Raw genomic sequence first — 49,920 nt, 5'->3', positions numbered from 1 at the left:
GTCTGCATCCGGTGAGAGGCATCTGGCGGGTGACGGTCTGAGTTGAGATGTTAGCCACGGTGCAAGCACTGTGGTTTGCACCGTGGCTAGAGACGTGGCGATGACCCAGATCACTATACTGTCCGGCGTTGAGCGGCGTCGCCACTGGAGCGACGAGCGGAAGCTTGCCCTGGTGGAGGCAGCCATTGTGCCTGGCGCGTCGGTTGCCGCTATCGCGCGCGCTGCCGATATCTCGCCCTCGTCGATCTACCGTTGGCGACGCAACCTGTGCAGCAAGCTTGCGCAGCCGACCGGCTTTGCGGCCGTGGCCGTTCATGCGGATCCGCCCGAGATCGACCACGGTGCGTCCGACATGCTGGTCATCGAGCTCCGCGGTGTGACCATCCGTGCGGCTGGCGGCGTGTCTGCGAGCTTGCTGGTGGCGGCGTTGCGCGAGCTCAAAGCATGATCCCTGTTCCAGGCGGGGCCCGGGTCTGGATAGCCACCGGCAAGACGGACATGCGTAAGGGGATGTCGTCGCTGGCGATGCAGATCCAGCAGGGGTTCGGACGCAACCCGCATGCCGGCGACCTCTATGTTTTCAGAGGTCGCCGCGGCGATCTGCTGAAGATTCTATGGCACGATGGCCTCGGAATGTCGCTCTACGCAAAACGGCTGGAGCGCGGTCGGTTCACTTGGCCGGCGACCTCTGACGGCGTCATTTCGATCTCGGCGGGGCAACTCGGTTTCCTGCTGGAAGGCATCGACTGGCGGAATCCACAATACACGTTCAGGCCCGAACTGGCGGGCTAAAAACGCCCAGTTTTCCGGGTGTTTTGGCACCAAACTCCTCGACAAATTGACGGTTTTCTGCTGTAAAGTGAGCTTCGATGAATACCGGCATCGAGGCCCTTCCCGATGATATCGAAGCGCTCAAAGCGCTGCTGATCGCCGAGCGTCACACCGTCCTCATCGCTCGTGCAGCTCAACTCGAAGCCGAGGCATTCGCCGCCATCGCGCAGGCTCAGGTCGCCGATGCACACGCCATCATCGAAGATCTCAAGCTACGCATCGCCAAGGCACGTCAGGACAAATGGGGGCAGTCGTCCGAGCGGCACAGGCAGTTGCTCGACCAGCTTGAGATGCAACTCGAGGACGTGGTTGCCACTGCGACCGAGGATGAGCTCGCCGCTGAGATAGCGGTCGCCAAAGCTAGTGCAGCCGGCGTTCCCGTGGTGCCGTTCACCCGCAAGAAGCCGACCCGCGCTCCGCTATCTGCCGACCTTCCCCGCCACCGTGTCGTCGTACCCGCCCCAGAGAGCTGCCCATGCTGCCACGGTGCGGATCTCAAGAAGATTGGCGAGACCATCACGGAAAGCCGTGAGGTCGTTCCCCGCCAGTGGATCGTCGTGCAGACGGTCCGCGAGAAGTTCATCTGCAAGGCCTGTGAAACCATCACGCAGCCGCCAGCGCCCTTCCACCCCATTCCGCGTGCATCGGCTGGCCCCAACCTGCTGGCGATGGTCCTGTTCAATAAGTTCGGTCTTCATCAGCCGCTCAACCGCCAGAGCGAGACTTATGCCGCTGAAGGCATGAGCATCAGCGTGTCGACGCTTGCCGACTATGTCGGGCACGGCGCCGTCCTGCTGCGCGGCCTGGTCGATCTCATCGAAGCGCACATCCTCGCCGGCGAGCGCATCCACCATGACGATACGACTGTGCCGGTCATGGCAGCCGGCAAGACCATCACCGGCAGGATATGGGCGTCGGTTCGCGACGACCGCCCCTTTGGCGGCACAGACCCGCCCGCCGTCTGCTATTACTACACCCGCGACCGCACAGGAGCCCATCCGCAGCGACAGCTCGCTCAGTATGCCGGCATCCTGCAGGCGGACGCCTATAGCGGCTATGACGCGCTCTACGCCGCGGGCCGCAAGCCAGGACCCATCCTGGAAGCAGCGTGCTGGGCACACGCCCGTCGCCCGTTCTTCAAGGAAGCTCGCCTCAGCCGGACGCCGCTTGCCGTCGACATCGTCACCCGCATGGATGCGATCTTCGCTGCCGAACGCGTGATCTGGGGTCGGAACGCCAGCGAACGGCTCGCCNAGCCGGACGCCGCTTGCCGTCGACATCGTCACCCGCATGGATGCGATCTTCGCTGCCGAACGCGTGATCTGGGGTCGGAACGCCAGCGAACGGCTCGCCTTGCGAYAAGTCCACGTCGCCCCGCTCGTCGCCGACCTCGAGCAGTTCCTGCGCCAGCAATATGGCCGCCTGTCGCGCAAGGGCGATCTGGCCAAGGCCATCAACTACATGCTGTCACGCTGGGACAGCTTTGCCCGCTTCGTGTCTGACGGCAGGATCTGCATGACCAACAATNGCGCAAGGGCGATCTGGCCAAGGCCATCAACTACATGCTGTCACGCTGGGACAGCTTTGCCCGCTTCGTGTCTGACGGCAGGATCTGCATGACCAACAATGCCGCGGAACGTCGGGTGCGAACCGTGGCCGTCGGGCGCCGGAACTGGACATTCTGCGGCTCTGACCGCGGTGGTGACAGGGCGGCCACCATGTACACGCTGATCCAGACCTGCCGCCTCAACGATGTCGACCCGCATGCCTGGCTCCGTGACGTCATCGCGCAGATCTCCGACCATCCGCAGACACGACTTCACGAGCTATTGCCGTGGGAATGGAAAGCTCGACAACAGCGCCCCGAAGCCATCGCGCAAGCCGCGTAGCATCAGTCGCGCCAAACTAGAGGGCGCTCACCGAATGCATACTGCCGTGGGAATGGAAAGCTCGACAACAGCGCCCCGAAGCCATCGCGCAAGCCGCGTAGCATCAGTCGCGCCAAACTAGAGGGCGCTCACCGAATGCATACGGCGGAAACGTCGGACGGTCGCGTCGACACGGTGCCGGTTCGCTTGGCGCTGCGATGCCTATGGGCGCACTGCCCTGAGCGCTGGCCGCTTGTAATGTTCTGGGAGGGTGCGCAGCAGGAGCACGAGATCGGCCGCAGCCAAAGCGTGACGGCGTCGTTTAACGGGATCGTCCGTCAGCTACGCCGATCCGGCGCCTATTCAGAATAAATGCCTCAACCTGTGATCCGCCTATCGACGCTCTATTGGAAGATATTGCATAACAAGCCACGGCAGGGAGAGCAAAAAGGCTGCGATCATTATGATCGCGACCCAGTCTGCGACCCGTACGATGTTTGGCTTCATGTCGCTCCTACTGACGCACTGCGTTTGTGATGGCATCGACCGCAGTAGCGACCCGGCGCCAGTCCTCAACGGCTACGTTATCGTCGATGACATCGCTCAGCTGGGAGATGATGTACTCGGTCGTAAGGCTCCCATGCTCGGCGACGATCGTGCCGGGTTTCAACCATACGTCGCGGTCGCTCATTCCCAGGTCACACATTCGCACGACTTTTCCGAGTAGGGAAAACGGGACCACGGACGCGCATCTGATCAGCCGGGTAAGGCCGCTGCAGAGCGACGACATCCTCGTAGCTGCCGGACAGCCACTGCGCGTGGTCGGCCGGCTTGAGTATCGTAATCATGGCCTTCGGGTGGATAGGTGCGACCATCTCATTCGGATCGCACGTCACCATCGCGAAGTATCGTTCATTTCCAATCTGGCCCCAGAATCCACCGATCGCGAACACATCTTGGTCGATAACGTCGAACCACATCTCACCCTTGAGCGGCTTCTTGCCGTCGCTCTGGTCGATCGGCTGCGGGGTCCATTCGCAGAACTCCGTCAACGGGATCAGGCAACGGTTCTCTGGCTTCGCGGCAAGTGCCTTCCACTGCGGCAGCGCTAGGTTGCGGACGTTCGTCATGGGCAAGGGAGCGGCACCCGCGGTAATGTCCCAGTTCATCACATCAAGACCGCGCTCGCCGTCCTTCTCCCGCACGACGTAGGCCCGACTTTTCGGGTAAAGCTCCCGGGGATTGAAGCGGTTGTCTATCGGCTTTGGGGTAAGCCATCGTGCCCCGAACCGCTCCGTTATCGTCTCAGGTTCGCCGCTGAAGCGCGCGCGATTACACATCGGAATGCCTCACTCGCCGAGATTTCGTCGCTTGAGCTCCGCGAGCAAGGCGTCCGCTTCTGGATTGCCGGGTTCGCCGTTTGTCCGTTCGTACGCGGCGAGCACTTCGGCATCAGGCATCGCCTTTACCTGCTCATTATGCGTGCAATCGATCATATGCACAGCCTATGCGCGGCCCGGCCGATTCGGGCAAACGCTCAGCTGGCCTTCATGTTCGACGCCGCGTTGTTGAACGTCTTGGTTAGGCTAGAGCCCAAGCCCTGCATGGCAGCGATGGCAGCAACGGCAATTAGTGCGGCAATCAAGCCGTACTCAATAGCAGTGGCTCCGCGAGAGTCTCGAAAAAGTGCAGTTAGATATTGACGCATAATCGTTCCTTCCTCCGCGTTGATGGACGATAACTGTTAAGATTAAATTTGCGCGGGGTGGCCTCGCTTTCTTGCCTGAAAGTTTGGCACGGGGTGACATGGACGAGTTCACCACCTCCACCGTCGTCATCGAATGGTTGGACAAAGGTGCGTCGCCTACTCGCAGCGTACTTTTCAGCTAGGTTTGCGATGCGGCCAAGCGACGATCTCGTCACCGAGGCTTCGATGCGCCGTTGCAGGGTAACTGTGAAAAGTACAGCGCCTAAGCGTCCATCCCAAAGCGGCTTACTGCGGACAAGCAAAAAGGATTTGATCGACAGCTCTCGCAATTCGCTGCCAATTGCTGCTAGCGCCGGGATTAGAAAAGATATCGCCAAGAGAATGAAGCACGGCTCTCGGCGCTGCATGCCCATGCGCCTGGACAATCTCAGCGGCCTTCAACCAGACCTCCCGTTCCGACATCTGCGGGCTGCTAGCCAACGATCACGTCCTTGAGTTCTTCACTGGTCCCGCCCTTAAAGTGGACCAGTACGCCGTCCGCTAGGACGTCGCCCCGGACCTTGGATGCGTCCGCGCTCACTGCGAACCTGGACGATCACGTCCGGACCGAGGTCGTGCTCGAACACAGCGACATCCTTCGTATGATCTGCCGCGATTGGGTGGACGATTTTACGGACCGTCATATGTCGAGGTTACGCCGCGCGATCTCAGCCAGTAGATCATCTACGACACGGGTCCCGGGCTCCCTATCTTTTCGCAGATACTCTTCCAGTAGGCTTCGATCGTCGAGGAACTCGATAACGTCGACATGGAGAGGCGGATTCGTCATTTACCTAGCCTATGCGCGGTAAACCGATTCGGGCAAACTATCTGCGCCTATAAGCGGAACGGCGCACGCCTGATGCTCGCGGGCCGTCCCTGTCCGTTGCACGGTTCCAGGAAACCGTTGGCGGCGTATATTCGCAATATCAGCTATGACCGCTTAATCTAGTCCGTACGAACCGACGACTGCTGCAAGAGAGCATAGACGAACTCACCACCTCGATTGTCGGCGTAGACTTCCCGACGTCCAAGCGAGCATCACAGGCAAACCCTTTGCGTAGCGGCATTGAATGCTTGGCCGCCAGAGCCATAAGATCGCCTGCTTATGTCATGGAGAGTTGCTTCTGCTTCCCTCTGAAGGTTGATTATTCGTGTTTGGACATCGTCTGAAATAATTTGACGGGCTTTTGTATCGAATGCGCACAGCGCTCCGAGTACAGTGCCGTACTCGTCACGTAGAGGTGCACCAATATAGAATTTAATACCTTGGGCTGTATCCACGAACGGGTTGCCCGCGAAACGCTCGTCCGCACCAGTGTCCGGAATTATCGTCAATTGGTCTGGGTACAGGATGGCATGGGCGCAGAACGATTTCGACCGACTATATACGCCAGCTTGGAAACCAACTGCCGACAAAACATATGATGAGTCTTGATAGACTATGGTAATGGCAGAAGATTTGACTTTCAGAGCGGCCCGAAGATCGTTCAATATTGGACGGAGCCTGTCCGCATGCGGATTGTTAATGAGCCTGCTTCTTGCAATGGCTTCTTCGCGTTCTCGTTCATTTTCTGGTTTATCCGCCATGGTGTAGAACGAGAACGACATTTCGTATCCTGCACTTATTTGCGTAAACGAGCAGAGAGGCAGCCAAAGCCTTCTTTTGCCCAGGTTAACACCATAAAGAACATTTACTAACAAAGGGTTAGGCGCGATACGCCAATAGCTACCGCATGCCACTGCCGAGCGCTGTCGAGCAGTGCCTGCGCCGACCGCTTTTCAAACCGGCGAGGGTGGAGGAAGACGAGGGTACGGCTGTGATGCGCGGGATGCATGCGAACGGAGCCTTTATCCGGATCCGGTTCGGAGGCGGGTTACCTACCCTGCCCGACCCGGTCCCTGATGTTCTAAAGCCCCAGCCTCCCCGCCAACTGGGGCCGGCGCAGCGACCGGTGTGCGATCCGTGCGCCTTCTACACCAATGACGACGGGCCGGAATTCGGGGCCTAGTCAGACCCATTCCGTGCCCGGTTCGAGCGACGGAGGTGATAGCTGCTTTACCGCGGCGCTGGCCCCCTCAATAAGGAGGCCGGCGAATGCGAGCGCGTTCTCTATGGTCATCGACATCGGAAGGGGTTCAGTCAAAAACACCAAACCATCCTGAGCCTCGACGCCCGTCTGCATCGGACCGGAGGCAATAGCTATACTTGCCAATTCTACTCGCCGTTGCGCATCGGGCATCAACATTCTCCAATACGACGACAACGCGCGCCGACCGTATTGGATCGTGGTCCTGCTTTGGCTCAATACGATTGGAATACCCTCTGCTACTCGGCTGCGGCGGGTCTACCTTTTGGTCCCTGTCCTATCGCACGGTGCTGCTGCAACCGTGCCGAGCTTGATGCAGCAAGCAGATCGTCCGAGAGGTTAGCGGCGCATTCGACGCCCAAGGTAGTTGCAACGCCCGGCCCCTCGACGAGCACCTTCCCCTCAGACGCACAAACGATAAGCGGATCAGTCAGCGGTTTCTCGGCCATCGGTGTCCTCCAATAGCCGAGAAACGACAGACGCGTCAGATCGTGCCCCGGCGGTTGAAACCGAACCAGTTCAAATGCGACGAGCAGATCCGGATTGACGCAGGTCAATTTACTGATCGAACTCGGCGTTTATTTGGCGAGATGATGAGAACCCCCGCTGAGATCCGCGCGCATGCCGAGACGTACCGAGAGTTACACGCATACCTCCAGGGACCGATCCTGACGCAAGCTATTGAGGATGTTGCTCTGGCACTGGACCAACTTGCGGTGTCGATCGAGCGGCAGGACGATGCAGTACGGGACGCATCCAGGCTTGCGTTGTTCGCGTCCGATCCTGATGAGGAAGGGCCGGAGTTCGGGGCTTAGCGGCGCACGGCATTGCGATACTCATCGGGGCGGGTCAAGCTGAGGTACCAATTGCCCAGAGAGCCTCAATGTCCGATTTCTCGTGGACCAAGACATGCACGATGCACACCCCCTCGCGGGACGTCGGCATCAAGACTACCTTAAACGCCGTTCCCGCTGATTATAAAGCGTTGTCGGCAACGGCTAAGACCCGAGCGTCTGTGACCACCGATGACCCAATTGACCTTGGCGACGGCCGAGGCCCCGTCACGGAGATGGAAGGCGAAGCCCTCGACAGACTCTGCGACCTCTTCGAGCAGTTCCGGGCGTCACTAGCCCGGCAGTAACGCCATCCGGCGCGGGCACCGGCCCTGTGCCTGTTCCGACTGTTCCTGCCCCGACTATCTGGTCGAGGTGGGTCCATCGGGATGATGGGGCGGAGTACGGGGCGTAGCCGTTGCGCCGAGCACCCAGCCGTGCTGATCTAAGGCATGCGTGAACCATCCTCCTCATTGACGCGATATGCTATGAATCCAAGCAGGCGGCTCACGATCGCCGGTTGGGTGGCGACGGGGGGGTACTTGACTGCGATCGCGCTGTACGTCTGGTGGATTTGGCCGAACTTTGAAGCGATGAAGCCAGACGAGTTCGCGACATTCCTCTCCGGCGTCTTCGCTCCCCTAGCGTTCCTTTGGCTTGTGCTCGGGTTTATTCAGCAAGGCACTGAGCTTCGCCACAGCTCTGAGGCCCTGCGTCTACAAGGCGAGGAATTGCGAAATTCGGTAGAGCAGCAACGACATCTCGTCGAGGTATCGCGCGAGCAGCTAGCGTGGGAGCAACGGGCGCGTGAACTTGCCGAAGCTGATACCGCGACATCTGCACAGCCCCGATTTATCATTTCTAATCTAGAGCACTCTACCTCGGCTGGCGCGCGCTCGTATAGGTTCGGCCTTACGAATGCGGGTCGGACCTGCTCGCAATTTAGATTATCGTTTGCCGGCCAGCACCCTCCACAGTCACTGCCGCTTTTTGCAAGTAACCAGCAGCAGGAGTTCGTACTCGACTATCTTCCAGGTGTCCCCGTTGAGGATGTGCAGGTCGATATGGCTTACGTAGACGAGAGGGGTATCCGTGGTCAGCGAACTGCTAAGCTGGTCGCATCTCACCCGCCAGGCGGAGACCTTTTGAGTTTTGATGGAGATTGATGAGCGTCAGGCTCGATTGAGGGTGTCGATGATCATGCGGTGCCTGAGCTGCGGACGGCGGCTCGCATAGCCGTTACGGATCGGCTAGTTCAGCCCGCATGACCCGATCGAAAGAATTCAAAGAGCAATTAGGGTTCCTCGTTATGGAGGGAACCATCGCGCGCCTCGAAGCGGCCCGCGGTACCAAGAAGAAGGCCGACGTGCTGCGGGAAGCTGTCGAGCGTGAGCTTCGTCGCTTAGAAGATCGGATCGTAGTCAGCGATATGAACGAACGAGAATAGCTTAGTCTGGCGTGCCATCTAGACGAAGGCGTCGATGGTCATGCGTCGCGCCTGAGATTGGCCTCAATCACCATCAAGGCTTCGCTGAAGCGTTGTGGGATCGCAATGGCTGACAGGATCTGCCGAGCAACAGGCACGGGCCTTTCGATTGCCTCGACGCTTGCGCTACGCTCGCAGCAGCTGACTTTCTAAGTGCTGCCCACCATTCCGACAAACGAAAGCCTCCCTCGGTAGGGTAGCGCGGTACAGATACGGAATATGTCGGAGACGACGTTGAAAACATTGGAAAAACTGCTGACTCTTAATCAGCGGGTCCTTGGTTCGAGCCCAAGTGCGTCCACCATTTTCTTATAGCGCTAGATACTGGCACCGATTGGTCGCATCGGCGAGTGGCCTGCGTCAGGCAACTTCCGCAGAGCGGCGCGCCGCGCTATCGGTTGGCATGGCGCGTGTCCAGAAGTTGAAGGTGTACCGGACCGTAGCGGGTTTCTACGATGCGTATGTCGCTGCGCCCAGCCAGAAGGCGGCACTGGCGGCGTGGGGTAGCGACCGCGACCTGTTCGCGCGGGGCATTGCCGAGCAAGTCACGGATCCGGCATTGATGGCGGAACCGCTGGCCTCCCCTGGCACGGTCGTGAAGCACTCGCGTGGGACGACCGCGGAACAGATTGCGGCACTGCCCGAACAGCGGGCGCCTGCCGCGCCGCGCGATGCCGATGCCGATGCCGATCCGAAACCTGCCGCGAAACCGCGAGCGAAACCTCAAGCTAAACCCAAACCTAAACCCAAGCCGAAACGCGACGAGCTTGATGCGGCTGAGGAGGCTTTGACGTCGTTACAAGCAGACTTCGACCGGAAGAAGAAAGATCTTGCCGAACGGGAGGCTGCGCTTGCGCGGGATCGTCGCGCTTTGGAGCAGGTTCGGTCCTCCAGCATCGAGGCTGCGGAGGACGCGCTGCGCGGGCAAAAGCAGGTGTATGAGGAAGCCGTGCGTCGGTGGCGCGCGTCCCAAGAGTGACACCTGCTCTCGGATATCGGGCGAAGGGCGTCGGTAGTTCCGTATGTTCCGTCCGGGGGACGCCCTAGGGGGCGAATGTCCTTGTCGGGTCTACGTCGCTACCGCGATGCCGGTTCACGCTTCAGAGGTCTTGTGTAGAGCGCGCGCATTGCCGCCTCCATCTTCTCGCGGTCGACACGAAGGACGACGGTCTGCGTGCGTTCGCCGAGATGCGGGCGGTATGCGTCGTGCCACGACAGGGTATCGCCGTATCCCGCGGTCTCGCTCGTGTCGAAATCGATGTAGAGCGCCTCGGCGCGCGTGACGATGGCCGGCTCCAGCCAAGCCATCGCCGCAATCTCGTCCCACATCGGAAACCCCGGTTCGAGCCCGGTCTGAAGTGTGTCGGTGAGCGCCGTGTGGGCTGGCTTGAGGCTGTCGAGGAAGCCGCGCGTCCACTGCGTGCCCGTCGACGGGTCGATCGGGACCATCGTCACCTTCGGCCACGCGCCGTGCGCCATGATCCGTGCGGCTTCGGGATCCCAGCGGATGTTGAACTCGCGCCGGGGCGTATTGACGAACTCGCGAGCGAACTCTGCGGCGGCGGGCGTGTCGAGACACCGCTGCGGATTGAGGCTGCCGCCCATGTAGACGAGTTCCTTCACGTTCGCGGCGAAGCTCGGGTCGAGACTTTGCGCGAGCGCGATGTTGGTCATCGGACCGGTGGCGAACAGCGTGATCTGGTGCGGGTGCGCGCGGACCATGCGGACGAGGAACGCGGCGGCGATCTCGCCGGACGGCTTGGTGACGGGATCGCCGATCGGCAGGCTGGGCACGACCGAAGGCGACGGTGTCCCGGGGGTGGACTGGCCCGCGCCGGCGGACGCAGGCTCCGTCCAAGGTCCCTTGAACTCGAGCCGACCGTAGAGCCCCTCCCACCGCTTGGTCGCAGCCTCGCTGTTCACCAGCGGATAGGTTGCGCCCGGCACCACCGGTACGTCGGTACGCCCGAGGATCTCGACGGTCCGCAACGCATACGCGGTGGCGGTATCGCGCCATACCGAACCACTGGTCGTGGTGATCCCCAGCACCTCGACGTCCGGTGCCTGAAGCAGCAGCGCGGGCGCGCCGTTCAGGCCGACAACGTCATCATCGATCAGGACGAGCCGCTTGCCGGGCGCTCCCTTCGCCGGGATGGCAATGGGCATCGCGAGAGCCAGCAGACCGAGGCCGACCGTAGAGAAGAAACGAAAGGCCATCGCGCAATTCCCTGCCTGACCGGCTAGCCCGTCGCCTCATGTAAAGGCCGCGCGGAACCGACCGGTCACGCTCTCCGATCAGATCAGCACCTTGTCCAGCGTGATCGGCAGGTCGCGCACGCGCTTGCCGGTGGCGTTGTAGATCGCGTTCGCCACCGCCGCGGCGACGCCGGTGATGCCGATTTCGCCCACGCCGTGCGCGCCCATCGGGGTGTGCGGGTCGGCGATGTCGGTCCAGATCACGTCGATCTCTGGCACGTCGAGGTGCACGGGGACGTGATATTCGGCAAGGCTCGGGTTCATGATGCGACCGTTGCGCTCGTCGAACTGCGTCTCCTCCATCAGCGCCATGCCGAGCCCCATGACGATCCCGCCGCGGAACTGGCTGCGCGCGGTCTTGGGATTGAGGATACGACCGCAATCGAATGCGCCGAGGAACCGACTGACGCGGGTCTCGCCGGTGACCGCGTTGACGCGCACCTCGCAGAACAGCGCGCTGTGAGAATGCATCGACCAGTGCATGAGCTCGAGCGGCTGCGACGCTTCCTCACTGACAACGACGCTCTCGCGCTGCGCCCGATCGAGGATCGAGACATAGCTTTCGCGGCGGGTCGGGTCGTCGAGCTTGGCGAGCCCGCCATCCTCGCTGCCGACCTCGTCGGGCGACAGGCCTGCGAGTGGCGAATCATTGCCCGCGAGCTTCAGCAGTTCGGCAACCAGGGCATGATGCGCGGCGATCACCGCGGCGCCGATCGCCGCGGTTTGCTGCGATCCACCGGCCAGGATCGCGCCGGGAATGATCGAATCGCCATAGCCGACCGACACCTGGTCGAGCGGTAGCCCGAGGCGATCGGCGGCGACCATCGCGGTCGTCGTAGAGGTTCCCATGCCCATCTCGTGCGCGGCGATCTCGACAAGGGCATGCCCGTCGCGACACAGCGTGATCCGTGCGGCGGCTCCCGGCATCCGGTAATAGGGATAGGTCCCGGTCGCGCAGCCCATGCCGATCAGCCACTCGCCTTCGCGACGCGTTCCCGGCTCGGCGCTCCGCTCGCTCCAGCCGAACCGCTCGGCACCACTGCGCCACGCCTCGACGATATGCCGTGACGAGAAGGGCAGCCCCGAGGTCGGATCCTTGTCCGGCTCGTTGCGGATGCGCAGCGCGATGGGGTCCATGTCGAGTTCGACCGCCAGTTCGTCGATCGCCGATTCCAGCGCGAACGTGCCGACCGCCTCGCCCGGTGCGCGCATGAAGGTGTTGGCGAGCATGTTCATCGTGACCGTCTCGACCGACAGCTTGAAGCTGTCCGCCGCGTAGCCGCCGCGCGTGCCGAGGATGAACGGTTCGGGCATGTTGTTGTGCGGGGTCATCGCGGCGATGCCGGTGTGGACCAGCGCATTGAAGCGGCCGTCCGCATCCGCGCCGATCGCAACCCGCTGTTCGGTCAGCGTGCGCCCACCGACGACGCGGTACACGCCCTCACGCGACAGCGCGATCCGGACCGGACGCCCGGCGAGCTTGGCCGCGGCGGCCCCGAGGATCTGGTGATCCCACAGGCATTTGCCACCGAAGCCACCGCCGACGAACGGCGAGGTCACGCGAACCTGCCCCGCCTTCAGGTCGAACACGACGGCGATCGTCTGCGCTTCAGCGGTGACGAGCTGGCTGGCGTCGTGGACGATCAATTCGTCGCCGACCCACGCGATCGTCGCGGCATGCGGCTCAATCGCGTTGTGGTTGTGGCGCGGCGTCCAATAGACATGATCGACCTTGTGCGGCGCCGCTGCCAGCATCGCATCCGCATCGCCGATCTCGTTGAGCAACGGCTGGCCCATGAACAGGCCCTGCTTGGGTCCTTCCGCCTTGGCCTCGGCAAGCGACGTGGTCGAAGGCTCGGCCGCATAGGTCGCGACGATCAGCGACTTCGCATGATCGGCCTGCTCCTGCGTCTCGGCGAGCACGACCGCGATCGGCTGGCCGTTCCAGTGGACGCGGTCGTCCTGCATGATCGGCAGGTCGGCAGGCCCCGCCGCGGTGGGCGAAGAGCCGAACACCGCAGGCGGGTTCATCCGGGGCGCGTTCAAGTGCGTCATCACTACCACGACGCCCGGCGCAGCCTCCGCAGCCGCGGTATCGATCGCCGCAATCCGCCCGCGCGGGATCGTCGCATAGGCGAGCGCGGCGTAGACCATGCCCTCCAGCGGGAACTCGGCCGCGAAGGTTGCCGCACCGCGCACCTTGAGCGGGCCGTCGAGCCGCGAGACCGACGTACCGATCAGCCCGTGCTGCTGGCGGATCAGCGGATCGGGCACACCGCCCGGAACCCAACTGTCGGGCGCCAGCGGTACCAGCTTGCTCATCGCGCCCTGCACCAAGCCCTGCGCGGTTTCCTTGACCGTATCGACGATGCTCATGCTGCTGCTCCGGCAAGGTCGCCAAGGACGGCGACGAGGGTGCGCTTGGTCAGTGCGATCTTGAAACCGTTGTCGCGCAGCGGCGCCGCATCCGCCATCTCGGCAGCGGCGGCGCTGAGGAACGCCTCCTCGGTCGCCGGACCGCCGCGCAAGGTCGCCTCCGCCTTCGACGCGCGCCACGGCTTGTGCGCGACCCCGCCGAGTGCGATCCGCACGTCCTTGATGACGCCGCCCTCGATCTCAAGCGCAGCTGCGATCGAGACCAGCGCGAAGGCGTAACTCGCCCGGTCGCGCACCTTCCGATAGGTCGAGTTGGCCGCGAAACTCAGCGGCGGCAGTTCGATCGCGGTGATGAGTTCGCCCGGCTCGAGCACGGTATCGAACTCGGGATGATCGCCCGGCAGTCGGTGAAGTTCGGTGCACGGCAGCATCCGGGCCCCACCCCGCCCGTCCAGATGCACGACCGCATCGAGTGCGGCGAGCGCCACGCACATGTCCGACGGGTGCGTCGCGACGCACGCCGACGACGCGCCGAGGATGGCGTGTCCCCGCGTGAAACCCTCGATCGCGTCGCAGCCCGACCCCGGCGCACGCTTGTTGCAGCGCGATCCGTCGGTGTCGTAGAAATAGGTACACCGGGTCCGCTGGAGCAGGTTGCCGCCGACCGTCGCCATGTTTCGGATCTGCGCCGACGCCCCCGCCAGGATCGCGCGCGACAGTACCGGATAGCGCGTCCGTACCGCCAGATGCTCGGCAAGCGCGGTGTTGCGCACCGCGGCGCCGATCATCAGCCCACCGCCCTCGGTCTCTTCGATCGCGTTCGATAGCCCGGTCACGTCGACCAGCGTGCTCGGTCGTGCGACCGTCTCGCGGATCAGGTCGACCAGGTTGGTGCCGCCGCCGAGATAGGCCGTCGCATTCGCCTGCCCGAGCCGGAGCGCGTCGGCCGCGTCTTCGGCCCGTGCATAGGTGAAGGGGGTCATGCTGCCATCTCCGCCGCTACGGTTTCGCGGATCGCGTCGATGATCCCGTTATGTGCGCCGCAGCGGCACAGATTGCCGCTCATCCGCTCCTGCAATTCCTCGCGCGTCAGCGTCACGTCGGCGGTGAGATCGGCGCTGACATGGCTCGGCACGCCGCGCTTCGCTTCGGCCGCCATGCCGATCGCCGAACAGATCTGGCCCGGCGTGCAATAGCCGCACTGGAAGCCGTCGTGATCGATGAACGCCTGCTGCAACGGATGCAGCGCGTCGCCGTCGGCCAGTCCCTCGATCGTCGTCACCTGGCGCCCGTCATACTGCACCGCGAGCGCGAGGCAGGACACGATCCGCTCGCCATCGACGAGTACCGTGCAGGCGCCGCACGCGCCCTGGTTGCAGCCCTTCTTGGTACCGGCCAGATGCAGCCCTTCGCGCAACAGATCGAGCAATGAGACACGGGGATCGTCGGGCAGCGCCACCGCTGACCCGTTGATAAGTATCGACATCGCCACTCTCCTGTTGAGCCGACGGTGTCGTTGCGACCGCCGAATCCGTATTTCAGTACCGAGCGGTATAGTCGCGATCAGCGGGGTCTGCCAAGCGTCTGGCGGCGCGATCGTGAAGATAGATCGATGCCCTCTTGCCGCCGCGTCGCGCATCGGCGAGCATCACGCATCAAAGGGGGACTATGTGATGATCAAGGCATGGATGATCGGGCTGACGGCAATCGTCGCGGCACCGGTACTGGCGCAGGGCAAGCCATCGACCACGACCTATATCCAGGCGGGCACGGTACTCGACCGGCCCGGCCAGGCGCCGCGCGGCAACACTACGATCATCGTCCGCGACGGGAAGATCGTCGAGCTGCGCGATGGCTTCGTCGCGCCGGAACAGGGGGCGAGGCTGATCGACCTGCGTACCGCGTTCGTACTACCCGGGATGGTCGACATGCACGTCCATCTCTGGGGCATCGGCGGTGATCCGATGCGCGCGCGGCTGGAAGCGCTCAATCGCGACCGGTTCGACGACGAGATGACCGCGGTTGCCAACGCCCGCACGACGCTGGCGGCCGGTTTCACCTCGGTTCGTGACCTGGGCGGCGATCCGCGCGGTATCCGGGCACTGCGCGATGCGATCGATGCCGGCACCGTCGAAGGGCCGAGCATCACCAATGCCGGCGAAATGATCTCGGTGACGGGCGGGCATGGTGACGGCGGCAACGGGCTGGCGGAGGAGTTCGCGGACATGGTGCACGCGAAGGAAATGAACCTGTGCGACGGCCCCGACGATTGCCGCCGCGCGGTGCGGGCGCAGGTCGCGCTGGGCGCGCGCGTCATCAAGTTCGCGGCGACCGGTGGCGTGCTGTCGAACGTCAGTGGCGGCCTCGGCCGAGCGATGACGCCGGAGGAAATGCGCGCGATCATCGAGACCGCGCACGCGCTCGGCCGCAAGGTCGCCGCGCACAGCCATGCCGCCGAGGGCACGAAGGCCGCGCTGGAGGCCGGCGTGGACTCGATCGAGCACGGCACGTTCCTTGACGACGAGACGATCCGGCTGTTCAAGACCAAGGGCGCCTATCTGGTGCCGACCGAGATCGCACCCGTCGCGGCGCTGGCCCAGGCGCGCGGCGGTGCATTGCCGCCGGCGACGATCGTCAAGGCCGAGGCGGCGGCCGCGGCGATGGCGGCCAGCCACCGCCGCGCCTATGCCGCGGGGGTCAAGGTCGCGTTCGGCACCGATACCGGCGTGTCGAAGCACGGCGACAACGCCACCGAGTTCGCGCTGATGATCAGGAACGGGCTCACCCCGACCCAGGCGATCGCCGCCGCCACGGTGGGGGCCGCAGACCTGCTCGGGCGCGACGACATCGGCACGCTCGCACCGGGCAAGACCGCGGACATCATCGCCGTGGCGGGGTCTCCGCTGCAGGACGTCACGCGGCTCGAACACGTCGAGTTCGTCATGCACCGTGGTACGGTCGCGAAGACGCCCGCTACCGGCATCTGATTAGCTGCCGTTCGGCGCGCGCTCAACCGATAAGCATGCGCGCCCCGAGCGCCGCGAGCAGCGCTGGCGGCATCACCACCGCGCCGACCTTGAGGAACCGCCAGAAGCCGACGTCTTCGCCCTCACGGCGGATCGCGGTCAGCCACAATATGGTGGCGAGCGAGCCGGTGATCGACAGGTTCGGGCCGAGGTCGACGCCGATCAGCAGACCGTCGGTGACGATCTGGGGGACGTGTGCCTGTTGCAACGTGGTGCTGGCGATCAGTCCAGCCGGAAGGTTGTTCATCAGGTTCGACCCGAATGCCAGGATCGTCCCTGCAACGCCTGCGGTCGTCGATGGCGAGTTCGCTGCCCCCGCCGCGAGCCAGCGCGCCAGCATCGTGATAACGCCGGTGCTTGCCAGTGCCTCGACCAAGACGAACAAGCCCGCGACCAGTGGCAGCACCGCCCAGGATACCGAGCCAAGCGTCGTGAAGGGCGACTTGCGCTCCCCGATGCAGATCGCCGCCATCGTCGCGATACCGGCAAGGCAGGTCGGCAGTCCTAACTCATACCCCTGCGCCGACGCGGCGATCAGCAGAACTGCGGTCGCGACGATCCCGCCGAGCGCGATCTTCCCACCACGCGACAGCGTGCCGGTCTCGACGACGGTCTCGCACTGCCCGGTGAGCCGCTCGCGCTCGACCCAGCGCAGGACGAGGAACGTCACGCCGATCGACAGCAGCGACGGCAGCGCGAACGACGCCATCCACGCCCCGAGCGACGGCATTTTGCCGCCGTACAACACGAGGTTAGCGGGGTTCGAGATCGGCAGCACGAAGCTCGCGGCGTTGGCGATCAGCGCGCAGGCGAACAGCATCGGCAGCGGGTCCGCCTTCGCTTTCTTCGCCGCGGCGTAGACGGCGGGGGTCAACACTACCGCGGTCGCGTCGTTCGAGAGGAAGGTCGTGACGACGATGCCGACGCCGAAGACGAGCGCGAACAGGCGGCTGGTCGATCCCTTTGCGAGGCGCACCGCGTGCTCGGCGACCCAGTCGAACAGTCCCTGTTCGCGGGCGACCTCGGACAGCAGCATCATACCGATCAGGAACAGGTAGACGTCGCCACCCTTCAGCACCGCGGCCCATGCTGCACCGGGCGACATCAGTCCGAACACGAGCAACACTGCAGCGCCAGCGACCGCCCAGACCGCTTCGGGTAGCTTGAACGGACGCGTGATCACGCCGAAGGTCGCGACGAAACAGATCGCCCAGATCGCGTAGGTTTGGAGCGTCATGCCGCGGGCATCCGCGAGCCGATACGCGGGACCATCGTCATCGTTGCGGTATTCACCAATCGAGTCCGTTCTTGTTGGGGCCGCGTTGCGCGCCGTCGATACCACGCTCGCGCCAGGCACCGATCGCGTTCACATCGCGGCCGAGCGCGACGGGAGGATTGCGCTTCGGTCGCGGGCCGGCATTGCGGACGAGGATCTCGATCCGGTCCTCGCTCCCGTCACAGCGGACGGCGAGACGGTGGAGGCCATCGCCTACGCCATCGACCGAGGCGCTCCAGAGCGAGGGCACGCCGTCGACGCGCGTCATCGGGATGACTTGGCCGTCATCGACGTTCAGCGATACTGTATCAGCGGCGTCGAATATCTTCGCGCGGACCGTGAAGGCGCTGCCGGGCACGTTGTCGGCGCGCGCTGGGTCGGTGATCAGGCGGCGGTCGGCGGGGCTGGTGATCTGGACGAGAGGCCAGGGATCGTCGATCGCCTGGAACCGCCAGCTCGGGACGCCGTCGTCGAGCGTGACGATCGAGAAACCGGGTGCGCCCTCCTCGATCTGGCCGGTCGAGCGGGTCTCGCCATAGACCACGCGGCCGTCGTTGAGCAGCTCGTTATAATGCGTGTGGCCGGTGTCGACGAACGCGACGCGGTGCGCGGCGAACAGCCCGGCGATACCGTCGGGATCATCGCGCAGGTCGCCGGGATAGGCATGCATGAACACCGCCACCAGCTCGGCTGCGACCGCGGCGGCGCTCAGTTCGCGTTCTGTCCAGGCGCGCTGGTCGGGGTCGATACGAAAGTCGGGACCGCCCTTCCCCGCCGAGACGATATCGAGGAACAGGCAGCGATAGCCCGCGATCGTCTCCGCATAGGGCGCCATCTTTACCGTGATCGCGCGCATCGCGGTAAGGTCGCCGGGTTCGAAATCATGATCGCCCGCCAGAACGTGCCACGGCAATGACAGCCCGGTCATCGCGTCCGCGATCCGCGCATATTGGCCGTCGGTACCGTGATTGGCATTGTCGCCGGGCAAGAGCGCGAAGTCGACCGCGTCATTCAGATGCGTCTCCGCGAGCGCGACGAGGTCCCGGAAACGTGACAGTCCTTCATACCCATCGACCTCGTCGACATGCAGATCGCCAAAGTGGATCCAGGTCAGGCATCCTGTCATTAAAGCACTTTCAAGTCGTGTGGCAGATGATCCGCAGATGCTGCCCATAGCGAGGCTGCGCGTTCATCGTTCCGTGACAATAACTTCATGATTTGAGACTTAACGGGGTCGTTCAGTTTCGGTTTAGCTTTTGACATCACTAGGGAATATCAGGCCGAACAATATTTTCGCGGCGTGGAAACTTTGCTTGGTGCCGCAGCTTTAGCGATCCGACGGCGCGCAGGGTTCGCCGTCCGGCATCGCGTTCGACGACACCGATATTTCAGGGAATTCTCATGGCTACGACGGACACGGCATCCGCCAATAGCGGCAAGGCCAAGGGCGGGTCGGACGGCAAATCCGCGCCGAAGAAGACGCTCGACGCGCTGAACTTCTTCCTTGCCGACGTTCGCGACGGGCTCGGGCCTTATCTGGCGATCTATCTCGTCGCGGTGCGTGGGCCTGCGCATGGCTGGAATGAGGCGACGGTGGGCATGATCCTGACGATCGCCGGGATCGTTGGCCTGATCTCGCAGACGCCGGCGGGCGGGTTGATCGATCGCAGCAGGAACAAGCCGCGGATCGTGATGATCGCCGCGTTGCTCGTGACGCTCAGCAGCGTATCGCTGCCGATCGTCAGCGGGTTCACAGCCGTCGCGGTAACCCAGTCAATCGCAGCGGTCGCTGGTGCGGTGTTTGCGCCGGCGATTTCGGCCATCACGCTCGGTCTCGTCGGCCCGAAGCTGTTCGCCAAGCGCGTCGGTCGCAACGAGGCGTTCAACCACGCGGGCAACGCCGTGTCGGCGGCGCTCGCGGGCGTGCTTGCGTGGAAGTTCGGACCGGTCGTCGTCTTCTACCTGATGGGCGCGCTGACGGTTGCGAGCATCGTGACCGCGTCGCGGATCAAGAACGACGACATCGACAATGCCGTGGCGCGCGGGCTCGATTGCGAGCCGGAGGACGATTGCGAGGAGCCGAGCGGGTGGAAGGCGCTGGTCGAGAACAAGCCGCTGATGATCTTCGCGGGGACGGCGTTCCTGTTCCACCTCGCCAATGCGGCGATGCTGACGTCGGTCAGCCAGTTGCTCGCGCGCACCGTCGGCAAGGATCAGGCGACGTCGCTGACGGCCGCGTGCATCGTCGCGGCGCAGCTGGTGATGGTACCGGTCGCGATCGTAGTCGGCCGCAACACCGAGAAATGGGGCACCAAGCCGTTGTTCCTCGTCGCGTTCGGGTTCCTCGCGGCGCGTGGCGCGCTGTACACCGTGTCGGACAATCCTTGGTGGCTGGTCGGTGTGCAGGCGCTGGACGGCATCGGCGCGGGTATCTTCGGCGCGCTGTTCCCGGTCGTGATCGCCGACCTGACCAAGGGGACGGGACGCTTCAACGTCAGCCAAGGCGCGGTGGCGAGCGCGCAGGGCCTGGGCGCAGCCTTGTCCGCGACACTGGCCGGTGCGATCATCGTGTGGGCTGGCTACGGCGTGAGCTTCCTGACCCTGGCCATTGTCGCTGGCGCCGGCTTCATGCTCTATTTCTTCGCGATGCCCGAGACGAAGCAGAAGGAGGGGTAAGCCCCCTTCGCCTCACCGATCGACGGCGATGGCCGGCAAATACCGCGGCGCCGACCGGGCCTTGGCATGCTGTTCATAGGCATAGCCGGCACGCAGTACGGTCTGGTCGGCGTCCTTCGTGGCGATGAACGACAGGCCGACGGGCAATCCGCGTACGAGACCCATCGGCACGGTCAGATGCGGATAACCGGCGACCGCAGGCAATGTCGCGGCGGAGGGGCCGGCATAGGTATCGCCGTAGACCGGGTCGCTCAGCCATGCCGCGTCATAGGTCGGCTCGACCAGGATCTGCGCACCCGCCGCGCGCAGCATGGCGTCGATCCCCTGCGCACCCGCCAGCCGCAGCGAAGTCGCGCGCGCGGCCTTGTACGCGGGATCGTCGAGCCCCTTGGTCTTGTCCGCATCGTCGAACAATTCCTGCGCGAAGAACGGCATCTCGGTCGCGGCGTTCGCGCGGTTGAAGGCGATCACCGCGCCCAGCGTCTTAGTCTGTACTGCCGCTGGCGTGGTCGCGAGATAGGTGTTCAGGTCGGCCTTGAGTTCGGTTTTCAGGACCATCAGTTCGGCCTCGCCCAGCCCGTCGAGTTTCGGCGTTTTGACCTCGACCAGCACGGCACCTGCTTCTCGCAGGACGTTCAGCGCCGCCGCGTAGCGGGTGGTAAGATCCGCGGACATACCGTCGGGCCGGACGACGCCGACCCGCATGCCGGACAACGCGCTGGCTGAGAGTCCCGCGGCATAATCCCTGGTCACCGCCGCCGCCGTCACGCGGTCCGCCGGGTCCGCACCGACCATGCCGGACAACAGGATCGCGACGTCGGTGACGCTGCGCGCCATTGGCCCCGGCGTATCCTGGCTATGGCTGATCGGCACGACGTGGGTACGGCTGACCAGACCGATCGACGGCTTGAACCCGACCAGACCGTTCAGCGACGACGGGCACACGACCGAACCGTCGGTCTCGGTTCCGACAGCCGCGGCGGCGAAACTCGCGGCGACCGCGGCGCCCGATCCCGACGAGGAGCCGCACGCGGTCCGGTCCAGCGCGTAAGGGTTGCGCACCAGCCCGCCGACCGCGCTCCAGCCGCTCATCGAATGGGTCGAGCGTATGTTCGCCCATTCCGACAAGTTGGTCTTGCCGAGGATTACCGCGCCCGCGCGCCGCAGATAGGCGACCATCGGCGCGTCCCGGCGCGTCATATTGTCGCGCAATGCGAGGCTGCCTGCGGTCGTCGGCAGCGGATCCGCGGTCTCGATATTGTCCTTTATGAGGATCGGGATGCCGTGCAGCGGACCGCGAACATGCCCCGCCCTGCGTTCGGCATCGAGCGCCCTCGCTTGTGCGAGCGCATCGGGATTGATCGCGATGACGCTGTGCAGCGCCGGCCCCTTGCGATCCATCGCTGCGATCCGCGCGAGATAGGCCTGGGTGATGTCGACGCTGCTCGCGGTGCCGTTGTTCATCAGCGTCCGCAACCGATCGAGCGACACATCTTCGACGACCACCGTCCTGGCCAGAACAGGCGTGGCGACGCAGGCGAGCAGTACCGCAGTGATGAGACGACGCATGAGACCCCCGTAGACAATGTCGCAGGATGGTCCCGAGCCGCGCACCGATGCAAGCGGCATCTGCTCGACGCGTATCCCGCTGACGGCAGGCGATAAACTGCCGCCAGCGGGATGCCCGGTCAGGCTGCGACTAGGCCCGGCGCATAGTCCATCGCTTCCAGATCGGCGATCAATCCCGGACCGGTCGGGTTCCAGTCGAGTTGCGCGCGCGTCCAGTCGCTGGAGGCGAGCATGTCGAGCGAGGCGAACATCCCGAACCAGCCGAAATGATCGTTCGCCTGCTCCTGGGTCAACGATAGCGTGGGCAGGCCCAACCCTGCCGCAACCACCTCGGCGATCGCCCGCGCGCTGACGCCTTCCTCCGCCACGGCATTGTACCGCGCGCCCTTCTCGCCCTTGTCGAGCACGAGCGCGTAGAGTTTCGCCACGTCCAGCACGTGCGCAGCGGGCCAGCGATTGGCGCCGTCACCGACATAGGCGACCACGCCCTTCTCGCGCGCGATATCGATGTAGGGCGTGATCAGCCCCTGCTTGACGGTATCGTGAACCTGCGGGAGCCGCATAACACGGACGTCGAGGCCTGCCTCTAATAGCGCCTGCCCCGCCTTTTCCGACGCGATCCGCGGGTTGGGGTAATCGGGGTTGAACGCGGATTCGAGCGCAGGCTTGCCCGGGCCGGTATCGCCGATTCCGGTACCCGACGCGATTATCAAGGGACGATCGCTCCCCTTGAGCATATCCCCCATCGCGCCGATCACGCGGCGGTCCTTTTCGCAATTCGCGACGAAGTTGGTGAACTCATGATCGAACGCGGTGTGGATCACCGCATCGGCCTGCTCCGCCCCGCTGCGCAGGCTGTCGAGATCGACGAGATCACCGCGATGTACCTCGGCGCCAGCCTCTACCAGCGACCGTGCGCCGGCATCCGACCGGGTAAGACCCAAGACCTGATGACCCGCACTCAGCAGTTCCGGCACGATACGCGACCCGATGAAGCCCGTCGCACCCGTCAAAAATACACGCATCCAAACTCTCCGATATTGTCCGGAGCAAGACTTGGGCGTACTTCGACACCTGTAAAAGTAGTAACCTTATCATGGTATAATCTTCAACAGGATGTCGATGTCTATCGAGACTGACAATGCGCTCGGCACGTTCCTGCGCGATCGCCGGGCACGCATGGACGCCGCGGCGTTCGGGTTCAGTGGCGGCCGGCGCCGGACGCCCGGCCTGCGCCGCGAGGAGGTCGCCCAGCGCGCGAACATCTCGGCGACCTGGTATACTTGGCTCGAACAGGGCCGCGGCGGCGCGCCGTCGGCCGACGTCCTCAACCGCATCGCCGGCGGCCTGATGCTGACCGAGCCGGAGCGCGAACACCTGTTCGTGCTTGGTCTCGGCCATCCGCCCGAAGCGACCTATCGCGCCTCCGACGAAGTCACGCCGCGGCTGCAGCGGGTGCTGGATGCGCTCGAATTCAGCCCGGCGATCGTCAAGACGCCGACTTGGGACGTGGTCGCCTGGAACGCGGCGGCGGCGACCCTGCTGACGGACTATTCAACGTTGCCCCGCGACCAGCGCAACATCCTTCGCCTCATGTTCACCAATGCGAGCATCAAGGCGGCGCAGGAGGACTGGCTCAACGTCGCGCGCTATGTCGTCGGTACGTTTCGCGCAGATGCCGCGCGTGCAGGTGCGGGCGCGGAGATCAGCCAACTGGTCGAGGAACTGTCGCGGCTCAGTCCCGAATTCGACGCGTTGTGGCGCGATAATAACGTCGCCCGGCATGCTGACGGCCTGAAGCGGCTGCACCACCCGGTACACGGCCTGCTCGAGCTCGAATTCTCGGCGTTTGCGGTCGACGGTCGGCCGGACCTCGGGATGATCGTTTACAATCCCGCCACCCCGGAAACGGCGCGGCGTATCCGTGCGCTGATGGCGCCGACCGCCTGAGCCTTTCGCGCGCGGATCGACAGCCGCTTCTTTATTGCGACGTGCCGTCCGAACTTCTGTCGGCGCTTCCCCAGCCCGCCGCCTTGCGCAGTACGCGCGACAATTGCTCGACCGAATACGGCTTGTGGAGCAGTTCGAACCCGTGCGTGCCATCCTGCGCGAGGATATTGCTGTACCCCGACGTCAGCACGACCGGTAGGCTCGGATGGTCGGCGCGGATCGCCTTGCCGAGTTCGATGCCGTTCATCCCCGGCATCACCACATCCGAGAAGACGATGTCGAAGCGCGAGGCATCCTTGCCGAGCTCCGCCAAGGCCTCCTGCGCATTGGCCGCCCACACCGTCACATAGCCGAGCTCGGCCAGCGACTGCGTGGTGAACGTCCCGACTTCCCTATTGTCCTCGACGACCAGCACGCAGGTTCCATGACCGTCGGCCAGCGTCTGGACGGTGTCGTCCTCGACCGGACGGTCGCTCTCGTCGACCTGCGGCAGGTACAGGGTGAAGGTCGCGCCTTCGCCCGGCGGGCTTTCGACGACGATGTCGCCCTCGGACTGCTTGGCGAACCCGAACACCTGGCTGAGACCCAAGCCGGTGCCCTGCCCGACCCCCTTGGTCGTGAAGAACGGCTCGAAGATCCGCTCCAGTTTCTCGGGTTCGATGCCAGTCCCGCTGTCGGTCATCGAGATTGCGACATAGCGCCCCGGCACGGCCGGGTGCGAGCGAACGGCGGGAATGAACGATGCGGGCCGCACCGCGATCAGGATATGCCCCGCGCCGTCCATCGCGTCACGCGCGTTGACCGCCATATTCACGAGCGCGGTATCGAGCTGGCTCGGATCGACGTTGGTGAACAGCGGCGTCTCGGGCACGTCGATGTCGATGACGATCCGCGAGCCCGTCAGCGTGCCCAGCATATCGGCAATGACGCGCAGGCTTTGTCCCACGTCGATCACCTCGGGCTGGAGCGCTTGCCGCCGCGCGAAGGCGAGCAGCTGCCCCGTCAGTTTCGCGGCACGATCGGCGGTGTCGGAGATCGCGTCGATATAGCGTTCGCGCCGTTCCGCGCTCAGATCCGGACGCTTCAGCAGGTCGGTCGCCGAGCGGATGACGGTGAGCAAATTGTTGAAATCATGCGCGACGCCGCCGGTGAGCTGCCCGACCGCTTCCATTTTCTGCGACTGGCGCAGCGCGTCCTCGGCATGCTGGAGCTCGCCGGTCCGCGCCGCGACCTGCTGTTCGAGCGACGCGGCCAGAGCTGCGAGCTCCTGCTCCGTGCGCCGCCGCTCGGTCGCGATCCGGGTGCGCTCGGCGACCTCGCGAACGAACGCCACCTCGTCCGCGCGCCACTGCCGTGCACGGCCGCTGCCAAGATAGAGCATCGCGACCAGCCGGCCATTCTCCATGATCGGCATGTTGACGATCGCGCGGACGGAAATCGCCTCGAGCGCGGCGACCGTCGACCGCGTCCGCGGATCGGTGTGCGCGTCTTCGATACACACTTCGTCGCCATTTTTCAGATCGTCGATGTACGTTCCGAAGCTGCGTAGATCGAAGCTGCCGAAAAGGGGCGCGACACGCGGCGCACTCCAGTCGCGCATGATCGTGAGCGTGTCGGCGTCGATCTCGCCATAGCCCGCTCGGTCCGCCCCAACCGTTTGGCCGATGATCCGCGCAGCCGCGAACGAGATATCATCCGGTTCGTCCGTGTCACGAAACACGTCGCCCAGTTCGACGAGCGCCGCGCGCATGATCTCGCTGCGACGCTGGTCGGTGATGTCGGTCGAGACGCCAGCGATCCGCAACGCCTCGCCCTCGGTGTTGAAGAAGGGTTGGCCGCGCGAGGCGAGCCAGCGCAGTTCTCCATCGCGGCGATAGATGCGGTAGATCACGTCATAGTCGGTGCCCTCCGCGACGCAGCGACGGACTTCGGCAACGCTTTTCGCTCTATCCCCGGGATGGATCGCCTCGAGCCGGTCCTCGTAGGTGAAGGGCTCGTGGCTGGGGCGGCCGAATATTTCCTTGCACGTATCGGAGGCAGTCAGCTGCTTGCTGGCGATCTCCAGGCTCCAGGTTCCGAAGCGCGCAGCCTTCAACGTGAAGGCCAGCTCGCGCTCCTGCTCCTGCTGCATCCGCAACCGGTCGGTCAGCTCGGCCAGAAGCGCGGCATTGCTCGATTCCAGGCCTTGCAGCCGTTCGCGCTCGAGCGTCACATCGACCTGGCTCGCGAAGAAATAGGCGAGCACGCCTTCGGTATCGTAGACCGGCGCCAGCAACAGGCGGTTCCAGAACAGCTCGCCGTCCTTGCGGTGGTTCTGGATGTCGATCTCGATCGGCCGGACCTGCCGCACCGCCTCGCGAATCTTGACGACGGTCGCAGGATCGGTCTCCGGCCCCTGCAGGAAGCGACAATTGCGGCCGAGGATTTCCGCCCGACTATAGCCGCTCAACCGGCAGAACGCGTCGTTGGTAAAGACGACGGGATTGTCGGGCAACCGGGGATTGGTGATGATCATCGGCATCCGCGTGGCCCGCACGGCCGCGACGAACGGATCGGTGCCGACGTCCTGCGCGATCAGCTCGGCCGCGATCCGCTCGGCATCCGCCGTCATTTTCGGGGCGCTTTTGGCGGCGCTGTCGATGATATCAGTCAAAACAGTCTACTCATCGATGATCACCAATACCGGTATCTAGGGTAGCGACCAAATCATCGCAACGCGGACCATTAGATACTGAGCCAAATCAGCCGCATAAGAGGCAATCGGAATTTCGGTTTTACCTTTTCGACACGGCTCGAAGCGAGGTTTGGCACGTTCGATCCGGTAGGGAATTCGAGAGGATGACATGCTTTTCAAATATTCGACCGCAATCCTGGCACTCTCGCTGGTCGCCGCGCCCGTCGCGGCACGAACCCCGCCGCCCGCCGGGATCTGGGCCAACCCGCACAACACCGTCCACGTGACCTTCAAGCGCTGTCGCGATGCGATCTGCGGGAGGGTCGTGTGGGCGAGCCGCACTGCGATCGAGGACGCGCAGCGCGGCGGCGTCGACCAACTCGTCGGCGAGGAACTGTTCCGCGATTTCGTCGAGGACGAGCCTGGGCGATGGAGCGGCGAGGTCTTCATTCCCGATGTCGGCCAGACCGTGTCCGGCACGATCACGCAGATCGACGCCCGCACGTTGGTCGGCGAAGGCTGCATGTTCGCGGGGTTCGGCTGCAAGACGCAGTCGTGGAAGCGCATCAAGTAGCGGATCGCCGCCGCTCGCGACCGGTACAAAAAATTTCGTTCGGAAATCTTGACGCCTTGGCACGCGAAATTATTTTCCCGGTCGCCGGACGCGTCGATCGGTCCGGCGACTGAGGGCACCGGCTTTACCGGTGCTCCTCGTGCTCAGATTGCTCATGAGGAGGATTTGGATATGAGGACGAACTTCGACTTTACGCCTTACCGTCGTTCCACGGTTGGTTTCGACCGGCTGTTCGACTTGCTGGAAGCGACCGCGCGGACCGATACGGTCGATGGCTACCCGCCGTTCGATATCGAACGCGAGAGCGAGGACAGCTATCAGATCACGCTCGCCGTCGCCGGGTTTCGCCCCGACGACATCGAGATCGTCGCGCAGAACAACCAGTTGACGGTCAGCGGGCGCAAGCCCGACGAACGCGACGATGGCCGCTTCGTCCACCGCGGGATCGCGACCCGTGCGTTCGAGCGCCGCTTCCAGCTTGCCGACTTCGTGCAGGTCCAGAATGCGAGCTTCGACAACGGCCTGCTGCGCATCGCGCTGAAACGCGAAATTCCCGAGGCGATGAAGCCGCGCCGGATCGAGATCACCGGCGCCGCAGCCAATGATCGCAGCGGCGATCGTCTCGAAGACAAGCAGGCGGAACGCTCCGCCGCGTAACGGGAATGACGACTGCCAGCCCAAATGCTGGCAGTCGTTATTTTGTTCGGGCGCTATGTATTCAAGGCGCCCGGTTTTAGCGCGGCGGCGGCATCTGGACGTGAATATCGGCCGCCGAGGGCACGACATGGTTCGGTCGAGCGGTCATCCGTAGCCATCCGCCGCGGACCATGACGAGTGCTACGCCTGCAGCGATCACCGCCAGTCCGAACTCGATCTTGCGGAGCGTATCGCGGTTGCGATCGTCGGTATTCCAGACCTTGTCCCAGTCGTCGTCGGATCGCTGATCGCGGTGTCTCACGACGAGGTTGGAGTCGTAATCGGTTTCGTAATCCGTGTGATCCGTCATGCGGGTCTCCTCTCCGAAGTCCGATCGACATAGTTCTTTAGCAGCGCGACCGTGGATCACGGTCCGCACTTGCAGCGAATTGGTGTTGCGTGGTTCGCGATGAGGTCGTCGGATGTTCGATCGACCAGGCGCGGCTTGTTTGTCGGTAGCGCAACGATCGAGTGCGCTTGGTGTCGTACGTCTTCGGTAATGCGAGTAACGGTATAGCGGCGGGGGCGATCATGCGCCCCCGCCGCGACGCGCCGCCGCTTACTTGCCGCGGAGCGTGTTGATCAGGGCGATACCCAGTACACCGGCAACCGCTGCGGCGGTGAACGGACGCTCCTTCGAGAACTGGCGGACATAGTCGACCAGCGGACGGATGTTCTCTTCGACAACGTCCTTGGCCTGGCCGACCGTCTTCTGGACGGTACCGGTCAGCTGATCCGCCGCGCCTTCGCTCTGTAGCGACTTGTCGCCGATCGCGCCGCCAAGGGTTTCCTTGACCTTGCCGCTGACGTCCGTTGCTGCGCCGCTGAGGGTGTCGGTGTTCATGAATGATCTCCTTCGATACGTGGATGATGGGGCTTCAAACGACGAAGCCGGCGGGAATATCCCGCGCTGCTCCGCGCTGGTGAAAACGATAGGGTCGCACGGGCAAAGGAGTTCGCGCTCCGGCAGACCCGAAACTCATATTGCCCAGAGACATAACCCATCGGACCGCGGATGTTTCCGCAGTATTCCTGCACCCGAATCAGGTACTAAACTACTATCCCGGTGATGACGGCCGGGCGTAGAAGTCCGATCAGGACGAAAGCCGGTCCCGCCGCATCGTCAGCGTAATGATCACCCCGCCCGTCGACCATTCATAGGCGATCGAGCCCCCCAGCTGCCCGGCAACGGTACGGCGGACGAGCTTGCTGCCGAAGCCTTCTCCGGCATTCGGGCTTTCGACTTCCGGACCGCCGCGTTCGAGCCAGGTCAGGATCACTTCGTCGTCGGTCGCCGTGCTGGACAGGTCGAGCGTTCCCGTCGGTGCCGACAACGCGCCGTATTTCATCGAGTTGGTCGCGAGTTCGTGGATGATCAGTCCCAGTCCGGTCGCGGCATTCTCGCCGACGCCCATGCGCTCGACCGCGACGCGGATGCGGCCCTTGAAGGCACCCATGTCGTCATAGGGTGCGAGCAACACCGAGAGCAGGTCGCCGAGCAACGCCGCGTCGCCCTGCCCGCCCGGCAATGGTCGGACGAGATCATGCGCCCGCCCCAGCGCGCTCAACCGTTCGGTCAGTTCGCGCGCCATGTCCTGCGTATTCGGCGCGGTGCGCGAGGTTATCGCGGTCAGGCCGCTCGCGATCGCCAGCAAATTCTTGACGCGGTGGCTCATCTCGCCGGCGAGCAGTTCGTTGCCCTCCTCCGCCTGCTTGCGGCCGGTGACGTCGAGGAAGATGCCGAACATCGTCCGTCCGACGATCCCGACATCCTCGCCCTGCCCGCGCGCCGAGATCCAGCGGACCTCCTCACCGATCATGATCCGGAAATCGGTCTCGTAGCTGCCGAGCACCGCGCGGGTGGCGGCGAAGGCGGAGTGGACGCGGTCGCGATCGGACGGATGAATATGCGCCGACAATTCCTCGAACGTGACTTCGGCGCGCCACGGGAGGCCCCAAAGCTCGAAGCCGCGCTCATCCATCGTGAAGGCGTCGGTGTCGACGTTCCATGCCCACAGGGCGACACCCGCAGCGGTGACCGCAAGCCGCAGATGGTCGGAGTCCCACGCGTGCGCCTTGGGTATTTCGGCAGTTCCGTCCGCAATCACTTCGGCAATCCCCCGTCCGAACGCAGAGCCCGGCCACGACGCCTAATACACACCGCGCGCGCTTTACGTTAACTTCGCGCAAGTGACGGTGTTCGCCGCACTGGTGGATCGCCGGCTGCAGTTGAGGTCATCCGATATCGCCAATAGGAATGCGCACCACGAGGGCAGATCGGCGTGCTACTCGACCGGGCACCAGGTGGACGAGGGTAGCGAAATGGACAGCATGACGAGCGATGCGCCACGGGACACACCGGTGTTCGCCGATGTCGTCATCGTCGGCGGCGGGCACGGCGGTGCGGCGTGTGCGATCGCGTTGCGCAAGACCGGTTTCGAGGGATCGATCCTGATCGTCGGCAAGGAGGCAGAGCTCCCCTATGAACGGCCACCCTTGTCGAAAGAGTATCTGTCGGGCGAGAAGGTCTTCGGCCGTATCCTGATCCGACAGGCGGCGTTCTGGACCGAGCAGCGCATCGATCTGCTGCTGGGATCGCGCATCGTATCGGTCGATCCGGTCGGGCACACCGCGACGACGGAGGACGGTACGACGATCGGCTATGGCCGGCTGGTCTGGGCGACGGGCGGGACGCCCAGACGACTGACCTGCGCTGGCCATCATCTCACCGGTGTCCACACCGTGCGCGACCGCGCCGACGCCGACCGGATGATCGCCGAACTGCCGGATGTCGGGACCGCGGTCGTGATCGGCGGCGGGTATATCGGGCTCGAAGCCGCAGCGGTGCTGCGCAAGTTCGGCAAGTCCGTCATACTGCTTGAAGCCCTGGACCGAGTGCTCGCGCGTGTCGCGGGCGAAGACCTGTCGCGCTTCTTTGAGGCGGAGCACCGCGCGCACGGCGTCGACGTGCGGCTGGGGCAGTCGGTCGACTGCATTCTGGGCGATGACCGCGTCACCGGGGTCCGGCTGGGGGACGGCACCGTCATCGCCGCCGACATGGTGATCGTCGGCATCGGCATCCTTCCCGAAGTCGCGCCCCTGATCGACGCTGGTGCGGCGGGCGGCAACGGCGTCGCCGTCGATGGCGCATGCCGGACGAGCGTGCCGGACGTGTATGCGATCGGCGACTGCGCGTTGCACGCCAATCGGTTTGCCGGCGGGGCGGCGGTGCGCGTCGAATCGGTGCAGAACGCGAACGACCAGGCGACCGTCGTGGCGAAGGACATCGTCGGCCAGCCGGCGGCGTATGATGCGGTGCCGTGGTTCTGGTCGAACCAGTATGACCTGAAGCTGCAGACCGTAGGACTGTCGATCGGCTATGACGACACGGTCCTGCGCGGCGATTTGGCGACGCGGAAATTCTCGGTCGTGTACCTGCGCGACCGCCGCGTCATCGCGCTCGACTGCGTGGGGGCTGTCAAGGATTACGTCCAGGCGCGCAAGCTGGTGGAAGCCGGCGCGGTGATCGACCGGGCCATCCTCGCCGACACCGGCATCATGCTGAAGGACATGGTGCCGCTGGACTCGCCGACGCTTTCTTGACTCCGGTTCGGCATCGGTCGCACCTTGCCGCCGAACAGCGCGGATATCGGATCGCATGGCAATGATGAGTATCGGCGCATGACCGCGCTGGCGGGCCTGCGGGTCGTCGAGTTCGCCAGCATCGGGCCGGGTCCGCATGCGGCAATGCTGCTCTCCGATCTCGGTGCGGAGGTGCTGCGGATCGAGCGGGTCGGCGGCGGTTTTCGCAATCCCGTGCTGGACCGCGGCCGCGCACGGCTTGCGCTCGATATCCGAACGCCGGAAGGGCGCGATCAGGCGCTGGCGATCACGGACCGCGCCGACGTCGTGATCGAGGGGCTGCGACCGGGCGTAATGGAGCGGCTCGGCCTCGGCCCGGACGTGATGCTCAAGCGCAACCCGCGGCTTGTCTATGGGCGAATGACCGGGTGGGGACAGACCGGGCCGCTCGCGCAGGTTGCGGGCCACGATCTCAATTACATCGCACTCAGCGGAGCGCTCGCGGCGATCGGTACGCCGGGAACACCGCCGCCGCCGCCGCTCAACCTGATCGGCGATTTCGGCGGCGGGTCGCTGTATCTCGTCACTGGTATCCTCGCAGCGCTGCTCGAACGCGCGCGATCCGGGCTTGGCCAAGTCGTCGATGCAGCGATCGTCGACGGGGTTTCGTCGATGATGGCACTGTTCGCAGGAATGGTCCCGGCCGGGGTGATGTCGATGGACCGCGACCGCAATTTGCTCGGCGGCGCGGCGCCGTTCTACCGCTGTTACACCTGCGCCGATGGGCGGTACGTCTCGGTGGGGGCGATCGAGCCGAAATTTTATGCCGATCTGCTCGATCGGCTGGGGCTCCCCGCCGACCTCGCGGCGGACCAGATGATCGTCGAGCGCTGGCCCGAAACCGCGCGACGCTTCGCCGCCGTGTTCGTGACCCGGTCGCGGGACGAGTGGTGCGATGCGCTGGAGGGCACCGACACCTGTTTTGCGCCAGTGCTCGAACTCGACGAGGTGCCGACGCACCGCCACATGGCCGATCGCGGTGTCGTCGTCGACGGCATCTGGCAGGCCGCCCCTGCCCCGCGTCTGTCCCGCACGCCGGGCCGGATCGCCCCCACGTCCGATGGCACGGCGCTGCTGACAGAATGGGGCGTGGGCTAGGACGCCCGGATCACGCGCGGCCGACTTGCCGCAACAGATGCTCCGCGCGCGACAGATACGGTCGGTCGAGCATGCCGCCCTTGTAGCCGATCGTACCGACGCCGGGGTTCGCCGCGAACAGATCGACGATCGCCTGCGCCTCGGCAATCTCCGCCTCGGTCGGCGTGAAGGCGGCGTTGATTACGTCGACCTGCGCCGGGTGGATCGCAAGCATCCCGCGGTAACCGTCACGCCGGACCTGCTCCGCGCGCGTCTTCAGCGTGTCGAGGTCGCGAAAGTCGCCCTGGATCGTCTCGATCGCGGTGACGCCTGCCGCCGCGGCCCCCAGCAGGCACATCGACCGCGCCAGTTCATACGTAAAGCGGTAGCTGCCATCCGGATTGCAGTTCGCGCTCGCGCCGATCGAGTCCGCCAGGTCCTCCGCGCCCCAGGTCAGCGCGACCACCCGAGGCGCGCCCTTATAGTCGCCCGTGTGGAACATCGCTTCCGCCGTCTCTGTGATCAGCACGATCACCGGGGTCGACCCGATCGCGATGCCGTTCGCCGCCTCGAACGCCGACAGGTAATGGTCGAGCCGTTCGACGTCCTGCCGCCCGGCGACCTTCGGCAGCATGATCCCGCCCGGCCGCGCGGGCATGATCGCGGCGAGATCGGTCAGCGTATACGGTCCGTCGAGCGGATTGACCCGCACCCACATCCGCGCCCGGTGCGCGACATTTGCGGTCAGCACGTCGTGGACGGTCTGGCGCGCGAGGGGCTTGTTCTCGGTCGTCACCGCGTCTTCGAGATCGAACAGAACGATGTCGGCGCTGCCCTCGATCGCCTTGGTCATCTTGCGTTCGCTGTCCCCCGGCGCGAATAGCCAGGAGCGCATTTTCAACGAAGCAACGGACATGGCGGCATGGTCCCAGACGGATTGAAACAGGTGCGTTGCGTACGGCGTCGATCGCGGGCGGGCAACTGCGGCGCAGGGTTCGCCGCGAAATCGTGCATGGTGCGCAGTGCCCTCATTGGCGGCATGAGATAGCGAAGCGTTCCCCGACCGAAGAATGCATTGATTGCCGACACCGCCCTGCGCCGGGCAAACGGCGCCGCGGAGACACATCATGGCGAAGACACTCACCCATCTGGAACGGCTCGAGGCGGAGGCGATCCACATCCTGCGCGAAGTCGTCGCCGAGGCCGACAAGCCGGTGATGCTGTATTCGGTCGGCAAGGATTCGGCCGTGATGCTGCACCTCGCGCGCAAGGCTTTTTACCCCTCGCCCCCGCCCTTCCCGTTGCTGCACGTCGACACGACCTGGAAATTCCAGGAGATGTACAAGTTGCGCGACCGGATGGCAGCGGAGAGCGGGATGGAACTGCTCGTCTACCAGAATCCCGAAGCCGCCGCGCGTGGGATCAATCCGTTCGATCACGGCGCGCTCCACACCGACATGTGGAAGACCGAGGGCTTGAAGCAGGCGCTCAACCTGCACGGCTTCGACGCGGCATTCGGTGGCGCGCGGCGTGACGAGGAGAAATCGCGCGCGAAAGAACGCATCATCTCGTTCCGCACCGCGACGCATGGCTGGGATCCGAAGAACCAGCGGCCCGAATTGTGGAACCTCTACAATGCGCGGAAAGCGCCCTGGAAAAAAGGGGGGGGCGAGAGCATCCGCGTGTTCCCGATCTCGAACTGGACCGAACTCGACGTCTGGCAATATATCCAGCTCAACGACGTGCCGATCGTCCCCCTCTACTACGCGGGCGTGCGCCCCACGGTCGAGCGCGACGGCATGCTGCTGATGGTCGACGATGATCGCTTCCGCCTCGAACCCGGCGAAGTCCCGGTCGACCGCTCGATCCGCTTCCGCACGCTCGGTTGCTACCCGCTGACGGGTGCGGTCGAGAGCACGGCGTCGACGCTGTCCGAGATCATCCAGGAAACGCTGCTGACCACCACCAGCGAGCGCCAGGGCCGCGCGATCGACAAGGATGCCGGCGGCGCCGGCATGGAGAAGAAGAAGCAGGAGGGGTATTTCTGATGAGCGACTTCGCAATCCAGGAATCGGCCTACCAGACCGACGCGCTCATCGCCGAGGATATCGACGCGTATCTCGACCAGCATCGCAACAAGACGATGTTGCGCTTCATCACCTGCGGTTCTGTCGACGACGGCAAGTCGACGCTGATCGGCCGGTTGCTGTACGATTCGAAGATGATCTTCGAAGATCAACTCGCGGCGCTCGAGGCGGACAGCAAGCGCGTGGGCACACAAGGCGGCGAGATCGACTTCGCGCTATTGGTCGACGGGCTCGCCGCCGAGCGCGAACAGGGCATCACGATCGACGTCGCCTATCGCTTCTTCTCGACCGAAAAGCGCAAGTTCATCGTCGCGGATACGCCGGGTCATGAGCAATATACCCGCAACATGGTGACCGGCGCCTCGACCGCCGATCTCGCCGTGATCCTGGTCGATGCGCGCAAGGGCGTGCTGACGCAGACCAAGCGCCACAGCTATCTCGCGCACCTGATCGGCATCCGGAACCTGGTGCTGGCGGTCAACAAGATGGACCTGATCGGGTATGATCAGGCGCGCTACGACGAGATCGTCGGCGACTATGCGGCGTTCGCGAAGAGCATCGGCATCTCGACGTTCACGCCGATGCCGATCTCGGGGTTCAAGGGCGACAACATCTCCCTCAGGTCCGAAACCATGCCTTGGTATTCCGGCCCGACGCTGATGGAGCATCTCGAAGCCGTCGATGTCGATGTCGACGACGACCAGGCCAAGCCGTTCCGGATGAGCGTGCAGTGGGTCAACCGCCCGAACCTCGATTTCCGCGGCTTCTCCGGCCAGATTGCCGCCGGTACGGTCAAGCCCGGCGATGCGATCCGCGTCCTGCCCGGCGGCAAGACCTCGACGATCAGCCGGATCACGACGCTCGACGGCGACCTCGACGAAGCGGTCGCGGGGCAGTCCGTCACGCTGTCGTTCACCGACGAGATCGACTGCTCGCGCGGCAACGTCATCGCCGCGGCCGATGCGCCGCCCGAGACCGCCGACCAGTTCGAGACGACGATCGTCTGGATGGACGACGAGCCGCTGATCGTCGGCCGCTCCTATTGGTTGAAGCTCGGCACGCAGATGGTGTCGGCGACGGTCCGCGAGCCGAAATACCAGGTCAACGTCAACACGATGGAGCGGCTGGCGACCAAGACGCTGGAGCTGAACGCGATTGGCGTCGCGGAGATCACCACCGATCGCGCGATCGTGTTCGAAGCCTATGCGCAGGATAACGCGGCACCGAACAAGGTGCTCGGCGGATTCATCCTGATCGACAAGATCACCAACGCGACGGTCGCGGCAGGCATGGTCCATTTCAGCCTGCGCCGCTCGCAGAACGTCCATTGGCAGTCGACCGACATCGGCCGCGAGGCGCATGCCGGGCTGAAGAACCAGAAACAGGCGGTGCTGTGGTTCACCGGGTTGTCGGGCGCGGGCAAGTCGACGATCGCCAACGAGGTCGAGAAACAGCTCAACCTGATGAACCGGCACACCTTCCTGCTGGACGGCGACAACATCCGCCACGGGCTGAACAAGGATCTGGGCTTCACCGAGGCCGACCGGATCGAGAATATCCGGCGCGTCGGCGAGGTGGCGAAACTGATGGCGGACGCCGGGCTAATCGTGCTCACCGCGTTCATCTCGCCGTTCCGTGCCGAGCGGGACATGGTGCGCGCGATGCTGCCGGCGGGCGAGTTCATCGAGATCTTCGTCGACACGCCGCTCGATGTGGCGGAAGGTCGCGACGTGAAGGGCCTCTACAAGAAAGCACGGGCGGGCGATTTGAAGAACTTTACCGGGATCGACAGCCCCTACGAGGCGCCGCTCAACGCGGAGATCCGCGTCAACACGGTGGAAATGACTCCGGCCGAGGCCGCCGCGTTCATCGTTCGCCAGATCATGCCGCTTAAATGACAATCATGGAAAGCGACGTCCGTCTCGCCGAACGCCTCGCCACCGAGGCGGGCGAGATATTGCTCGCGTTGCAGAAAAGCAGTGGGCTGACCGGCAAGGACCTCGGCACGGCGGGCGACGAGCAGGCCAACACCTTCCTCATGCGGATGCTCCGTGCCGCGCGGCCCGACGACGCGCTCCTGTCCGAAGAGGAAAAGGACACTGGCGATCGTTGTTCGGTGCGCCGCGCGTGGATCGTCGATCCGCTCGACGGAACGCGCGAATATGGCGAAGGGAGGACCGACTGGGCGGTGCACGTCGCGCTTGCGATCGACGGCGTCGCGATCGTGGGCGCCGTGGCGCTGCCGGGACTCGGGATGACGCTGACCTCGGGTTCGCCGAAGCCGTTGGAACCGGCGGGGAATCCGCTCCGCATGCTGGTCAGCCGCAGCCGGCCGGCGCGCGAGGCGGTCGCGGTGGCCGAGGCAATGGGCGCGACGCTGGTGCCGATGGGATCAGCGGGCGCGAAGGCGATGGCCGTGGTCCGCGGCCAGGCCGACATCTACCTCCACACCGGCGGGCAATATGAGTGGGACAATTGCGCACCGATTGCGGTCGCGCAGGCCGCCGGGCTCCACGTCAGCCGTGTCGACGGATCGCCGCTCGTCTATAATTGCGCCGATCCGTATCTGCCCGACCTGCTGATCTGTCGGATGGAACTGGCGACGCAGGTGCTCGACCTGGTGAAAGCGCTACCGCCCGCCTGAACGGCGGACGAAATCAGCCGTCGGAGGCCACCAACTCGACGAACTCGAAGTCGTAGCGCTGCCACCCGCGTTGCGCCGCGGCCTCCGCGAGCGCATTGCGCTTCTTCTTCGCTTCGACCAGCGACTTGGTGTGGCCCCAGAAGATCTCGGTCTTGCCGTTGGCCAGCACCGCGACGATCCGCCAGTAATGCGTGAACGGCGTCGCGGTCGGGCCGATCGTCTTCACATAACCGTCGGGCAGCGTCGCGGTGAGGTAGCGTTTCTTGGCCATGACGCTGCCGTTAGCCGCCCGCCGCCCGGACGGAAATGCTTAGTCGGACGCAGCGTCCGCGCCGATCCGATCGAGCGTCGCGATCGCGTCGGCGGGCAGCACGATGTCCCCCGCCGCAAGGTTCTCACGCAGATGACCGACCGACGACGTGCCGGGGATCAGCAGGATGTTCGGCGAACGCTGCAACAGCCACGCGAGCGCGACCTGCATCGGCGTCGCGTCCAGATCACGTGCGACGTCCGACAATGCGGACGATTGCAACGGCGAGAACCCACCGAGCGGGAAGAACGGCACATACGCGATCCCCGCCTCCACCAGATCGTCGATCAGCGCATCGTCGTCGCGGTGCGCGAGATTATACTGGTTCTGCACGCAGGCGATGGTCGTCATCGCGCGCCCTTCCGCGACCTGCGTCGGCGTAACGTTGCTGAGCCCGATATGGCGGACCAAACCCTGCCGCTGGAGATCGACCAGCGTCGCGAGCGGCTCGGCGATCGAGCCCTCGGCGGGTCCATGCGTATCGAACATCGCGCGAAGATTGACGATGTCTAGCGTATCGAGCCCGAGATTGCGCAGATTGTCGTGGACCGCGCTGGTCAGCTCCGCGGCCGAGAAAGCGGGATCCCATGAGCCCTCAGGTCCCCGCCGCGCACCGATCTTCGTGACGATCACGGGGTCGTCGGCATACGGATGCAGCGCCTCGCGGATCAGGCGATTGGTGACGTGAGGGCCGTAGAAGTCGCTCGTGTCGATATGGTTCACGCCCGCTGCTACCGCCGCGCGCAGGACCGCAATCGCCGCGTCGTGATCCTTGGGAGGCCCGAACACGCCGGGGCCGGCAAGTTGCATCGCGCCGTAGCCGAGACGGTTGACGGTGCGGCCTGCGAGCGGGGCGGTGGTGGTGATGCCGTGCGTGTTCATGATCCGGTCCTCCAAAGTGTGACCTTCATATGGACCGCGTTGGCTGTTACGATAACGCGGTAGTATCGGCACGGGCTGTACGGGGGCACGCACAATGGCAGTCGACGCAGGCGATCTCTCCGCGTTCGTGACGGTCGCGCGAGCGGGTGGATTTCGTGACGGCGCACGGACCAGCGGTGGCAGCGCGTCGGGACTGAGTGAGGCGGTTCGCCGACTGGAGGCAAGGCTCGGTGTGCGGTTGCTCAACCGGACGACGCGGAGCGTGGCGCCGACCGAAGCCGGTGCGCGCCTGCTCGACCGGCTCGGCCCAGCGCTTGCCGAAGTCGAGGCGGCGCTGGACGTGGTCAACGGCTATCGCGATCTGCCGGCGGGACCGTTGCGGCTGAACGTGCCGGTCAGCGCCGCGCGACTGGTCCTGCCCGCGATCGTGCCGGCGTTCCTCGCCGCCTATCCCGACATCAGGCTGGAGGTGATCGCCGAGGACAGCTTCGTCGACATGCTCGCGGCGGGGTGCGACGCCGGAATCCGCTATGACGAGCGGCTGGAACTGGACATGATCGCGATACCGATCGGTCCGCGCGAGCAACGGTTCGCGACGGCGGCGTCCCCCGACTATCTCGCCCGCCGCGGCACGCCCGTGCACCCCCGCGATCTGCTCGACCACGCTTGTATCCGCGGTCAGTTTTCCAGCCGCTCGATGATGCCTTGGGAGTTCGAGCGCGACGGCGAGATCGTCAAGGTCGAGCCCGGCGGACCGCTGATCGTGCGCGTCGGCGCGGCCACCGATCTCGCGGTCGATGCGGCGCTGGCGGGGACTGGAATCATCCACCTGTTCGAGGATTGGCTGCGACCGCATCTCGACAGCGGCGCGCTGGTGCCGGTGCTGGAACCGTGGTGGCAGCGCTTCTCCGGTCCGTTCCTCTATTATTCGGGACGGCGGTATCTTCCGGCACCACTGCGCGCGTTCATCGATTTCGTTGCAGCCCGACGCGGGCAGCCATGAGCGGCCTCGATCGACCAACAGAAATATGCCGAACACACTTGCCTTGCAGGACGGCGGCATGATCCCTGCTTCCGTGCCCGACCTTGCGAAACCCGTGCTGCTGGTGGTCGATGACGACCACATGATCCGCACGCTGCTGGCGGAGAGCCTCGGCATGCACGGCTATCAGGTCGAGACCGCGACGAACGCGCAGGAGATGGACGGCGTGCTCGCGCGGTGTGCGGTGTCGCTGATCCTGCTCGACGTGATGATGCCCGGCGAGGACGGGCTATCGGTGTGTCGTCGCTTGGCGCGGACGGGGGCACCGCCGGTTGTGATGCTGAGCGCGCTGGGCGACGAGCCCGACCGGATCCTGGGGCTGGAGATCGGTGCGAGCCATTATCTGTCCAAGCCGTGCAGCCCGCGCGAGATTTTGGCGACCGTTCGTGCCGCGCTGCGTGCACGCGAGATGCAGGATGCGGGCGACAGCCGCGCGTTCGGGTTCCTCGGCTGGCGCGTCGATTTCGCGGCGCACGAACTGTTCGATCCCGACGGCACACTGATCGACCTGACCGACGGCGAGTTCGCGGTACTGCGCGCGTTCGTCGAGCGACCACGGCGCGTGCTGGCGCGCGACGCGTTGCTGGAGGCGGCACGAGGGCCGGACACCGACGCGTTCGATCGCGCGATCGACGTGCAGGTCAGCCGCTTGCGCCGCAAGCTGCGCTCGCACGACGACGAGATCATCCGGACGATCCGCAACGAAGGCTATTGCTTCGTTCCCCGCGTGGTGCGCCTGTGATGCGCCACCCGACGCCGACAGCCGGCAAGATCGACCCGCCGATGCGGCGTAACCCCCAGCGATCCTGGCCGATGTTCCTGCGCATCTTCGTGCTGGGGCTGACGACCGTGCTGCTGGTCCAGATCCTGAACTTCGCGATCGTGTTGCTGATGCCGCCGCCTCGGCCACAGATCTTCACCGCCAACCGCGTCGCCGCCGTCGCACGGACGGGACGCGATCCGACTGGTCAGCTCAAGGTCGATATTGCGACTGGCCCGCCCCACCCGACCGACAATCCGCGCGACGCTCGGCTCGCCGAATCGATCGCCGCCGATCTCGGACTGGTGCGGACCAAGGTGACCGTCGAGACCGAGCGATCGGCGATGCCGCTGTTCGCTGGCGCGCTTCGGCCGCCGCTGCCGCTCGGCATGGGCCGTTCGGGGCATCTGCCGCAATCGTTCGACAATGCGCTGTTCGGCCCGTTCGTCGTGTCGATCGAGATGCCGAACGGCCGGTGGCGCGTGATCCGGCCGACGCACACCACGATCGGCCCCTGGCGTATGCGGATCGTGCTGTGGTTCCTGGTCGCGATGATCGTAGCCGCGGGCGTGGCATGGGTAATGGCGCGGCGCGTGGTGAAGCCGATCGCGCTGTTCGCCGCCGCCGCCGAGCGTCTCGGTCGCGATCCCCGTGCCGAACCGCTACCGATCGTCGGCCCGCCCGAGATCGCCGAAGCGGCCACCGCGTTCAACCTGATGCAGGAGCGGCTGAACCGCTATGTCGAGGATCGGACGACCCTGATCGCCGCGGTCGCGCATGATCTGCGGACGCCGTTGATGCGGTTGTCGCTGCGGCTGGAAAAGGCGCCCGACGATATCCGGGCGGCAAGCGAGGGCGACATCCAGGAGATGAGCGAGCGGATCGGTTCGGCGATGGCGTTCGTCCGCGACATGACCCGGCATGTCCGTCGGCAAAGACTCGATCTTCGGTCGCTAGCCGAGAGCGTCGCGGATGACTTTGCCGACCGCGGCGATGCGGTGGCGTTGCTTCCGGGCGACCCACTCGCGCTGGAGGGTGATGCGCCGTCGTTGAAGGCGCTGCTCGCGAACCTGGTCGGCAACGCGGTCAAATATGCCGGCCATGCCGAGGTGGAAGTGCGCCGCGAGGGCGGGGTCGCGATCGTCGAGGTATGCGACTCCGGTCCGGGCATGGCGCCAGCGGATCTCGCTCGCGCGTTCGAGCCGTTCTTCCGTGCCGAGCAATCGCGCAACCGCGACACCGGCGGCAGCGGACTTGGCCTCGCCAGCGTCCGCGCGGTGGCACGCGCGCATGGCGGCGATGCGACGATCGAGAACCGCCCGGGCGTCGGGTTGCTCGCGCGCGTGACGTTGCCGATCTGAACTGCGCGAGGGGTCAGCCGAAATATCGCGGCAACGATCGCCGTGTCAGACGAATATCACGGCATTTCGGGAGATTGCATGCGTATCCTTTACCTCGGCATCGCCGCCGCGCTGGCCGGATGCTCGGCTCAGACGCCGCACCCTCAGGGCGGACACGGTCCGGCGCGAGGCCGCGGCCAGTTGTTCATCAGTCCGATGGGCGAACCGTTCCGCGCGTCGCTGAAGCCGGGCGCGGCGCAGGACCTGTGGTTCGCGGGCGCCGATACCGATGGCGACGGGCGGATCACGATGGCCGAATTCCAGCATGATGCCGCGCGCTTCTTCGCCGTGCTCGATCGCGGCAAGGACGGCGAGATCGATCCCGACGACATTGCGTATTATGAAAACGTCCTGGTCCCCGAGATTCGCGTCACATCCGGCGGACGCGGGCCGCGGTCCGAAGGTGGCGAGCGCGGCCGTGGCGGACGCGGGCGAGGTGGTGGCGGCGGGTCTGGCGGCCAGGGCATGCAGTTCGGCAACGGCGACAGCAAGAAGGGCGCCACCGTCGTCCACGAACGCATCGGCGCCGCGCGCTACGGCTTTTTCGACCTGCCGGAGCCGGTAATCGCCGCCGATGCGAACCTGAACCGCGGCATCGATTCTGGCGAGTTTGCCAAGGCTGCGGCAACGCGCTTCGCCGCGGTCGACCGGAACCATGACGGCGCGCTGACCCGCGGCGAACTGCCACGCGCGGGTGGCGAGACGTGGCGCAACGGCTCGGACGAACCGGCCGTCCCGCCACCGGAACGCGCCAAGCCCTGACGCCATCGTCGCGACATTCGGTTCAGCCAAGCATGCCCGACACGATCCAGCGACGACTGACCGCGGACTTGACGATGGCCACGCCGCAGCACCGACAGGCGGAGCGCTGGATCGGCTCACCCTTCACGTCGCGGTGCCGCGATCGCGGTAGATGGCGACCGAGCGCGCAGCCTTTCGGCGGTAATGATCGTGCGTGCATGCCACATCCTCTGGGCGCTGATCCATCGAAGATCGAAGCGGTGAAGTGGCAGGCGAAGGTTGCCGCAGTGTTTCGGCAAGGTTGCGGCATGTACGCAACAATGCCGGGGTGACGCTGAATTCATGTAGCCATCGGGGTGGTTTCGGCGTTCACTGCCGGCAACCCTCGCGATGTCGTCTTGCCCGCTACGGGGCGCCGATACCGTGTCATCTGGAGCCGATCATGGCGGACGCCGAACTCGTCACTTTCTCCGACATCCAGTTGCGACCCGACCCTTCGCGGACCGTCATCCGGCCGTTCAACATCGAATATCCCGGCGCGTTCAAGGTCGACGGCCACCCCCGCGCCGCCCGCGTGATCGACCGCGTTCTGTCGCTCTCGCCCGACGAACTCCGCGCCGAACGTCGTCGCGTCATGGAGTCGCTCGACGAACGCCACCGCGATGTCGACGAGCTTCTCCTGCACCGCTTCGGCGAGGTCATGGGGGTGCTCAAAGACGAGCGAGAGGTCGACACCGACCAGAAGCTGCTGATCGGCGCGTATCTCAGCGGCGAATATTCTTTCGAGGCCGCCGCGCTGTTCAACCCGAGCATGGTGCTGGATCCCGACCAGGCCAATGCTCCCGAGGGCGGCCTGCGGTTCATACTGTCGTTGCGTGGGATTGGCGAAGGGCACGTCTCGTCGGTGACGTTCCGGACGGGCAGCTGGTCGCCGAGCGACGGCTTTGCAGTCGATCCGGCAAGCCAGACCGCGGTGCCGCCCCGCGTGGCGCCGTCGGACCAGGGCGCCACCGATGGCGGCCCGACGCGGCTGCAATGCGGCGCCAGTCGCGAGCTGTCAGAGACGGTGATTTTCCCGATCCTGCCGAGCCAGCATCAGGGGATCGAGGACCTGCGGCTCGTCCGTTTCGAGGACGCCGGCAAGGTGCAGTATCTCGGCACCTATACCGCCTTCAGCGGCTCGGAAGCGCGCTGCGAACTGTTGCGCGGCGAGGACTTCAAGACGTTCGAGATGCAGCCGATGCGCGGTGCGGTCGCGGCGACCAAGGGCATGGCGCTGTTCCCGCGCAAGATCGACGGGCGCTATGCGATGCTCGGGCGGCAGGACAACGAGAATATCTGGTACCTGACGTCGGATGATCTGCTGACCTGGGACGGCGGCACCAAGATCGTCGAGCCGAAATGGCCATGGGAGTTCATCCAGATGGGCAATTGCGGCTCACCGATCGAGATCGACGAAGGCTGGTTGGTGCTGACCCACGGCGTCGGTAGCGTCCGTAATTATTGTATCGGTGCATGCCTTCTCGACAAGGCCGACCCAACGAAGTTGCTCGCGCGGATGACCGATCCGCTGATCGTGCCGAGCCCGGCCGAACGCGACGGTTATGTGCCGAACGTCGTCTACAGCTGCGGCGGAATCGTCCACGACCGCACGCTGTTGCTGCCGTTCGGCGTGGCGGACAATTTCGCCTCGTTCGCGACGGTGGATGTCGGGCGGCTGCTTGCTGCAATGGCGTGAGAAGCGGGTCCGCGCTCGGCAGTAAAATGTGTCCCCGCGAAGGCGGGGACCCAGCCTGGGCTCCCGCCTTCGCGGGAGAACAATCTTACGTTGCGTTCGGCGTACTGGCGCGCTCGACGATCAGCCCCGCCCCCGCAAAATCTTCCGCGGCGACAGCGTCGATCTGTCGCTCAATACCGCGGGTGAGGCTCGCCGGCACGGTCACCACGAAACCCCGCGCGAGCAGGCCGTCGACGGCCCAGCGGACGCAGTAATCTGCGGCGACGCCGATCACCGTGACATCGGTGACGCTACTTGCCGCCAAGTCCGCGAAAAACGCCTCACGCGCAATAGTCGGTCGCTCGGCATTCCGCGCATCCTCGATCGCAAGCCCCGATTCGGCCCACATATCGAACACACCCTTCTCGATCCGCCACGCCGGGATCGCCGGGTCGACCAGCGCGACATCGAGCATGTTATCCCACCCTCGCGTGCCGCGGACGCAGTGGATCGGGAACATCTGCGCCTCGGGTGACGCCGCGTAGGTCTCCGTGGAATGGGTGTCGAACGTGAACAGGACGCCGGCAACCTCGTCAGGCGTGAGAGCCGACAGCCACGCCTGCATCGGCGCGACCAACTCTTCCGCCCCCGCCACGCTCAGCGCGCCCTCGCCCGCCATGAAATCCCACTGCGTATCCACCACGACCACGAACCGCGTCATCGCCCATCTCCTTTGGCTGCTGCTTGACACAAACGCGTCTTCTCGGACACCCGGCCCCTACGCAACGCAGGAGCCCATGCGCATGGCCGTGACCGATATCGCCACCCGGACGTACAATCACAATTTCCGGCTCGATCCGATCGTCCGCAGCCTGCTCGATACCGATTTCTACAAGCTGTTGATGTTGCAGATGATCCGGCAGGCCTATCCCGACGTCAACGCTACCTTCGCGCTCATCAACCGGACCAAAACCGTGCGGCTCGCCGAGATCGTCGACGAGGCCGAGCTGCGCGCGCAACTCGATCACGCGCGGACGCTGCGGTTTGCGAAGAAGGAGCTGATCTGGCTCGCGGGCAACAGCTTCTACGGCAAGCAGAAGATGTTCGGGCCCGAGTTCCTCGCATGGCTCGCAGAGTTTCAATTGCCTTCGTACGACCTCCGCAAGGTCGACGGGCAGTACGAACTGCATTTCGAAGGGCCGTGGAGCCACACGACGATGTGGGAAATTCCCGCACTGACGATCATCAACGAACTGAAGTCGCGCGCCGCCCTGCGAGACCGCGGTCGGTTCGCGCTCGACATCGTCTATGCGCGCGCCAAGGCCAAGCTGTGGGAGAAGGTCGAGCGGCTGCGCGAATTGCCCGACCTCGTGCTGTCGGATTTCGGCACGCGGCGTCGACACGGCTTCCTGTGGCAGCGCTGGTGCGTCGAGGCGCTGAAGGAAGGGCTCGGCGACCGTTTTATCGGTACGTCGAACGTGCTGCTGGCGATGGACGCCGACTTGGAGGCGATCGGGACGAACGCGCACGAGCTGCCGATGGTGACCGCCGCGCTCGCTGAAAGCGACGCCGAGCTTGCCGAGGCGCCGTACCGCGTGCTCGAGCATTGGCGGCAACATTATAACGGCAATCTGTTGATCGCCCTCCCCGACGCGTTCGGGACGACCGCGTTCCTGCGCAACGCCCCGCACTGGCTGGCGGAGTGGACCGGCTTCCGTCCCGACAGCGCGCCGCCGATCGCGGGCGGCGAGCAGATCATCCGCTGGTGGGAGGAGCAGGGCGTCGATCCCAAGACCAAGCTGCTGATCTTCTCCGACGGGATGGACATCGACACGATCGAGCAGACCTATCGCCATTTTCACGGCCGCGTGCGGATGAGCTTCGGCTGGGGCACCAACCTGACCAACGACTTCCGCGGCTGCGATCCCGACGGTGCGGCGGCGCTCGAGCCAATCTCGCTGGTCTGCAAGGTGATCGCCGCAAATGGCCGCCCTGCGGTTAAACTGTCCGACAATCCGGCGAAGGCGACGGGCGAACCCACGGAGATCGCGCGGTATCTGCGTGTGTTTGGGGAAGCGGATCGCGCCGCGGCACCCGTTTTGGTCTGATCACCTGCGTGTCCTGCGCGCAACACGCAGGACACATATCGCAACAAAATTGTCGCATCACGCAATCTTCCCTTGCTTCGTTACGCCCCTGAGCCATCATTCGCACACATAAGATAAGAGAGCGGATGTTTGCTGGGGCGCGGACAAGGGGAAAAATGTTGAAGCGTGGGTTCAAGACGTTCACGGGCGCGAGCAAATATGCCGGCGCCAGCGGGTTGGCATTGGTGGCGATGCTCGCAGCGATGCCGGCCTTCGCACAATCGGTGACGACACCGGCCACCGAGGGCGTGCAGGCCGCCGATCCATCCGTAGACCAGGCTGGCGGAGATGAGATCGTCGTGACCGGATCGCGCATTCGCCGCAGTCCGCTCGACCAGCCCTCCCCCGTCGTCACGGTCGATGCGCAGTCGATCCAGCGCACCGGGCTTTCGTCGGTCGCCGACGTTCTCCAGCGGCTGCCAAGCGCGGCCGGCGGGCTCAATTCGAAGGTCAACAATTCGGGTAACATCGGCAATCCGCCCGACGGTGGCGGCGTCGGTGCAGGGTCGGCCGAGATCGACCTCCGCTATCTCACCGCCAAGCGGACGCTGGTGCTGGTCGACGGGCTTCGCTTCGTCAACGGCGCATCGGCAAGCGGCATTCCCTCGACGGTCGATCTCAACACGATCCAGGTCGGTTCGATCGAGCGGATCGAAATCCTCCAGTCGGGCCAGTCGCCGCTCTACGGATCGGACGCGCTGGCCGGCGTCGTCAACATCATCACCAAGTCGCAGCAAAAGGGCCTGAAGGCGTCCGCGCAGTTCGGCACGTTCCGCCAGGGCGATGGCCATACGCAGGACTATAACGTCAGCTACGGCATCCAGGCGCCGCGGACGAGCGTGGTGTTCGGCGGCAGCTACGTGAAGCAGGAGGCGGTCAGCACGCGCGATCGAAAGATTTCGCAGTTCCCCAACCCCGGCCAGACAAGTTGCTCGGACGTCATTGGTGGCTGTTCGGGCGCTACCCCCAACGGATTCTTCCAGGTCGGTGGCCGGAACCTGACGCTGAAGTCGGCGCCTATCCTCGGGCGGCCACGCTACGACGCCGCCAATCCGACCGGCCCGAACAGCGATTTCAAGGAGTTCACCTCCGCGGATCGTTTCAACTTCTCGCCGTTCAACTATTTCCTGACCCCGTCCGAGCGCTACGGTTTCTTCGTCAGCGCCAAGCAGGAACTCACCGACAACGTGAACCTGCGCGTGAAGATGAACTACACGCGGCGCAATTCGCAGAACCAGGCGGCGTTCCTGCCGCTCGTGATCGGGCCGGACGCTGGCAACGACAATCTGCTCGACACGATCTCGGTCGATGCGACCAACCCCTTCAACCCGTTCGGCTACACGCTGTCGGCGGGCGGCGCGGGCAATGGTCCGGCGAACTATTCGACGGTGCGTCGACGCCTCGTCGAGGCTGGCCAGCGGACCTATTCGCAGACCGTCGACACGATGTCGGCGACCGCGACGCTCGACGGTTCGTTCAACGTCGGCAGCCACAAATTCTACTGGGACGTCAACGCCGTCCTCGGCTTCAACGATGCCAAGCAGCTGTTCACCGGCAATATCAACGCGGCCAATCTCGCCCAGGCGCTGGGCCCGGTCGCGAACTGCACCGGGGCATGCGTACCGTTCAACATCTTCGGTGGCGCAGGATCGGTTACGCCGGCGATGCTCGGCTTCATCGCGTTCGACGAGCGTGCGCGCAGTTCGCAGAGCCTGGAGGACTATACCGCCAATATCTCGGGCGACCTGTTCGACCTTCCCGCCGGCGCCGTGGGTCTCGCCGCGGGCTATGAGCACCGCGTCCAATATGGCAGCTTCACGCCCGATCCGCTGATCACCGCAGGGCTCGGCGCGGACATCCCGGCGCAACCGGCGCGTGGGCACTTCAACTCGGACGAAGTCTATGCCGAGTTGCGCGTACCGCTGATCCACAACACGCCGCTCATCCAGTTGCTCGAGATCGGCGGCGCGGTGCGGCATTCGAACTATTCGATCAGCGGCAGCAACACGACCTACACCGGCAGCGGCCTGTGGAAGCCGTTCAGCGACCTGCTGTTGCGTGCCTCCTACGCGCAGGGCTTCCGCGCGCCGAGCATCGGCGAATTGTTCGGCGCGGCATCGCGGTCCGACGCCGCGATCGACGATCCCTGCACCAACGTCGCCGGATCGCCGTTCCAGTCGTCCGCGACCGTTCGCGCCAACTGCATCGCCAACGGCGTGCCCGCGAACGGCAGCTATCAGGAGCCGAATGGCGGACAGCTGAGCGTGCTGACCGGCGGCAATGAGGCGTTGAAGCCCGAAACGTCGCGGACATGGCTGTTCGGCGCGGTGTATGCGCCGAGCTGGGCACGGACCAGCGGGATCGCCAGCCAGCTGAGCATCGAGGGCAATTATTACGACATCAAGGTCGACGACGCGATCGCGGCGACCGACGCGACGCTGACGCTCAGCCGCTGTTCGCAGGCGGCGGACGCACTCAGCTGCGCGGCGATCTCCCGCACGCCCAACGGGATCATCTCGCGGATCAACGCGCAGTTGCAAAACATCGGCGGCATCCGCACCCGCGGCGTCGACGTGACCGCGGTCTATCGCTCGCCGCAGACCTCGGCGGGGACGTTCGGGCTATCGCTCAACGGCAACATCCTGCTGAAATACGCCGAAAGCTTCCCGGCGACGGTCGGCTTCACCACCACCAATTACCAGGGTACGACGCGTGGGTCGCCCGAGCAATCCTATCCGAAGTTCAAGGGCAATGCGGTCGTCGACTGGGACATCGGCATGGCGCGCGCCTCTTTCACCGGCCGCTATATCAAGAGCGTGAAGGAAGCGGACGGCAAGAAACTCGACAACACCTTCTACGGCGATGTCCAGGTTACCCTGTCGCCGGGCTGGCTGGAGAACCGGCTGGGGCTGACGATCGGCGTGAACAACGTGTTCAACCAGGACCCGCCGGCGTGCTTCAGCTGCACCGGGCCGAACTACGATCCGAGCACGTACGACGTGCCGGGGCAGTTCGGGTATATCCGACTGTCATGGGGGCTTTGAGCTAGCAGCATCCAGCCGCGTCACCTTTTGCTCCCCTCCCTGAAAGGGAGGGGGCGGGGGTGGGTCGGTGTCCGTATCAGGCGATGCTAACGGCACGAGCAGCCCTACCCACCCCCAACCCCTCCCTTTCAGGGAGGGGAGCAGGTTGCGGCCTAGTCCTCGACAAGCTTCATGAAACGACGCTCGACCGGGGCCAGCACTGGCCCCAGTTCATGCCCGCGCTTCACAACCGCGCCGCCCTCACCGATCAGCGCCCACATGCCCTGCTTGTTGCGCAGAGAGGGACGTTTCTCGATCCGGAACTCCGGCCGTTCGGCGGCGCGGCGAAATGCGGCGAAGATCGCCGCGTCCTTGCCGAGGTCGATCGCATAGTCGCGCCAATGACCTGCCGCGACCATGCGGCCGTAGAGGTCCAGGATCCGGTTCAGTTCGAGGCGTTCGAAGCCGACCTGCGTTGCCTTGGACGGTGTGGGAAAAGGGACGACGCCCATCAGTTACT

At 64.7% G+C, this 49,920-nt stretch carries 47 protein-coding genes, 1 tRNA gene and 3 pseudogenes; 27 read left to right on the top strand and 24 right to left on the bottom strand.

The genetic code is table 11. From position 1 onward, the window contains the following. Window positions 1-100: 100 nt before the first annotated feature. From tnpA to ASE69_RS23070, 5 genes and pseudogenes are all read left to right on the top strand, one after another. Entirely contained in the window at window positions 101-448 is a 348-nt protein-coding gene (gene tnpA, locus ASE69_RS17580) for an IS66-like element accessory protein TnpA (protein ID WP_156362389.1), read from the top strand. Further along, window positions 445-792 (top strand): IS66 family insertion sequence element accessory protein TnpB, encoded by a 348-nt coding sequence (tnpB, locus tag ASE69_RS17575; protein WP_056489367.1) that lies wholly within the window; start codon window positions 445-447, stop codon window positions 790-792. The genes tnpA and tnpB overlap by 4 nt, the downstream gene beginning before the upstream one ends. Window positions 793-869: 77 nt before the next feature. Further along, window positions 870-2,084: pseudogene (tnpC, locus tag ASE69_RS17570) on the top strand (IS66 family transposase); the annotation flags it as partial. A 1-nt stretch (window position 2,085) separates the two neighbouring features. Continuing rightward, a pseudogene (locus tag ASE69_RS23075) lies at window positions 2,086-2,358 on the top strand (IS66 family transposase); the annotation flags it as partial. A 1-nt stretch (window position 2,359) separates the two neighbouring features. After that, window positions 2,360-2,720 (top strand): annotated as a pseudogene (locus tag ASE69_RS23070) (IS66 family transposase); the annotation flags it as partial. A gap of 493 nt (window positions 2,721-3,213) precedes the next feature. Here ASE69_RS23070 and ASE69_RS17560 read toward each other — a convergent pair. The 6 genes from ASE69_RS17560 to ASE69_RS22240 all read right to left on the bottom strand — a co-directional run bounded on the left by ASE69_RS17560 (window position 3,214) and on the right by ASE69_RS22240 (window position 6,689). Beyond that, window positions 3,214-3,390, bottom strand: coding sequence for a hypothetical protein (locus ASE69_RS17560; RefSeq protein WP_156362388.1), 177 nt, complete (start codon window positions 3,388-3,390; stop codon window positions 3,214-3,216). Window positions 3,391-3,397: 7 nt separating this feature from the next. Next, window positions 3,398-4,039: an SOS response-associated peptidase family protein gene (locus ASE69_RS17555; RefSeq protein WP_056489360.1), complete on the bottom strand. Its 642-nt coding sequence runs from the start codon at window positions 4,037-4,039 to the stop codon at window positions 3,398-3,400. 9 nt (window positions 4,040-4,048) lie between these two features. Then, window positions 4,049-4,195: a hypothetical protein gene (locus ASE69_RS22245; RefSeq protein ID WP_156362387.1), complete on the bottom strand. Its 147-nt coding sequence runs from the start codon at window positions 4,193-4,195 to the stop codon at window positions 4,049-4,051. Between the two features lie 41 nt (window positions 4,196-4,236). Next, entirely contained in the window at window positions 4,237-4,407 is a 171-nt protein-coding gene (locus ASE69_RS17550; protein ID WP_056489358.1) for a Flp family type IVb pilin, read from the bottom strand. 1,080 nt (window positions 4,408-5,487) lie between these two features. Next, window positions 5,488-6,057: a GAF domain-containing protein gene (locus tag ASE69_RS21575; RefSeq protein WP_082453197.1), complete on the bottom strand. Its 570-nt coding sequence runs from the start codon at window positions 6,055-6,057 to the stop codon at window positions 5,488-5,490. 401 nt (window positions 6,058-6,458) lie between these two features. Then, window positions 6,459-6,689 (bottom strand): hypothetical protein, encoded by a 231-nt coding sequence (locus ASE69_RS22240; protein ID WP_156362386.1) that lies wholly within the window; start codon window positions 6,687-6,689, stop codon window positions 6,459-6,461. 350 nt (window positions 6,690-7,039) lie between these two features. Here ASE69_RS22240 and ASE69_RS23065 point away from each other — a divergent pair, with 350 nt between their 5' ends. The 5 genes from ASE69_RS23065 (at window position 7,040) to ASE69_RS17515 (ending at window position 9,834) form a co-directional block, all read left to right on the top strand. Continuing rightward, window positions 7,040-7,351 (top strand): hypothetical protein, encoded by a 312-nt coding sequence (locus ASE69_RS23065; protein ID WP_235518921.1) that lies wholly within the window; start codon window positions 7,040-7,042, stop codon window positions 7,349-7,351. A 560-nt stretch (window positions 7,352-7,911) separates the two neighbouring features. Continuing rightward, window positions 7,912-8,535 carry a hypothetical protein gene (locus ASE69_RS17530; protein ID WP_156362385.1) on the top strand — a complete coding sequence of 208 codons (624 nt, stop codon included), beginning with the start codon at window positions 7,912-7,914 and terminating at the stop codon, window positions 8,533-8,535. A 98-nt stretch (window positions 8,536-8,633) separates the two neighbouring features. Beyond that, complete coding sequence (locus tag ASE69_RS17525) at window positions 8,634-8,816, top strand: hypothetical protein (RefSeq protein ID WP_056489347.1); 183 nt, start codon at window positions 8,634-8,636, stop codon at window positions 8,814-8,816. 263 nt (window positions 8,817-9,079) lie between these two features. Then, window positions 9,080-9,159 (top strand) — tRNA-Lys (locus ASE69_RS17520). A 99-nt stretch (window positions 9,160-9,258) separates the two neighbouring features. Further along, window positions 9,259-9,834, top strand: a complete 576-nt coding sequence (locus ASE69_RS17515) for a hypothetical protein (RefSeq protein WP_056489345.1) — start codon at window positions 9,259-9,261, stop codon at window positions 9,832-9,834. 98 nt (window positions 9,835-9,932) lie between these two features. On the opposite strand, the gene ASE69_RS17510 is transcribed toward ASE69_RS17515, so the two are convergent. The 4 genes from ASE69_RS17510 to ASE69_RS17495 form a co-directional block, all read right to left on the bottom strand. Next, on the bottom strand, window positions 9,933-11,072 hold the full coding sequence (locus ASE69_RS17510) for a nucleoside hydrolase (protein ID WP_056489343.1): 1,140 nt from the start codon (window positions 11,070-11,072) through the stop codon (window positions 9,933-9,935). A gap of 78 nt (window positions 11,073-11,150) precedes the next feature. Beyond that, entirely contained in the window at window positions 11,151-13,487 is a 2,337-nt protein-coding gene (locus ASE69_RS17505) for a xanthine dehydrogenase family protein molybdopterin-binding subunit (protein WP_056489341.1), read from the bottom strand. Continuing rightward, on the bottom strand, window positions 13,484-14,470 hold the full coding sequence (locus ASE69_RS17500; RefSeq protein WP_056489339.1) for an FAD binding domain-containing protein: 987 nt from the start codon (window positions 14,468-14,470) through the stop codon (window positions 13,484-13,486). Before ASE69_RS17500 ends, ASE69_RS17505 begins: the two co-directional genes overlap by 4 nt. Beyond that, window positions 14,467-14,973, bottom strand: coding sequence for a 2Fe-2S iron-sulfur cluster-binding protein (locus ASE69_RS17495; RefSeq protein ID WP_056489337.1), 507 nt, complete (start codon window positions 14,971-14,973; stop codon window positions 14,467-14,469). Before ASE69_RS17495 ends, ASE69_RS17500 begins: the two co-directional genes overlap by 4 nt. Window positions 14,974-15,160: 187 nt before the next feature. Between ASE69_RS17495 and ASE69_RS17490 the strand changes: the two genes are divergently transcribed. Beyond that, window positions 15,161-16,474, top strand: a complete 1,314-nt coding sequence (locus ASE69_RS17490; RefSeq protein ID WP_056489335.1) for a metal-dependent hydrolase family protein — start codon at window positions 15,161-15,163, stop codon at window positions 16,472-16,474. A 22-nt stretch (window positions 16,475-16,496) separates the two neighbouring features. Here the strand turns inward: ASE69_RS17490 and ASE69_RS17485 are convergent, their stop codons facing one another. Continuing rightward, window positions 16,497-17,750, bottom strand: a complete 1,254-nt coding sequence (locus ASE69_RS17485; RefSeq protein WP_056489333.1) for an arsenic transporter — start codon at window positions 17,748-17,750, stop codon at window positions 16,497-16,499. 52 nt (window positions 17,751-17,802) lie between these two features. Then, a complete protein-coding gene (locus tag ASE69_RS17480; protein WP_056489331.1) occupies window positions 17,803-18,915 on the bottom strand; it encodes a metallophosphoesterase family protein in 1,113 nt (370 codons plus the stop codon). Between the two features lie 275 nt (window positions 18,916-19,190). Between ASE69_RS17480 and ASE69_RS17475 the strand changes: the two genes are divergently transcribed. After that, the gene (locus ASE69_RS17475) at window positions 19,191-20,465 is read left to right on the top strand and encodes an MFS transporter (protein ID WP_056489329.1); all 1,275 of its coding nucleotides are present in this window, start codon (window positions 19,191-19,193) and stop codon (window positions 20,463-20,465) included. Between the two features lie 12 nt (window positions 20,466-20,477). Here the strand turns inward: ASE69_RS17475 and ASE69_RS17470 are convergent, their stop codons facing one another. Together ASE69_RS17470 and ASE69_RS17465 are read right to left on the bottom strand one after the other, a co-directional pair. Next, complete coding sequence (locus ASE69_RS17470) at window positions 20,478-22,034, bottom strand: amidase (RefSeq protein WP_082453196.1); 1,557 nt, start codon at window positions 22,032-22,034, stop codon at window positions 20,478-20,480. 119 nt (window positions 22,035-22,153) lie between these two features. After that, on the bottom strand, window positions 22,154-23,059 hold the full coding sequence (locus ASE69_RS17465; protein WP_056489328.1) for an SDR family oxidoreductase: 906 nt from the start codon (window positions 23,057-23,059) through the stop codon (window positions 22,154-22,156). A gap of 97 nt (window positions 23,060-23,156) precedes the next feature. On the opposite strand from ASE69_RS17465, the gene ASE69_RS17460 reads away from it, so the two are divergent. Beyond that, on the top strand, window positions 23,157-23,984 hold the full coding sequence (locus tag ASE69_RS17460; RefSeq protein WP_056489519.1) for a helix-turn-helix transcriptional regulator: 828 nt from the start codon (window positions 23,157-23,159) through the stop codon (window positions 23,982-23,984). A 31-nt stretch (window positions 23,985-24,015) separates the two neighbouring features. Here the strand turns inward: ASE69_RS17460 and ASE69_RS17455 are convergent, their stop codons facing one another. Further along, the gene (locus ASE69_RS17455; RefSeq protein WP_268795507.1) at window positions 24,016-26,637 is read right to left on the bottom strand and encodes a PAS domain-containing protein; all 2,622 of its coding nucleotides are present in this window, start codon (window positions 26,635-26,637) and stop codon (window positions 24,016-24,018) included. 190 nt (window positions 26,638-26,827) lie between these two features. Here ASE69_RS17455 and ASE69_RS17450 point away from each other — a divergent pair, with 190 nt between their 5' ends. Further along, window positions 26,828-27,232, top strand: coding sequence for a DUF2147 domain-containing protein (locus ASE69_RS17450; RefSeq protein WP_056489327.1), 405 nt, complete (start codon window positions 26,828-26,830; stop codon window positions 27,230-27,232). Window positions 27,233-27,403: 171 nt separating this feature from the next. After that, window positions 27,404-27,889 (top strand): Hsp20 family protein, encoded by a 486-nt coding sequence (locus tag ASE69_RS17445; protein ID WP_056489325.1) that lies wholly within the window; start codon window positions 27,404-27,406, stop codon window positions 27,887-27,889. A 76-nt stretch (window positions 27,890-27,965) separates the two neighbouring features. On the opposite strand, the gene ASE69_RS17440 is transcribed toward ASE69_RS17445, so the two are convergent. From ASE69_RS17440 to ASE69_RS17430, 3 genes are all read right to left on the bottom strand, one after another. Then, complete coding sequence (locus tag ASE69_RS17440; RefSeq protein WP_056489322.1) at window positions 27,966-28,238, bottom strand: hypothetical protein; 273 nt, start codon at window positions 28,236-28,238, stop codon at window positions 27,966-27,968. A gap of 249 nt (window positions 28,239-28,487) precedes the next feature. Next, window positions 28,488-28,772, bottom strand: coding sequence for a CsbD family protein (locus ASE69_RS17435; RefSeq protein ID WP_056057800.1), 285 nt, complete (start codon window positions 28,770-28,772; stop codon window positions 28,488-28,490). Window positions 28,773-29,022: 250 nt separating this feature from the next. Next, window positions 29,023-30,036 (bottom strand): sensor histidine kinase, encoded by a 1,014-nt coding sequence (locus tag ASE69_RS17430; protein WP_056489320.1) that lies wholly within the window; start codon window positions 30,034-30,036, stop codon window positions 29,023-29,025. Window positions 30,037-30,250: 214 nt separating this feature from the next. On the opposite strand from ASE69_RS17430, the gene ASE69_RS17425 reads away from it, so the two are divergent. Together ASE69_RS17425 and ASE69_RS17420 are read left to right on the top strand one after the other, a co-directional pair. Then, window positions 30,251-31,531 carry an NAD(P)/FAD-dependent oxidoreductase gene (locus ASE69_RS17425; protein WP_235518919.1) on the top strand — a complete coding sequence of 427 codons (1,281 nt, stop codon included), beginning with the start codon at window positions 30,251-30,253 and terminating at the stop codon, window positions 31,529-31,531. Window positions 31,532-31,609: 78 nt separating this feature from the next. Next, a complete protein-coding gene (locus tag ASE69_RS17420; protein ID WP_056489513.1) occupies window positions 31,610-32,668 on the top strand; it encodes a CaiB/BaiF CoA transferase family protein in 1,059 nt (352 codons plus the stop codon). A gap of 10 nt (window positions 32,669-32,678) precedes the next feature. Here ASE69_RS17420 and ASE69_RS17415 read toward each other — a convergent pair whose 3' ends face one another. Further along, complete coding sequence (locus tag ASE69_RS17415) at window positions 32,679-33,542, bottom strand: HpcH/HpaI aldolase/citrate lyase family protein (protein WP_235518918.1); 864 nt, start codon at window positions 33,540-33,542, stop codon at window positions 32,679-32,681. 232 nt (window positions 33,543-33,774) lie between these two features. Between ASE69_RS17415 and cysD the strand changes: the two genes are divergently transcribed. From cysD to ASE69_RS17400, 3 genes are read left to right on the top strand one after another with little or no spacing between them, the layout of a single operon-like run. Continuing rightward, a complete protein-coding gene (gene cysD, locus ASE69_RS17410; protein ID WP_056057794.1) occupies window positions 33,775-34,695 on the top strand; it encodes a sulfate adenylyltransferase subunit CysD in 921 nt (306 codons plus the stop codon). Next, window positions 34,695-36,632 carry a sulfate adenylyltransferase subunit CysN gene (gene cysN / locus ASE69_RS17405; RefSeq protein ID WP_056489316.1) on the top strand — a complete coding sequence of 646 codons (1,938 nt, stop codon included), beginning with the start codon at window positions 34,695-34,697 and terminating at the stop codon, window positions 36,630-36,632. The genes cysD and cysN overlap by 1 nt, the downstream gene beginning before the upstream one ends. Then, window positions 36,629-37,378, top strand: coding sequence for a 3'(2'),5'-bisphosphate nucleotidase CysQ (locus tag ASE69_RS17400; RefSeq protein WP_056489313.1), 750 nt, complete (start codon window positions 36,629-36,631; stop codon window positions 37,376-37,378). The genes cysN and ASE69_RS17400 overlap by 4 nt, the downstream gene beginning before the upstream one ends. Window positions 37,379-37,391: 13 nt before the next feature. On the opposite strand, the gene ASE69_RS17395 is transcribed toward ASE69_RS17400, so the two are convergent. Both ASE69_RS17395 and ASE69_RS17390 read right to left on the bottom strand, forming a co-directional pair. After that, on the bottom strand, window positions 37,392-37,649 hold the full coding sequence (locus ASE69_RS17395) for a hypothetical protein (RefSeq protein WP_056489311.1): 258 nt from the start codon (window positions 37,647-37,649) through the stop codon (window positions 37,392-37,394). Window positions 37,650-37,688: 39 nt separating this feature from the next. Continuing rightward, window positions 37,689-38,570, bottom strand: a complete 882-nt coding sequence (locus tag ASE69_RS17390; RefSeq protein ID WP_056489511.1) for an aldo/keto reductase family oxidoreductase — start codon at window positions 38,568-38,570, stop codon at window positions 37,689-37,691. A gap of 94 nt (window positions 38,571-38,664) precedes the next feature. Here ASE69_RS17390 and ASE69_RS17385 point away from each other — a divergent pair, with 94 nt between their 5' ends. The 4 genes from ASE69_RS17385 (at window position 38,665) to ASE69_RS17370 (ending at window position 42,534) form a co-directional block, all read left to right on the top strand. Further along, window positions 38,665-39,573, top strand: a complete 909-nt coding sequence (locus tag ASE69_RS17385) for a LysR family transcriptional regulator (RefSeq protein ID WP_056489310.1) — start codon at window positions 38,665-38,667, stop codon at window positions 39,571-39,573. A 58-nt stretch (window positions 39,574-39,631) separates the two neighbouring features. Next, the gene (locus ASE69_RS17380) at window positions 39,632-40,354 is read left to right on the top strand and encodes a response regulator (RefSeq protein ID WP_200924198.1); all 723 of its coding nucleotides are present in this window, start codon (window positions 39,632-39,634) and stop codon (window positions 40,352-40,354) included. Window positions 40,355-40,395: 41 nt separating this feature from the next. Next, a complete protein-coding gene (locus tag ASE69_RS17375; RefSeq protein WP_056489509.1) occupies window positions 40,396-41,733 on the top strand; it encodes a sensor histidine kinase in 1,338 nt (445 codons plus the stop codon). Window positions 41,734-41,811: 78 nt separating this feature from the next. After that, window positions 41,812-42,534, top strand: coding sequence for a hypothetical protein (locus ASE69_RS17370; protein ID WP_056489306.1), 723 nt, complete (start codon window positions 41,812-41,814; stop codon window positions 42,532-42,534). A gap of 22 nt (window positions 42,535-42,556) precedes the next feature. On the opposite strand, the gene ASE69_RS22235 is transcribed toward ASE69_RS17370, so the two are convergent. After that, window positions 42,557-42,733, bottom strand: a complete 177-nt coding sequence (locus ASE69_RS22235) for a hypothetical protein (RefSeq protein WP_156362384.1) — start codon at window positions 42,731-42,733, stop codon at window positions 42,557-42,559. A gap of 222 nt (window positions 42,734-42,955) precedes the next feature. Here ASE69_RS22235 and ASE69_RS17365 point away from each other — a divergent pair, with 222 nt between their 5' ends. After that, complete coding sequence (locus tag ASE69_RS17365; protein WP_056489304.1) at window positions 42,956-44,251, top strand: glycoside hydrolase family 130 protein; 1,296 nt, start codon at window positions 42,956-42,958, stop codon at window positions 44,249-44,251. 85 nt (window positions 44,252-44,336) lie between these two features. Here the strand turns inward: ASE69_RS17365 and ASE69_RS17360 are convergent, their stop codons facing one another. After that, window positions 44,337-44,951 carry an isochorismatase family protein gene (locus ASE69_RS17360; RefSeq protein WP_056489303.1) on the bottom strand — a complete coding sequence of 205 codons (615 nt, stop codon included), beginning with the start codon at window positions 44,949-44,951 and terminating at the stop codon, window positions 44,337-44,339. 82 nt (window positions 44,952-45,033) lie between these two features. On the opposite strand from ASE69_RS17360, the gene pncB reads away from it, so the two are divergent. Both pncB and ASE69_RS17350 read left to right on the top strand, forming a co-directional pair. Next, entirely contained in the window at window positions 45,034-46,338 is a 1,305-nt protein-coding gene (gene pncB, locus ASE69_RS17355) for a nicotinate phosphoribosyltransferase (RefSeq protein ID WP_056489507.1), read from the top strand. A gap of 158 nt (window positions 46,339-46,496) precedes the next feature. Next, window positions 46,497-49,421, top strand: coding sequence for a TonB-dependent receptor domain-containing protein (locus ASE69_RS17350; protein WP_321163588.1), 2,925 nt, complete (start codon window positions 46,497-46,499; stop codon window positions 49,419-49,421). A 152-nt stretch (window positions 49,422-49,573) separates the two neighbouring features. On the opposite strand, the gene ASE69_RS17345 is transcribed toward ASE69_RS17350, so the two are convergent. Further along, window positions 49,574-49,912: a DUF2794 domain-containing protein gene (locus ASE69_RS17345; protein WP_056489299.1), complete on the bottom strand. Its 339-nt coding sequence runs from the start codon at window positions 49,910-49,912 to the stop codon at window positions 49,574-49,576. Window positions 49,913-49,920: the final 8 nt, after the last annotated feature.

This window comes from Sphingomonas sp. Leaf208 (assembly GCF_001421415.1).
In the GTDB taxonomy this organism is placed as follows: Bacteria; Pseudomonadota; Alphaproteobacteria; order Sphingomonadales; family Sphingomonadaceae; genus Sphingomonas.
This window is presented reverse-complemented; position numbering and strand designations above follow the sequence as displayed.

What these genes read in the sequence shown, in the direction of transcription:
- tnpA (WP_156362389.1), top strand. Translation starts at nt 101, where the DNA reads ATGACCCAGATCACTATACTGTCCGGCGTTGAGCGGCGTCGCCACTGG.
- tnpB (WP_056489367.1), top strand. Translation starts at nt 445, where the DNA reads ATGATCCCTGTTCCAGGCGGGGCCCGGGTCTGGATAGCCACCGGCAAG.
- ASE69_RS17560 (WP_156362388.1), bottom strand. Translation starts at nt 3,390, where the DNA reads ATGAGCGACCGCGACGTATGGTTGAAACCCGGCACGATCGTCGCCGAG.
- ASE69_RS17555 (WP_056489360.1), bottom strand. Translation starts at nt 4,039, where the DNA reads ATGTGTAATCGCGCGCGCTTCAGCGGCGAACCTGAGACGATAACGGAG.
- ASE69_RS22245 (WP_156362387.1), bottom strand. Translation starts at nt 4,195, where the DNA reads ATGATCGATTGCACGCATAATGAGCAGGTAAAGGCGATGCCTGATGCC.
- ASE69_RS17550 (WP_056489358.1), bottom strand. Translation starts at nt 4,407, where the DNA reads ATGCGTCAATATCTAACTGCACTTTTTCGAGACTCTCGCGGAGCCACT.
- ASE69_RS21575 (WP_082453197.1), bottom strand. Translation starts at nt 6,057, where the DNA reads ATGTCGTTCTCGTTCTACACCATGGCGGATAAACCAGAAAATGAACGA.
- ASE69_RS22240 (WP_156362386.1), bottom strand. Translation starts at nt 6,689, where the DNA reads ATGCCCGATGCGCAACGGCGAGTAGAATTGGCAAGTATAGCTATTGCC.
- ASE69_RS17525 (WP_056489347.1), top strand. Translation starts at nt 8,634, where the DNA reads ATGACCCGATCGAAAGAATTCAAAGAGCAATTAGGGTTCCTCGTTATG.
- ASE69_RS17515 (WP_056489345.1), top strand. Translation starts at nt 9,259, where the DNA reads ATGGCGCGTGTCCAGAAGTTGAAGGTGTACCGGACCGTAGCGGGTTTC.
- ASE69_RS17510 (WP_056489343.1), bottom strand. Translation starts at nt 11,072, where the DNA reads ATGGCCTTTCGTTTCTTCTCTACGGTCGGCCTCGGTCTGCTGGCTCTC.
- ASE69_RS17505 (WP_056489341.1), bottom strand. Translation starts at nt 13,487, where the DNA reads ATGAGCATCGTCGATACGGTCAAGGAAACCGCGCAGGGCTTGGTGCAG.
- ASE69_RS17500 (WP_056489339.1), bottom strand. Translation starts at nt 14,470, where the DNA reads ATGACCCCCTTCACCTATGCACGGGCCGAAGACGCGGCCGACGCGCTC.
- ASE69_RS17495 (WP_056489337.1), bottom strand. Translation starts at nt 14,973, where the DNA reads ATGTCGATACTTATCAACGGGTCAGCGGTGGCGCTGCCCGACGATCCC.
- ASE69_RS17490 (WP_056489335.1), top strand. Translation starts at nt 15,161, where the DNA reads ATGATCAAGGCATGGATGATCGGGCTGACGGCAATCGTCGCGGCACCG.
- ASE69_RS17485 (WP_056489333.1), bottom strand. Translation starts at nt 17,750, where the DNA reads ATGACGCTCCAAACCTACGCGATCTGGGCGATCTGTTTCGTCGCGACC.
- ASE69_RS17480 (WP_056489331.1), bottom strand. Translation starts at nt 18,915, where the DNA reads ATGACAGGATGCCTGACCTGGATCCACTTTGGCGATCTGCATGTCGAC.
- ASE69_RS17475 (WP_056489329.1), top strand. Translation starts at nt 19,191, where the DNA reads ATGGCTACGACGGACACGGCATCCGCCAATAGCGGCAAGGCCAAGGGC.
- ASE69_RS17470 (WP_082453196.1), bottom strand. Translation starts at nt 22,034, where the DNA reads ATGCGTCGTCTCATCACTGCGGTACTGCTCGCCTGCGTCGCCACGCCT.
- ASE69_RS17465 (WP_056489328.1), bottom strand. Translation starts at nt 23,059, where the DNA reads ATGCGTGTATTTTTGACGGGTGCGACGGGCTTCATCGGGTCGCGTATC.
- ASE69_RS17460 (WP_056489519.1), top strand. Translation starts at nt 23,157, where the DNA reads ATGTCTATCGAGACTGACAATGCGCTCGGCACGTTCCTGCGCGATCGC.
- ASE69_RS17450 (WP_056489327.1), top strand. Translation starts at nt 26,828, where the DNA reads ATGCTTTTCAAATATTCGACCGCAATCCTGGCACTCTCGCTGGTCGCC.
- ASE69_RS17445 (WP_056489325.1), top strand. Translation starts at nt 27,404, where the DNA reads ATGAGGACGAACTTCGACTTTACGCCTTACCGTCGTTCCACGGTTGGT.
- ASE69_RS17440 (WP_056489322.1), bottom strand. Translation starts at nt 28,238, where the DNA reads ATGACGGATCACACGGATTACGAAACCGATTACGACTCCAACCTCGTC.
- ASE69_RS17435 (WP_056057800.1), bottom strand. Translation starts at nt 28,772, where the DNA reads ATGAACACCGACACCCTCAGCGGCGCAGCAACGGACGTCAGCGGCAAG.
- ASE69_RS17425 (WP_235518919.1), top strand. Translation starts at nt 30,251, where the DNA reads ATGGACAGCATGACGAGCGATGCGCCACGGGACACACCGGTGTTCGCC.
- ASE69_RS17420 (WP_056489513.1), top strand. Translation starts at nt 31,610, where the DNA reads ATGACCGCGCTGGCGGGCCTGCGGGTCGTCGAGTTCGCCAGCATCGGG.
- ASE69_RS17415 (WP_235518918.1), bottom strand. Translation starts at nt 33,542, where the DNA reads ATGCGCTCCTGGCTATTCGCGCCGGGGGACAGCGAACGCAAGATGACC.
- cysD (WP_056057794.1), top strand. Translation starts at nt 33,775, where the DNA reads ATGGCGAAGACACTCACCCATCTGGAACGGCTCGAGGCGGAGGCGATC.
- cysN (WP_056489316.1), top strand. Translation starts at nt 34,695, where the DNA reads ATGAGCGACTTCGCAATCCAGGAATCGGCCTACCAGACCGACGCGCTC.
- ASE69_RS17400 (WP_056489313.1), top strand. Translation starts at nt 36,629, where the DNA reads ATGACAATCATGGAAAGCGACGTCCGTCTCGCCGAACGCCTCGCCACC.
- ASE69_RS17395 (WP_056489311.1), bottom strand. Translation starts at nt 37,649, where the DNA reads ATGGCCAAGAAACGCTACCTCACCGCGACGCTGCCCGACGGTTATGTG.
- ASE69_RS17390 (WP_056489511.1), bottom strand. Translation starts at nt 38,570, where the DNA reads ATGAACACGCACGGCATCACCACCACCGCCCCGCTCGCAGGCCGCACC.
- ASE69_RS17385 (WP_056489310.1), top strand. Translation starts at nt 38,665, where the DNA reads ATGGCAGTCGACGCAGGCGATCTCTCCGCGTTCGTGACGGTCGCGCGA.
- ASE69_RS17380 (WP_200924198.1), top strand. Translation starts at nt 39,632, where the DNA reads ATGATCCCTGCTTCCGTGCCCGACCTTGCGAAACCCGTGCTGCTGGTG.
- ASE69_RS17375 (WP_056489509.1), top strand. Translation starts at nt 40,396, where the DNA reads ATGCGGCGTAACCCCCAGCGATCCTGGCCGATGTTCCTGCGCATCTTC.
- ASE69_RS17370 (WP_056489306.1), top strand. Translation starts at nt 41,812, where the DNA reads ATGCGTATCCTTTACCTCGGCATCGCCGCCGCGCTGGCCGGATGCTCG.
- ASE69_RS22235 (WP_156362384.1), bottom strand. Translation starts at nt 42,733, where the DNA reads ATGCACGCACGATCATTACCGCCGAAAGGCTGCGCGCTCGGTCGCCAT.
- ASE69_RS17365 (WP_056489304.1), top strand. Translation starts at nt 42,956, where the DNA reads ATGGCGGACGCCGAACTCGTCACTTTCTCCGACATCCAGTTGCGACCC.
- ASE69_RS17360 (WP_056489303.1), bottom strand. Translation starts at nt 44,951, where the DNA reads ATGACGCGGTTCGTGGTCGTGGTGGATACGCAGTGGGATTTCATGGCG.
- pncB (WP_056489507.1), top strand. Translation starts at nt 45,034, where the DNA reads ATGGCCGTGACCGATATCGCCACCCGGACGTACAATCACAATTTCCGG.
- ASE69_RS17345 (WP_056489299.1), bottom strand. Translation starts at nt 49,912, where the DNA reads ATGGGCGTCGTCCCTTTTCCCACACCGTCCAAGGCAACGCAGGTCGGC.